We start from the raw sequence: 55,362 nt of genomic DNA, 5'->3' as shown, positions 1-55,362 counted from the left end.
GTCGACACCATCGGCACGAGCACGTTGACGGCGCCGAGGTCGAGCACCTGCTTGATCACCACGGGGTCGTTCCACGGCACGCGCACGATCGTCGTCACCGGGTAGGCGGCGGCGGCCTGCAGGATGGGCAGCATCTCGGAGATCGAGATGGGCCCGTGCTCGCCGTCGACGAGCAGCAGGTCGGCGCCCGAGCCGGCCATGATCTCGGCGGCCACGGCGCTGCCGGATGCGTTCCACAGGCCGACGAGTGGAACCTCGGCCGCGGCGAGCGCGTCGCGGAAGGTCGTCATCGGAACGTCACCTCGACCGAGCCCATGTCCTGGAAGTGCGCCGTGACCACGTCGCCGGGCTGCACCCACACGGGCCGCGTGAACGAGCCGGCGAGGATCAGCTCGCCCGCCTCGAGGCGGTCGCCGTGCTGCGCGAGCTTGCCCGCGAGCCAGGCGACACCGTTCGCGGGATGGCCGAGCACGCCGCCGGAGACGCCGGTCTCGATGATCTCGCCGTTGACGAGGCAGTGCGCCCCGATCCAGGCGAGGTTGCGGTCGTGCGGGCCGACCTCGACGTCGCCGACGACGATCGCTCCGAGCGCGGCGTTGTCGCTGATCGTGTCGACGATCGTGCGCCCCTCGAGCTCGATGTGCGAGTCGAGGATCTCGAGCGCCGGCACGACCACCTCGGTGGCGTCGAGCACCTGCTCGACGGTGAGCCCCTCACCCTCGAGCGGCGCCCGCAGCACGAAGGCCAGCTCGACCTCGACGCGCACGTTCGACCACTGCGCGTGCTCGACCGTGTCGCCCGAGCGGAAGGCCTGATCGGCGAAGATCACGCCGTAGTCGGGCTCGGTGATGCCGGTCGCGAACTGCATGGCCTTGCTCGTCAGCCCGATCTTGCGGCCGACGAGGCGCGCCCCGGCCTCCTCGCGGCGCGCGCGCCAGATGCGCTGCACCGCGTAGGAGTCCTCGATCGTGGCCTGCGGGAACCGCGTCGAGATCTTCTCGATCGTGCCCCGTGAGCGCGTGGCCTCGGCGAGCTCGTCGGCGATCCGCGTCACCGCCGCGTCGTCGAGCCCGCGTCCGGGTCCGGTGGACCCGGACGGTGCAGGCTCGGTCGTCGCGGCAGGGCCCGCCGTCACAGCTGGTTGCCGATCTTGAAGCCCTTCGATGCCTCGCCCCGGTAGGTGCCGTCGTCATCGCCCGGACGGGTGTACGAGAATCCGTCGGCGCCGATCGTCACCTCCATCTCGCTGGAGTCGGTGCGCTCGACGACCTCGACGAGGTTGCCGTCGAGGTCGAGCACCGGCGACGCCTCGGTGTACCAGGAGGGCACGACGGGGTTGCCCCACCAGTCGCGGCGCTGGTTGTCGTGCACGTCCCAGGTGATCACGGGGTTGTCGGGGTCACCGGTCCAGTAATCCTGCGTGTAGATCTCGATGCGGTGACCATCCGGGTCGGTGATGTAGAGGTAGAACGCGTTCGAGACACCGTGGCGGCCGGGGCCGCGCTCGATGTGGTCGGACATCCGGAGCGCGCCGAGCTTGTCGCAGATCTGGATGATGTTGTGCTTCTCGTGCGTCGAGAACGCGATGTGGTGCATGCGCGGGCCATTGCCGCCCGTGAGGGCGGTGTCGTGCACCGTGCCCTTGCGCTGCATCCACGCGGCGTAGGTGACGCCCTGGTCGTCCTGGATGTCCTCGGTGACGCGGAAGCCGAGGTCCTCGAGGTACTTGCGGCCGCGCGGCACGTCGGGCGTGACCTGGTTGAAGTGGTCGAGGCGCACGAGCTCGCCCGCCGAGATCAGGTCGTAGCGCTGGTGCAGGCGCTCGGCGTGCTCGGTCGCGTAGAAGAACTCGTACGGGAAGCCCAGCGGGTCCTCGACGCGCACGCTGTCCCCGAAGCCCTTCTGGAAGCCGTTGGCGCGACGCTCCGTGCGGCAGCCGAGCTCCTGGTAGTAGGCCTCGGCGCGGTCGACGTCCTCGGGGGTGCGCACGCGGTAGGCGAACGCGGCGACGGCGGCGACCGGGCCCTTGCGCAGCACGAGGTTGTGGTGGATGAACTCCTCGAACGATCGCAGGTAGATCGCCTCGTCGTCCTCCTCGGTGACGTGCAGGCCGAGCACGTCGACGTAGAAGGCGCGGCTCGCCGCCAGGTCGGTGACGACGAGGTCCATCGCCGCGCAGCGGATGATGTCCGGCGCGGGGACACTCGGCTTGAGGATCTCAGGCTTGGGGATCTCGTTCATGATGATGTGCTCCTTCGAGGTGCGAGGGCTGTGCGTGATACTCAGTGGGCGGATGCGCCGAAGCGGGTGGTGTGGACGTCGCCGAGCGTGATGTGCACGGCCTGCTGGTCGCTGTAGAAGTCGAGCGAGCGGTAGCCGCCCTCGTGGCCGAGGCCGGACGCCTTCACGCCGCCGAACGGGCTGCGCAGGTCGCGGACGTTGTGGCTGTTGAGCCACACCATGCCGGCCTCGACGTTCTGCGAGAACAGGTGCGCGCGCTTGAGGTTGTTCGTCCAGATGTACGCGGCGAGCCCGTACTTGGTGTTGTTCGCGAGCTCGAGCGCCTCCTCGTCGGAGTCGAACGGCGTGATCGCGACGACCGGGCCGAAGATCTCCTCCTGGAAGATCCGGGCGTCCGGGGCGACGTCGGCGAACACCGTGGGGGCGACGTAGTTGCCCTCGGGGAATCCCTCCGGGCGGCCGCCGCCGGCGAGCAGCCGGCCCTCGCCCTTGCCGATCTCGACGTACGACATCACCTTGTCGAAGTGCTCGGGGTGCACGAGCGCGCCCACCTCGGTCTTGGGGTCGGCGGGGTCGCCGACCACGATGTTCTTCGCGCGCTCGGCGTAGCGCTCGAGGAACTCCTCGTAGATCGAGCGCTCGACGAGGATGCGGCTGCCGGCGGTGCAGCGCTCGCCGTTGAGCGAGAAGACCCCGAAGAGCGTCGAGTCGATCGCGGCGTCGAGGTCGGCGTCGGCGAAGACGACGGCGGGGCTCTTGCCGCCGAGCTCCATCGACAGCGCCTTCAGGTGCGGCGCCGAGTTGCCGAAGATGAGCTTGCCGGTGCTGCTCTCGCCCGTGAACGAGATGAGCGGCACGTCGGGGTGCTTGACGAGCGCGTCGCCCGCGGTCTCGCCGAAGCCGTTGACGAGGTTGAAGACGCCGCGCGGCAGCTCGGCCTCCTCGAAGATGCCCGCCCACAGCGAGGCCGACAGCGGCGTGAACTCGGCGGGCTTGAGCACGACGGTGCAGCCGGAGGCCAGCGCGGGACCGAGCTTCCACGACTCGAGCATGAACGGGGTGTTCCACGGCGTGATGAGGCCGGCGACGCCCTTCGGCTTGCGGTTCACGTAGTTGACCTGCGTGCCGGGCACCTTGTAGGTGTCGTCGCGGCCGGCGACGATGAGGTCGGCGAAGAAGCGGAAGTTCTCGGCGGCGCGCTGCGCCTGGCCGCGCGCCTGCGTGATCGGCAGTCCGGAGTCCCACGACTCGAACTGCGCGAGCTCCTGGTCGCGCGACTCGACGATGTCGGCGATGCGGCTGAGGATGCGCGCGCGCTCGCGGTTCTTCATGCGCGGCCACGGGCCCTCGTGGAAGGCGCGGGTCGCCGCGGCGACGGCGAGGTCGATGTCGGCCTGCTTGCCGGACGCGGCGACGGTGTAGTCCTCGTTCGTGACCGGGTTGAGCACGCCGAAGGTGTCGCCGTCGACGGAGGCGACGCGCTCGCCGTCGATGAAGTGGGGGATCAGGTCGGGGATGCCTGCGGGCTGGGTTGCCATGATGGCTCCGTTTCTGTCGGGTCGTCCGCGCGCCGGTGGGCGGCGGGTCGTGCGTGGTGGTTCGGAGGCGCTGGGTTCAGGAGGCGCCGGGTTCAGGAGGCGCTGGGGCGGATGCGCTGCAGGTACGCGTCGGGCGTCGCGAGCCGGTGGGCGCGCACCGCGAGCTCGATCCTGCGGGGGTCGGCGCCCTCCTCGATGAGGCCGAGGATCGCCTCGTGCTCGTCGACCGAGGAGACGGCGCGGCTGGGCACGAACGAGAAGGTGGACTGTCGCAGTCGCGCGAGCCGCTTCCAGTTGTTGTCGATGACGTCGCCGAGCACCTGGTTGTGGCACACATCCGTCAGTCGGCGGTGGAACGCCTCGTTGAGGGCGGTGAAGCGCACCGGGTCGAAGGCGGTGAGCGTCTCGCGCATCTGCTCGTTGATCGCGCGAGCCTCGTCGACGTCCGACTTCGAGTAGAGCCCGGCGGCGAGCATGACGGCTGCGCCCTCGACGATCGAGAGCGTCTCCATGGTGTCGTGGTACTCGAGCTCGTCGATCTCGGCGACGCGGGCGCCGATGTTGCGCTCGAACGTCACCATGCCCTCCGCCTCCAGCCGACGGATCGCCTCGCGCACCGGCACGACGCTCATGTCGAGCTCGCGGCCGATCGCGTCGAGCACGAGCCGGTAGCCGGGGGAGTAAGTGCCGTCGACGATGCGGTCGTGCAGCAGCTCGTACGCCCGCTGCGACTTCGAGGGCGCGACCTTGCCGCCGGCCTCGGCGACCGTCGCGGCCCGACCGCGTCGCCCGGTCACTCGGCACCCGCATCCGCGATGGACGCCTCGTACTTCGCGCGCCACTCGGCGTTCATGGGGAAGAGCCCGTCGACCGGGTGGCCGGCGTCGACCTGCGCGGCGATGAACTCCTCCTCGCGCTCCTGCACGATCGCCTCGTCGACGAGCTCGCGCGCGAGCGCCGGCGGGATCACGAGCACGCCGTCGCCGTCGCCGACGATGATGTCGCCGGGCTGCACGGTCGCACCGCCGCACGCGATCGTCTCGTCGAACGACCACGGCACGTGCAGCCTGCCGAGCACGGCCGGGTGGGCGCCGCCGTGGTAGGTCGGCACGCCGATCTCGGTGACGACGTCGAGGTCGCGCACGCCGCCGTCGGTCACGAGGCCCGCGGCGCCGAGGTGTCGCGCTCGCAGCGCGAGGATGTCACCGAGCGTGCCCGAGCGGTTGTCGCCGCGGGCCTCGATGACGACGACGTCGCCCGGCTGCAGCGAGTCGAACAGCTGCTTCTGCGCGTTGTAGCCGCCGCCGTGGCTCTTGAAGAGGTCCTCGCGGTTGGGCACATAGCGCAGGGTGCGGGCGGTGCCGACGATGCGCTTGCCGGGGTGGGTCGGGCGGAGCCCGTCGATCGACACGTTGTTGAGGCCGCGCTTGCGGAGCCCCGACGAGAGGGTCGCGAGCGCGACGCTCGAGAGCTTCTCGCGCAGCTCGTCGTCGAGCGCGGGTGCCGCCGCCTGCTGGAAGTCGGCGAGCGGGCGGCCGGATGCGTCGGCCCACTGCTCGGCCGTCGGCTTCGGCTGCGCGGAGTACGACGGCAGCGCGTGCTCGCCGACTCGCAGGGTGGTCGCGAGCCGGCCGGTCGAGAGCTGCTCGCCGTCGATGGCGGTCGCCGTCACCTCGACCTCGACGGTCTGGCCGGGGGAGAAGGTGGAGGCGTTCGCGGGCGTGCCGGTGAGGATGACGTCACCGGGCTCGAGCGTGATGAGCTGCGACAGGTCGCTGACGATCTGCGGCAGCGAGAAGATGAGCGTCGAGGTCGAGTCGGCCTGCACGAGCTCGCCGTCGAGCCACGTGCGCACCTCGATCGCCGCGGGGTCGAGGCGCTCCGCGGGCAGCAGGGCGGGTCCGATCGGCGTCATGCCGTCGCCGCCCTTCGAGCGCACGTTCGCGCCCTTGTCGACCCATCGGAGGTCGAAGACGCCGAGGTCGTTCGATGCGGTGACGGCGGCGACGTGCGCCCACGCATCCGTCGCGTCGACCCGCCGGGCGTGCCGGCCGATGATGATCGCGATCTCGCCCTCGAAGCCGAAGATCTGGGTGCCGGCCGGCACCTCGACCTCGCCGCCCGTGGAGAGCGAGGTCGCGGGCTTCAGGAAGAAGCCGGGCGCCTCGGGCGTGCGGCCCTTCTGGGCGGCGCGGGCGGCGTAGCCGATGTGCATCGCGAAGACCTTCGCGGGCTGGGTGCCGATGAGCCGCCAGGCGGCGTCGGCGGCTGAGGGGATGCCCGCGGTGCGGAGCGACGATGCTTCCATGCGGGCATCGTATACGATTCCAGATCTGTTCTGCAAGGGCGCCTGAGGCGGCCTGCGACGGCCCGTCAAGCCCCGTGATCCGCTCCCTCTTGCCGTCGTGCATGAAATCGTATATGTTCCACCTAGTCCCCGCCGGGTCCCTCCTGGCCACCCCACTGACAAAGGAGTCAGCGTGTCTCAGAGCACGACGCCTCACACCTCCGTCAAGGAGCGCAACAAGGTCCTCGCGGCAGTCGTCGTCGGCACCACCATCGAGTGGTACGACTTCTTCATCTACGCCTTCATGGCGAACCTGGTCTTCGCGCAGCTGTTCTTCCAGCCCGCCGGCGAAGGCATGATGCAGATCCTCTCGCTCATCACGATCGGCATCTCGTTCCTGTTCCGCCCGCTCGGCGCCTTCCTGGCCGGGCACTTCGGCGACAAGATCGGCCGCCGCCCGATGCTCGTGCTCACGCTGCTCCTCATGGGCGCCGCCACCACGCTCGTCGGCGCGCTGCCGACGTTCGAGCAGGCCGGCTGGATCGCTCCGATCCTGCTGATCACGCTCCGCATCCTCCAGGGCATCTCGGCCGGCGGCGAGTGGGGCGGTGCCGTGCTGATGGCCATCGAGCACGCTCCGCGTGGCCGCCGCGGCCTCTACGGCTCCTTCGTGCAGGCGGGCGTGCCGCTCGGCATGCTGCTCGCGACGGGCGTGCTCGCGGGGATCCGCGCGGCCTTCCCGGGTGAGTCGTTCCTCGAGGTCGGCTGGCGCATCCCGTTCTTCATCTCGATCCTGCTCGTCGTGGTCGGCTACGTCGTCCGCCGCTCGGTCGACGAGTCGCCGGTCTTCCAGGAGATAAAGCAGACCGCGCAGCAGGAGTCGGCGCCGATCGTCCAGGTCTTCCGCAAGTACGGCATGGTCGTGGTCTTCGCCGCGATGGTCTTCATGGCGAACAACGCGACCGGCTACATGACGACCGGTGGCTACGTGCAGGGCCTCGCGTCCCGTCCCGTGGACGGCACGCCTCCCGGCCTCGGCTTCGACCCCGTCGGCGTGCAGCTCGCGACGTTCGCAGGCTCGCTCTCGTGGCTGGTCTTCACGTTCGTCGCCGGCGCGCTCTCCGACCGCATCGGCCGCAAGCCGCTGTACATCGCCGGCTGGATCGTGCTGGCCATCACCATCGTGCCGCTCTTCCTGCTCGTCGAGCAGGGCGTGTGGGGCGTGGCGCTCGGCACCATCTTCCTGGGCGCGGGCCTCGGCCTCACCTACGGCGCGCAGGCAGCCTGGTACGCCGAGTCCTTCCCGGCCTCGGTGCGGTACTCGGGCGTCTCGATCGCCTACGCGATCGGCGCGATCATCGGTGGCGCGTTCGCCCCGACGATCGCCCAGGCGCTGCTGCAGGCGACCGGTTCGACGTGGTCGATCGTCGGCTACCTGCTCGCGACCGTCGTGATCTCGCTCGTCGGCACGCTGCTGCTCAAGGACCGCACGGGCATCCCGATGTCGATCGAGTTCGAGCACTCCGGCCGGTTCGACTCCTGGAAGAAGGGCGACGACTACGTCGAGCTCTCCGAGGTCGACCGCGCAGCCGCCACCAAGTGAGCTGATCGGACGGGGGTCCCGCTGCGGCGGGGCCCCCGTTCGCATGCCCGCGACTCGACGACGATCGCTAGTCGATGATGCTGGGATCGTCGATGGCGGTGCCGCGCTGGTACGGGCCGAAGAACAGGTCGGCGCCGTCGTGCGTGAGCGCGGTGCCCGTCGCGCGCCGGCCGTCGAAGCCGGCGATCGTCGCGAACGCCATCCGGCGCGACGCGTCGTGCGGGTCGACGATCTCGAGCGCCCAGCCCGTCGATGTCTCGACGATCGCGGGATCGGCGATCGTGACGTGCAGCATGCCGCCGTGCGCCGTGAGCGTGACGGCGCCGCGGAACGCGAGGGAGCCGGGCTCGGGGGAGTCGGAGCCGGAGGGGAAGCGGATGCCCACGTCGGTGACGCTCGCGCCGCCGCTCGCCTCGACGGTGCCGTCGCCCATGCCGCGGACGTAGTCGAGCAGCGAGGCCTTGATGCCCCAAAGGAGGGAGCCGCCGTGGAGGGCGCGGTCGTGGGCGGTCATCGCGGCTGCGGCCAGGAGAGGGACCGCGCGAAGCCGATGAGCGCCTGCGCGCGCTCCGTGGGCTCGGGCGACGCCGGCCAGATGACATCGATCCCGACGGTCGGCACCTCGGGCACGATCTCGAGCATGGCCACAGGGTAGCCATCGTAGCTCGCCTGGTTCGCGGGCCGCTGCACGAGGATGCCGTAGCCGAGCCCGCGTCCCACGAGCGCGCGCACCGCCTCATAGCTCTGCACGCGGTGCCGCACGCGCGGCACGAGCCCCTGCGCCGCGAAGAGCGACATCGTGTGCTCGCTCGAGGGCGGCGCGTCGAGCAGGATCAGGTCGCGCTCGACGAGCTGCTCGAGATGCACGGTCGGCTCGGCGGCGAGCGGGTCGTCGGCGGCCAGCACGGCGTGGGCGGGCAGCTCGAACAGCCGGGCGCGGCGGGGCTCGCCGGGCACGAGCGTGTCGTAGACGAACGCCACGTCGATCTGCCCCGACTCGAGCCGGCCCTTCAGCCGGTCGTGCGTGGCCTCGACGATCTCGAGCTCGACCCGCGGATGCGCGCGGCCGAATCCCTGCAGGATCGGCGGCAGCACCGTGGGCGCGAGCGTCGGGTAGCAGCCGATCGTGATGGGGCCGACGAGCTCGCCGGGAGCCGCGCGCAGCGACGACTCGAGCTCGCGCGACGCGGCGAGCAGCGCGCGGGCGCGAGCCACGACATCCACCCCGGTGCTCGTCAGCGTCAGCCCCCTCGCGCGCCGGCGCACCATGAGCGTCGCCCCGAGAGAGCGCTCGAGCTCGGTGAGCGCCTCGGACACCGCCGAGGGTGACGCGTGCAGGCGCGCGGCTGCGCCGGCGACGGTGCCCTCCTCCGCTGCGCAGACGAGGAACGAGAGCTGGCGGAGCGTGAAGGAGGGCGCATCGAAGGTCGTCAGAATTCGGTCCATCCGACGTTGAACGTGCGATCAATCCGCTTTCCAAGAGTATGGCCGGGCGGGACACTCGAGAGGAAGCGCCGACCACGAGGAAGTGCCATGCCGAGCAACGAAGCTCCTGTCGCCGACTGGGTGACGATCCCCGACCTGCACCGCGACCCGTTCCCCATCTACGAGCGCCTCCGCGCCGAGGGCGGCGTGCACTGGGTGCCGCAGGTCGGCCGCTACCTCATCACCTCCTACGAGGCGGTCCACGAGACCGAGCTCGACCAGGAGACCTTCTCGGCGAACGAGGAGGGCTCGCTGCAGATCCGGGCGATGGGGCACTCGATGCTGCGACGCGACGACCCCGAGCACTACCTCGAGCGCAAGGCGTGGCAGCCGGCCCTCCGCCCCGGCGTCGTCAAGCGCGAGTGGATGTCGATGTTCGAGCGCAACGCCGCGCGCTTCCTCGACGAGATGATCGAGAAGGGTCCCGGCGCCGACCTCATCTGGGACTTCGCCGCGCCCTACGCCGCCGAGAGCCTGCGCGAGATCATCGGCCTGCACAACGTGACCCAGCAGGAGATGCAGCGCTGGTCGCAGACGCTCATCGACGCGACCGGCAACTACGCCGACGACCCCGAGGTGTGGGCGCGCGGCAAGCGCTCGTTCGACGAGGTCGACGTGGCGCTCGACGAGATGCTGCGCTGGCACGCGGAGCACCCGAACCCCTCGCTGCTGTCGCAGCTGCTGCGCATCCCCGACTACCAGATGCCGATCGAGCGCATCCGCGCGAACGTGAAGATGACGATCGGCGGGGGCCTCAACGAGCCGCGCGACGCGCTCGGCGTCGCCGCGTGGGGGCTGCTGACGCACCCCGAGCAGCGCCGCGCCGTCGAGGCGGACCCGAGCCTGTGGCACGCGGCCTTCGACGAGACGATCCGCTGGATCGCGCCCATCGGTCTGTACTCCCGGCAGGTCACCCGCGACACCGAGCTCGCGGGCGTCCGGCTGCCGGCGCGCGCGAAGCTCGGCATCTGCATCATCTCGGCCAACCGCGACGAGCACGTGTGGGACGACGCCGCGACGTTCGACATCCGCCGCGAGGTGAAGCCGCACCTCGCCTTCGGCAAGGGCGTGCACGTGTGCCTCGGCGCCTGGGTCGCGCGGGCGGAGGTGGCCGACGTCGCGCTGCCCATGCTGTTCGAGCGGCTGCGTGGCCTCGAGCTCGTTCCCGACGACCCGGCCGAGATCGCCGGATGGGTCTTCCGCGGCATGACGAAGCTGCCGGTGCGATGGACGTCGGTCGCGGGGCGCGCCGCGACGGCGTCAGCTGTCGGCGCCGATGCAGACCGTGCCGGCGCCCCGACCGCCGACGCCACCGCCCCGAGGATCGCCGTGGTCGGGTCGGGACCGGCGGGGTGCTTCACCACGCAGGCGCTGCGCCGGCGCTTCCCGGCCGCCGAGCTCGAGGTGATCGACGCGCTCCCCGTGCCGTTCGGACTCGTGCGCTCCGGTGTCGCGCCGGACCACCGCGGCACGAAGTCGGTCACAGCGCAGTTCGACCGGCTGTTCCTGCGCGAGGGGGTGCGGTTCCGCGGCAACCTGCGGCTCGGCACCGACGTCTCGCTCGACGACCTGCGCGGCGCCTTCGACGCCGTCGTGCTGGCGACGGGGATGCACCGGGACCGTCCGCTCGACATCCCCGGCTCCCAGCTCGACGGCGTCCACGGGGCTGGCCGCATCACGCGCCTGCTGAACGCCCATGCGGATGAGGGCGAGGCGCCCTCGCTCGGCGAGGACGTCGTGGTCGTGGGCCAGGGCAACGTCGCGATGGACCTCGTGCGGCTCCTGGCTCGCGACGCGGAGGGCCTGGAGGGCACCGACGTCGACGACGAGGCCCACGCGCGACTCGCCGGACGCGTGCGCACGATTCACGTGGTCGGCCGGAGCGGGCCGACGGCGGCGAAGTTCGATCCGGTCATGGTGCGCGAGCTCGCCGGGGTCGCCGGCGTCGAGCACCACGTGCACGGTGCCGCGCTCGAGGCCGTCGAGCAGGGCAAGGATGCTCGCGCCGACGCCGTGCGTTCGCTCGCGTCCCGCGCGGTCGGCTCGCCGCGGGTCGACGTGCACTGGTGGTTCGGGCTCACGCCCGACCGCATCGAGGGCGAGGGGCGCGTCGAGCGGGCGGTCTTCCGCGGCGCGGACCGCGAGGTGGTCCTGCCCGCCGACGCCGTCGTCACCGCCGTCGGCTTCGACGCCGACGAGGATGCACCGACGGCGCCCGGCGCGCACGCCGATGGACGCGTGCAGCCAGGGCTCTACGTCGCGGGCTGGCTGCGTCGGGGGCCGCGAGGCACGATCCCGGATCAGCGCACCGACGCTCGGGAGCTGGCCAGGACGATCGCCGAGGACATCGAGACCGGCGCCGTCCCGCTCGGCAGCACCGGGCTCGAGCCGCGCCCAGGAGAGGTCGGCTTCGACGGGTGGCGCCGCATCGACGTGCTCGAGCGGCTCGGCGCGGCACCCGGCAGGGAGCGGGCGAAGCTGCGGTCGGTCGCGCGCATGCTCGACGTCGCCGCCGACGAGGGGATCCCGCTGCCAGAGCTGGCGGCTGAGGAGCGCGCCTCCGGCGGCGGTCTGCCGGTGACGGTGCTGTTCGGCACCGAGTCCGGCGGCGCCGAACTCGTCGCCGACGAGCTGCGCCGGTCGCTCGCCGATCGCGCCGACGTCGAGGTGCGCGATCTCGCCGAGGTCACGCCGGCCGACCTCGACGCATCCCGGCTGCACCTCGTGGTCTGCTCCACGTACGGCGACGGCGAGGTGCCGAAGCCGGCGCGTGGGTTCCATCGCGCGCTCGCCGAGCAGCGGCCGGATCTGCAGGGCATCCGCTACGCCGTCTTCGGCATGGGCGACCGCAGCTACACGAAGACGTACTCGCGCGGCAGCGAGCTCATCGACGAGGCGCTCGCGGCGTGCGGCGCGGAGCGCGTCGGCGAGTACGGCCGGCACGACGCGGGCGGGCCCGTGCCCGCCGCCGAGGCTGCGCGCGACTGGGCCGACGGGGTGCTGTCGGCCGCCCCGGCCGCCGCGTCGGTCGGGAGCTGACGGGTCGCGGGCACGCGCGGTCGCTCAGCCGAGCAGGCCCATCGTGCCCGTCACGATGAGCGCGACGCCGCCCAGCACCGAGAGCCCGATGATCGCCCAGCGCACGACGGTGCGGCTCACGAGGTGCGCGAGCCGGTTGCCCAGCAGCACGCCGGCCACCACCGGAACCGCGAGCACGAGCCACGCCCACAGCGGCCAATCCGGGGAGCCTTCGGGCGCCACGAACGGCCGCACGACGACGATCGCGCCGCTGATGAGCACCCAGAACGGCTGCATCGTCGCGACGAACGTGCGGTCCTGCCACCCGGAGACGAGCGAGTAGACGCCGACGGCGGGCGCGCCCATGCCGACGCTCGAGTTGAGCAGGCCGATCGCCGTGCCCGTGGCGACGCGCAGCACGGGCCCGTCGTGGGCGCGCGCGGCGCTCGTGAACGCGACGGTGATCAGGACGCCGACCACGGCGACGACGCCGACGAGCACGCGGAGCAGGTCGGTGTCGAGTCCCTTCGCCAGCAGCAGTCCCGGCACCATGAGCGCGAGCGCCGGCACCGCGATCCACAGCAGGCGTCGCCAGTCCACCTCGCGCCACACCTTCGGCAGGATGACGATGCACGCGATCGCGCCGTACAGGTTCACCACCAGCACAGCCGCGAGCGGCCCCGCGACCAGCGCGATGGCCGGCGTCACGACGAGCCCCCACCCCATGCCGATCATGCGCTGGCCCGCGGCGCCGATGAAGACGGCCACGAGCGCGACGACGAACGAGACGAGATCCACTAGCGCAGGTCTGCTTCGATGGCGCGGGCGGTGGCCAGCACGGCCGGCCCGACCGCGTCGGTGTCGGGCTGGCCGACGGTCACCACTGCCACCGACGCATCCGTCGACCGCTGGCCGCGGATGGGCGCGCCGACCGACGTGATGCCCTGGATGACCTCGTTGGCGCTCGCCGCCCAGCCGCGCGAGCGCACCGACGCGACCTCCGGGTGCATCGGCTCGTCGTGGCCGAGCTGTCGCCAGGTGGCGTCGTCGAGCATCGCCTGCAGTGCGATGCCCGGTGCGCCGAGCGCGATCGGGTGCCGGTGGCCGGGGTGCTGCGCGACGGATGCGTTGACGCCGCGGGGCACGGCCGTCACGAGCGTGACGGCGTCGTCGCCGTCACGCACGGCGAGGAACGCCGTCATGCCGAGCTCGTCGGCGAGCTGCTGCAGGTGGGGGAGCGAGGCCGACTGCAGGTCGTGCTCCACGTCGCGCGCGAGCACCGCCAGCTGCGGGCCGAGCGAGAGGGTGCCGCCGGCACGCACGACGAGCCGGTGCTCCTCGAGGGTGCGCACGAGCCGGTAGGCGACCGAGCGGTGCACGCCCAGCAGGTCGGCGAGCGACTGGATGGTCTGGCTGCCGTGGTCGGCGAGCAGCGAGAGCGCGGTCAGGCCGCGGGAGAGCGTCTGCGAGCCGCTCGTCTCGCCCGCGGTCGACGCCTTCGTGGCGCGGGGCTCGGGCATCGTCGCTCGCTCTCGTCGTCGCATCCACCCGGATGCGGTGTTGCAAGCATAGAACAGCGCGTTCAGATAGTGGCACGCCGGTGGAGACGCGGCGAGTGCGCGATCGGCTGCGGCTCGGCCGTGATCAGCTCGCGGAAGCCGGGGCACTGCGCGAAGTCGCTGTGCTCGCACGACTGCAGATGGCGGATGACCGCGAGTGCCGCCTCGAGCTCGGCCTGCCGCCGTTCGAGCGCGGCAACCTGCTCGGCGAGCATCGCGTGCCGCTCGGCCGCGTTCGAGGTGCCGAGCACCGCGCGGATCGCGGCGAGGGACATGCCCGCGTCCTGACCGCGCAGGATCGTGCCGATGCGCATCCGCGCCGACTCGTCGTAGCGGCGCTTGCCGCCGACGCGGGCCGCGGGCTCGAGGACGCCCTCCGCCTCCCAGTGCCGCAGCACGTGCGGCGCGAGCCCGAACTCGGCCGCGAGCTCTCCGATCGACAGCATGCTTGACCTCATGCCGACATGAAGTCACATGATGATGCACATGGCAACTCCGCACACCGATCCCATCGACTGCATCGTCCTCGGCGGCGGCCCCGCCGGGCTCCAGGCCGCCCTCACCCTCGCGCGCGTGCACCGCTCCGTCGTGCTCGTCGATGAGGGTCCGGGGCGCAACGCCGCGGCCGCGCACATGCAGAACGTCGTCACCCGTGACGGCACGCCGCCCGCCGAGTTCCGAGCCATTGCCCGCGAGCAGCTGGCCGCCTACCGCACGGTGCGGCAGCTCGACGGCACGGCGGTCGCTGCTGAGACCCGCGACGACGGCGTGGTCGTCGACCTCGCCGACGGCGAGCGGCTGGAGGCGCGCTATCTCGTGCTCGCGACCGGTGTCGCCGACCTGCCGCTGCCGCTGCCGGGCCTCGCACGGCACTGGGGCGGACAGGTCGCGCACTGCCCGTTCTGCCACGGGCACGAGCTCGGCCGCCGTGTGGTCGTGCTCGGTGGCGAGCCGCAGCGCGAGCACCCCCTGCGCATGATGGTGGGTGTCGCCGAGCACCTGACGTGGTTGACGGATGGGGTGCGGCTCGAACCCGACGTCGTGGCGGGCCTCGAGCGGCTCGGCGTGGTCGTGGACGAGCGGCGCGCCACCGGCGTGGTCGAGCGCGATGGCCAGCTGATCGGCCTCGCCCTGAAGGACGGGACGGAGCTCGCGTGCAACGGAGTGCTCACGGGCGGCGCGTGGGTGCAGCGCTCCGAGCTGCCCGCGGCGCTCGGCTGCGCGATGCTGCCGGACGGGGCCATCGAGGTCGACGAGGCGGGAGCGACGAGCGTGCCGCGCGTGTTCGCCGCCGGCGACGCAGCGCACCGCGCGGCAGCGGGGCCCGGGCACTCCGTGATCGCGAGCGCCGCCGCCGGGCAGATGGCTGCCCTCGGCGTCGTCCGCGCGCTCATCGCGTGATCAGCGCGGGCGTCAGCCGGCGATGAGCCCCGCGACGCCGCTCACGATGACGGCGGCGCCGCCGGCGAGCGACAGCACGACGATCGCGGTGCGGGCGGCGCTCGCCGGCACGCGGTGCGCGATCCGGTGGGCGAGCAGGGTGCCGAGCGCCGCGGCCGCCGCGGCGCCGACCCACGCCCACCACGGCCAGTCCGGGAAGCCCTCGGGCACGAGCAGCTGGCGGCTCGCGAGGGTCGCGAGGTTGAGGACCACCCAGAACGGCTGCATCGTCGCCGCGAGCACGCGCGGGTCCCAGCGGCTGACGAGCGCGTAGACGCCGACCGGCGGTGCGCCGACGCCGACCGCGGCGTTGAGGCCGCCGATCGCGAGCCCCGAGGCGATCCGGGTCGCGGGGCCGTCGAGCGTGTGCTGCGTGCGCGTGAAGGCGACCGAGACGAGCAGGCCCGCGATCGCGACGGTCCCGACCGCGATGCGCAGCGCATCCGTCGGCACGATGCGCGCAACGAGCAGACCCGCGACGGTCGCCGGCAGTGCGGGGAGCAGCAGCCACACCAACCGGCGCCAGTCGACGTCGCGCCACACCCCCGGCAGCATGAGCGCGCAGCCGATCGCCGAGAAGATGCAGTTGAGCGGCACGGCGGCGATCGGACCTGCGACCATCACCGACACGGGGCCCATGACGAGCCCGAACCCTAGGCCGATGACGCGCTGCGCGACCGTCGCGACGAAGAGCGCCGCCGCGTAGAGCAGCAGCGTGACGGGGTCGATCAACGCATTGCTGCGTCGCGGTGCGCCGCGGTCACCGGCTAGACCTCGACCGAGTCGCCGACCTCGAGGCGGTGGTGCTCGCCGCCGCCCTGCTGCGCCGCGGCCTCGATGCGGCCGTGCGCCATCGCGAGGCCCATGGGCGACAGCGGTGCGTCGTGCACGGCGAAGGTGGCGCGCGGCGCCACCTCGGTGACGAAGTCGATCACCTCGCCGATCTTCAGCCACGGGGCGCCGGCGGGCGTCGCGAGCAGCGCGACCGGGACGTCGGGTGCGGTGTAGGAGTCGCCGGGGTAGTAGAAGCGCTCGTTGACGAGCACGCCGAGGTTGTCGACGAGCGGGATCGAGCGGTGGATCTCGGCGTGCTTGCCGCCGAAGAAGCGCAGCCGGAAGGGGCCCGCGGTCACGCGCTCGCCGGCCTCCACCACCGTGATGTTGAAACCCTCGGCCGCCGCCGCAACGCCTGCGGGAGCGAAGATCGGCACGGTCGGGTGCGCCGCGCGCAGCGCCTCGAGGTGCGGCGCGTCCCAGTGGTCGGCGTGCTCGTGGGTGATCACGACCGCCTTCAGCCCGCGGACCGTGATCGGACCGGTCTGGTTGCCCGGGTCGATGACGAGCTGCTGGCCTTCCTCGTCGAGGATCATGCAGGCGTGCTCTCGCTTGGTCACTCGCATGCCGTCCACGATAGGCGCTGGCGGCGGTCGGCGCGCGAGTCGCCGTGGTGGCGGGCCTCCGCATGCCTAGGCTCGGGCGCGTGCGCATCGTCGTCGCCTCGAATCCCACCGCCCGCTTCGGCCGCAACGGCGCGCTCGGTGCGATCGTGGCTGCGCGCATCGCCGACCTCGGCAATGACGTCGAGCACATCGCCGCGGCCGACTACGCGGGCCAGCTGGAGCAGACGCGCTTCGCGATGACCCAGGCGGATGCGCTCGTCGTCGTGGGCGGGGACGGCATGGTGCACCTCGGGGTCAACATCGTCGGCGGCACGTCGAAGCGGCTGCTGGTGATCCCCGCGGGGAGCGGCAACGACTTCGCGACCGGCATCGGCATCCGGTCCACGCAGGCGGCGCTCGATGAGCTCGAGGCCATGCTCGCCTCCGAGCCCGACCGGGTCGACCTCATCCGCATCGAGCATCCTGACGGGGTCGCGATCGCCGCGGGCATCGTGTCCGTCGGCTTCGACGCCGACGTCAACGTGCGATCCTTCCGCCTCACCCGCGTGCCGAGCCGCATCCGCTATCAGGCGTCGATCCTCGCGACCGTGCTGCGGCCGCGGCACCGCACCTTCAGGGTGCGGCTCGACGGGGGAGCGGAGCGCTCGTGGCGCACGCTCGTCGCCGCGATCGCGAACAACCGCACCTTCGGCGGCGGCATCCCGGTCGCGCCGGACGCGTCGATGCGCGACGGGAGGCTGACGGCGGTGTTCGCCGACGAGCTCAGCTACCCGGCGTTCCTGGGGCTGCTCGCGCGGGTCTTCCGCGGCACGCACACGAGCGACCGGCGGGTGACGGTCGCCGAGTGCGAGAGTGCCGAGATCGCGAGCGATGAGACCGTCATCGTGTGTGCCGACGGCGAGATCGTCGGCCGGTTGCCCGTCCGGTGCAGCGTCATGCCGGGCGCCCTGCAGGTGCTGCGGCTGCCGTGACCTGCCACCCGTGCTGCGGGGTTCCGGTACGGATTTGCGGGTCGCGTGGGGCTGCACCCGCAGCCGGGTACGGCAGATTCGCGCGGCGCGGAACGTGCTCGATTCCCGTACGGATTTGCGGGTCGCGTGGGGCTGCATCCGCAGCTCCGTACCGCAGATGCGCGCGGCAGGGCACGGGTTCGAGGCTCCGGTACGGATCTGCGGGTCGTGCGGCGCCTCACCCACGATTCCGTACCAGGATGGCGAGGGCGCGCTCGATTTTGCGCGGCGCCGGATCGTGTGGCACACTATCCAGGTTGCTTCGCGAGCGAGAGCAGCACGGCCCCATCGTATAGCGGCCTAGTACGCCGCCCTCTCACGGCGGTAACGCGGGTTCGAATCCCGCTGGGGTCACAGTGAGAAGAGCGCCCCCGGTCATCGACCGGGGACGCTTCGCTGTCTGCGCCCGGCGTCCCGCGCGGACTCGGCCCGCTCGGGGCGAGTGGCGGGTTGTTGCAGTTGTCGCGCGCCATTCGTGCAGCAGCTCGCCTTCTGAGCGCCGCCGGCGGAGCCGCAGCGCCCCCGGTCGAAGACCGGGGGCGCTGCGGTGATGCGGTATCAGGCGGCTGCGGTGAGGGCGCCTCGGAAGAACGCCGCGAGCTCCTCGCGGGCGCTGAGCGGCAGCACCTGCGACACGTAGTGGTCGGGTCGCACGACCACGATCGCGCCGTCGCGCGAGATGCCGCGCTCGTCGAAGATGTCCACGTCCGGGTGCTTCGCGAAGACGTTCTCGAGGTTCACGAGCTGGAACGGTCCGACGACCGGCTTGAACGCATCCGGCACGTCGTTCAGGTTCACGTCGTGGTGGCCCTGCTGGTAGATGACCCGCACGTCGAACAGCGCGCTCGAGTCGCGGCCGGCGGGCGTGTGCACCGTGACAGGGGAGTCGGGCCCGTCCAGCCACTCGGCCAGGTCGCGGACGGCCGAGGCCTCGGCGGGAGCCGCGCTGTCGGCGAAGACGTAGATGCGGTAGCGGCCGTCGGCCGTGTGGAAGTGGCCGAGCTGGCATGGGTTCGTGTCGGCGACCTTGGTGACGCGCGCCGACTTGAAGCGCTTGCCCACGGGGAAGCCGGCGGCGAGCTCTTGGTGCTCAGCCCCGCCGACGATCATCGACGGCTCGTACTGGGTCATGAACCCGGCGGGGAACTCGGCGGTGCGGGTGTAGAAGTCGGCGACCTCCTGCGGGCTGCCGAGCTCATGCGCCGGCTTCGCCATGAGCGTCGACCACTCCTTGTCGAAGTCGATGAGGTTCTGCGCGACGACCTGGCGCTCGAGGGAGTAGGTGTCGAGCAGGCGCTCGGGGGCGCGCCCGTCGAGCACGTGACCGAGCTTCCAGCCGATGTTCCAGCCGTCCTGCATCGAGACGTTCATGCCCTGGCCGGCCTTGGCGCTGTGCGTGTGGCACGCGTCGCCCGCGATGAAGACGCGGGGAGTGCGGGTGCCGCGCTCTTCGGCGACCACGTCGTCGAAGCGGTCGGTGAGACGGTGGCCGACCTCGTAGACGCTGCTCCAGGCGACGTTCTTCACGTCGAGCGTGTAGGGCGCGATGATGGCGTTCGCCTTCGCGATGATCTGGTCGATCGTGGTCTTGCGCACGTTGCCCTTGTCGTCCTCCGGCACCTCGCCGAGGTCGACGTACATGCGGAAGAGGTAGCCGCCCTCGCGGGGGATGAGCAGGATGCTGCCGACGCTCGACTGGATCGCCGACTTCGTGCGGATGTCGGGGAAGTCGGTGTTGGCGAGCACGTCCATGACGCCCCAGGCGTGGTTCGCGGACTGGCCGGCGAGGGTGCAGCCGATCGCGCTGCGCACGCCGCTGCGGGCGCCGTCGGCGCCGACGACGAACTTCGCGCGGATGACGCGCTCGACGTCCTTCTGGTCGCCGGAGGTGTGCGCGACCGTGACGCGCACCGGGTAGTCGCCCTCCTGGGTCACCTCGAGCGACTTGAACTCGTACCCGTAGTCGGGCTTCAGGCGACCGGGTGCGTTGTAGGCGGCCTCGGCGAAGTAGTCGAGCACGCGCGCCTGGTTGACGATCAGGTGCGGGAACTCGCTAACGCCGGTCGGGTCGTCGGGCGGGCTCGCGGTCTTGATGATGCGCGCCGGGTCCTCGGGGTCAGGGGTCCAGAACGCCATCTCGGTCAGGTGGTAGGCCTCGGCGGTGATGCGCTCCGCGAAGCCGAACGCCTGGAACGTCTCGACGCTGCGAGCCTGGATGCCGTCGGCCTGGCCGATCCCGAGGCGCTCCGGCCGCCGCTCGATGATGCGCACGTTGACGTCGGGGAACTGCGCGAGCTGCGCGGCCGTGATCATGCCCGCGGGGCCGGTGCCGACGATCAGCACGTCCACCTCGTCCGGCAGGTCTGCGGGTCGGTCCAGGCCGACGCCTGCGGCGGGCTGCACCCGCGGGTCGGTGGACACGTATCCGTGGTGGTGGAACTGCACGGCTGCTTCCTCACTGCTCTGTGGGGACGATCGACGTCATCGTCTGCTGGTCTGAAGGTCAGCGTGTTCTATAGATGAACACCTGCTTCAATTACTGATTACGAGCATACGGGCGCCGCCCGGCCGCGACAAGCAGGCGTCGTCGGCGGCGGTGCTCTGGGCCGCCCCCCTCGTCTCGGCGAGAGGTGATCCCGGCGCACGAGCACGAGCGGAGGCGGATGTCGCCTCGATCCGGGAGCGCACCGCTCGCCGTTCGTTCGGCACGGCGGCCTGCGATGCGCGCGCGTCGCGGGTCAGCCGGCCAGCCGCGTCGCCGGCTGCCCCTGCGACAGCACGAGCGCGATGAGCGCGAGCGTCCGCGCCCGCTCATGCACGACGTCCGCGTAGCCGAACCGCAACCAGCGGCCGCCCGCCGCGATGATCGCGCTGTTCCGACGCCGATCCTTCGCCGCCTGCTTCGGGTCGTCATGCCACTCCGAGCCGTCGGCCTCGACGTACAGCCAGCCGTCGATGAGCAGGTCGCTGTGCCCGCCGCCGGGCGCGGGCACCTGCGTCTCGACGCGCCAGCCGCGGTCTCGGCACGGCACGCGCAGCAGCGACTCCAGCCCCGAGTCCGCGCTCGCGTCGAGCTGCCGCCGCCACGAGCGGCAGCGCGCTGGCAGCAGATCGAACAGGCGGTCGAGGTCGGGCTCGCCGAGCAGCCCCTGGTGCAGCGCGCTGTCGATCGACGCGATCGCGTCCTCCCGCGGCACGCGCGCGCAGTGCTGCGCGAGGGCATCCACCACCGACACCCGCCACGGCTTCGCATCGACGGTGAAATCGCCCCAGATGCGCTGCCCGTCCTCGACGCCGGCCACGCCCGCGTGCGGGCGAGTGGCGATCTGCAGCGGGGTCGGATGCGTGACCCAGACGCCGAAGGAGCGCAGCGCCGACGCCCCACCGAGCACGCCGCGGAGCGCGAGGGCCAGCACGATGGAGGGATTCGCGTCGGGCGCCACCACCCAGCTGCGGCCGATCGGCCGCAGGTCGCCGCGATCCACGGCCAGACGGATCGCGGCGTAGGAGTGGCCGAGATCATGGAGTGCGGCGCGCGTCGTGGCGCCGCCCGCGGCGAGCATGTCGATGGTGAGGTCGCGCATCCGGCTCATGATGCGGATGCGCGGCGCGCCGTGTGCGCTTCGACGCCCGACCTGTGGACGGGGCGGCCGACCCGCGGCCCGGGCGCCGTCACGAGCGGAGGTGCCGCGCCCGCGACCGCGCTCGGATCGCCTCCGCCGGTGGCGCGAGCCCGGCAATCGCCTCGGCTCATGCCGCGGTAGCGCGCACCGGACTCACCCCGCGCAGGGGTGCCCCACAGGCGGAGCCGCAAGGGTGGCCCGGTCTGAGAGGAGACGCATCCATGCAATGCCCCAATGACGCAGCGACGCTCGTGATGAGCGAGCGCAGCGGCATCGAGATCGACTACTGCCCCGAGTGCCGCGGCATCTGGCTCGACCGCGGCGAGCTCGACAAACTCATCGAGCGCTCGGAGCAGCCGCAGCAGGGCTACGGCCGGCAGCGGCCCTACGACCAGCAGCAGCAGAACGACCAGCAGGCCTACGGCCAGCAGGCCTACGGCCAGCAGCCGTACGGCCAGCAGCCGTACGACCAGCGCTCGGGCTCGAGCGACACGGTCGGCAAGATCGCCGACAAGGTCATGCGCACGGTGCAGGAGCGCTCGAGCGGTCAGCGCGGCGCGCGCGACCAGCAGCGCCGCGGCAGCCGCGGCTGGCTCGGCGACATCCTCGGCTGAGCGTCGCCGACGTTCCGCGGGCGTGGTGGCTCAGCGCACGCGGCGCCTCAACGGGACCCCTTCCACCGTTCGGGACCTGGTGCACCAGGTCCCGATTGGTGGGAGGGGTCCCCTTCAGGCGCAGCAGTCGCAGCAGGCGCGCAATCCCACAGGCGCAGCCGAGCACGCGCTCGGCCGAGCGGGCGCTCAGTCCAGCAGGCCCAGCGTCCGCACCTGCGCGCGCTCGTCGTCGAGCTCGGCGACCGATGCGCGCACCTGCGCCTCGATGTCTGGGTCCATGGCGAGGCCCTCGACGATCGACCACTCGCCGCCAGCGGTCGTGACCGGGAACGACGACACGAGCCCCTCGGGCACGCCGTACTCACCGCGTGAGATGACCGACATCGACGTCCAGTCATCCGCCGCAGTGCCGAGCGCCCAGTCGCGCACATGGTCGATCGTGGCCGACGCCGCCGAGGCGGCCGACGAGGCGCCGCGCGCCTCGATGATCGCCGCGCCGCGGTTCGCGACGGTCGGCACGAACTCGCCCTTCACCCACTCGCGCTCGACGAGGTCGACGGCGGGCTCGCCGCCGACGGTCGCGTGCGTGATGTCGGGCACCTGCGTCGCCGAGTGGTTGCCCCACACGATCATGCGCCGCACGTCGGCGACGGCAGCGCCCGTCTTCGCCGCGAGCTGCGCGATCGCACGGTTGTGATCGAGCCGCGTGAGCGCCGAGAAGCGCTCGCGCGGGATGTCTGGCGCGGCCGCCGCGGCGATGAGCGCGTTGGTGTTCGCGGGATTGCCGGTGACGGTGATGCGGATGCCATCGGCCGCCCGCTCCTGGATCGCGCGTCCCTGCGCGGCGAAGATCGCGCCGTTCGCGGCGAGCAGGTCGCCCCGCTCCATGCCCTTCGCGCGCGGCCTCGCGCCCACGAGCAGCGCGTGGTCGGCGCCCTCGAACGCGACCGGCGCATCCGCGGTGGTGTCCACCGAGGCGAGCAGCGGGAAGGCGGCGTCCTGCAGCTCCATCACGACGCCCTCGAGCGCCGTCATGGCCTGCGGCACCTCGAGGATGCGCAGTCGCACGGGCTGATCGGGGCCGAGCATGTCGCCGGCGGCGATGCGGAACAGCAGCTGGTAGCCGATCTGGCCGGCCCCGCCGGTCACGGCGACGGTGATGGGTGCGCTCATGCCCCCATGGTGGTGCCTCAGACGTGGCCGTCGCTAGACGGTGGCATCAGAGCCGGGTCAGAGCCAGTGCCTGCGCTTGAAGACGAGGTAGAGGATGCCCGCGAAGGCCAGCATGAGCACGACCGCGAAGGGGTAGCCGAGCAGCCAGTGCAGCTCGGGCATGTGCGTGAAGTTCATGCCGTAGATGCCGGCGATGAGGGTCGGTGCGAAGAGGATCGCCGCCCACGACGTGACCTTCTTCGTCTGGTCGTTCTGCTCGATCTGCTGCTCGGTCATGGCGCGCAGCTCGTCGTTCTGCCGCTCCGCGACGCGCGCCGACGCCAGCTGCAGCATGCTCGCGAGCAGGTCGCGGTCGCCGCCCAGGCGGGTGGCGGTGCGCCGGGCGTGGTCGTCGACGTCGCGCAGGTGGCGGCGCAGCTCGAGCTCGTCGTCGCCGATGCGGGCCGCGACCCGCTCGACGACGTCGCTCATGGGGTCGGCGGCGCGCTGCAGCCCCAGCACGCGGCGCATCGTCCGGTAGATGTCGACGGTGGGCGGGTGCTCCTCGCCGAAGAAGACGTCCTCGATGCCCTCGATCTGCTCGTGCACGGCCATCGCGAGCCGCTCGTGGGCGTCGGCGGTGTCGTCGAGGATCGCGTACAGCACCGCGAGCGGCGTGAGCCGCAGGGGTGCGATGCCTCGACCCAGCCGCTCCCGCACGCGCCGGGGAGCGTCATCGCCGTGCCACGAGACCGTCACGACGCAGCGGTCGCTGACGATGACGTGCACCTCGCGGCCGACGAGCGCATCGCCGTGCCCGCCGTCCTCCACGCGGTGCACGACGCAGTACGCGGTCGTGCCGTAGGCCTCGAGCTTCGGGCGCTGCCCGCGCGAGACGACGTCCTCGACGAGCAGGTGGTGCAGGTCGAGCTCGTCCGCGACCTCGCGCAGCTCGACCTCGGTGGGGTCGACGAGGTCCACCCACGCGAACCCGTCGCGCTCGGCAGCCGTCTCGAAGACCCGGTCGAACGGCACGGCGCCGGCGACGCGCGTGCCGCCCGCCCAGACGGAGGCGTCGGCGATGGGCATGAGAGCAATGTACGTCGCCAGCGCCGCAGGGAATGCGATGCAGTGCCGCCGGGAATGCGACGCCGTACCGCCGGCGTTCGCCGTCAGGGGAGCGGACCGTGGCCCCGCGTAGACTTGGGAGATGGCCGGTCGCGGCCGACAAGCGCTGGGAGAAGGAAATGGGCAGGACGCTCGCAGAGAAGGTGTGGGACGACCACGTCGTGGTGAAGGGTGAGGACGGCGCACCCGACCTCATCTACATCGACCTCCACCTCGTGCACGAGGTGACGAGCCCGCAGGCCTTCGACGGCCTCCGCCAGGCCGGCCGTGGCCTCCGCCGCACCGACCTCACCGTCGCGACCGAGGACCACAACACGCCGACGCTCGCGATCGACAAGCCCATCCAGGACCCCACGAGCCGCAAGCAGATCGAGACGCTGCGCCAGAACGCGGCCGAGTTCGGCGTGCGGATCCACTCGCTCGGCGACAAGGAGCAGGGCATCGTGCACCTCGTCGGCCCGCAGCTCGGCCTCACGCTGCCCGGCGTCACCGTGGTCTGCGGCGACTCGCACACCTCCACGCACGGCGCGTTCGGCGCGATGGCGTTCGGCATCGGCACGAGCGAGGTCGAGCACGTCATGGCCACGCAGACGCTGCCGCTCAAGCCCTTCAAGACGATGGCCATCAACGTCGAGGGCGAGCTGCGCCCCGGCGTGACGGCGAAGGACATCATCCTCGCGGTGATCGCGAAGATCGGCACCGGCGGCGGTGCCGGCTACGTCTTCGAGTACCGCGGCAGCGCCATCCGCGCGCTCTCGATCGAGGGCCGCATGACGATCTGCAACATGTCGATCGAGGCCGGCGCGCGCGCCGGCATGGTCGCGCCCGACGAGACCACGTTCGCGTACGTCAAGGACAAGCCGCACGCGCCGAAGGGCGCCGACTGGGATGCCGCGCTCGAGTACTGGCGCACGCTCCCGACCGATGACGACGCCGTCTTCGACGCCGAGGTCACGATCGACGCGAACCTGCTCGAGCCGTTCGTCACCTGGGGCACCAACCCCGGCCAGGGCGCGTCGCTCTCGGGCGAGGTGCCCGACCCCGCATCGTTCGCGGACCCCAACGACCGCGCCGCCGCCGAGCGCGCGCTCGAGTACATGGACCTCGCTCCGGGCACGAAGCTCAAGGAGATCCCGGTCGACACCGTGTTCATCGGCTCCTGCACGAACTCCCGCATGGAGGACCTGTCGGCCGCGGCCGACATCATCCGCGGCCAGAAGAAGGCGGATGGCGTGCGCGTGCTGGTCGTGCCGGGCTCGGCCCGGGTGCGCCTCGAGGCGGAGGCCGCCGGCCTCGACAAGGTGTTCACCGACTTCGGCGCCGAGTGGCGCTTCGCCGGCTGCTCGATGTGCCTCGGCATGAACCCCGACCAGCTCGCGCCGGGCGAGCGCTGCGCGTCGACCTCGAACCGCAACTTCGAGGGCCGCCAGGGCAAGGGCGGTCGCACGCATCTCGTGTCGCCGCTCGTCGCAGCGGCGACCGCGATCCGCGGCACCCTGTCCAGCCCCTGGGACTTGCAGGCGCAGAGCTCGGACGCGCAGGACACCCAGCACGGCCAGCAGACCGAGGAGGCCTGACATGGAGCAGATCCGCACGCTGACCGGGCCGATCATCCCGCTCGAGCGCTCGAACGTCGACACCGACCAGATCATCCCCGCAGTGTTCCTCAAGCGCGTCACGAAGACGGGCTACGACGACGCCCTCTTCCACTCGTGGCGGCAGGACCCGGACTTCGTCCTCAACCAGGAGCCGTACCGGCACGGCGGCGTCCTCGTCGTCGGCCACGACTTCGGCACCGGCTCGAGCCGGGAGCACGCCGTCTGGGCGCTCCGCGACTTCGGCATCACCGCCGTGCTCGGCCCGCGCTTCGGCGAGATCTTCCGCGGCAACGCCGGCAAGCAGGGCCTGCTCGTCGGCCAGATCTCGGAGCAGGCCATGGAGGCGCTCTGGGCGGTCGCGAAGGCGAACCCGGGCGAGCCCGTCACCGTCGACCTCGAGGCGCGCACCGCGACCGCGGGCGGCGCCACGCACGACTTCCAGATCGATGACTACACTCGCTGGCGCCTGCTCGAAGGCCTCGACGACATCGCCCTGACCCTCCGAGACGAGCACGCGATCACCGCGTTCGAGTCGAACCGACCGGCGTGGATGCCCACGACGCAGCCCGTCAGGGAAGGAAACTGAGTGAACCTGACCGAGTTCTCCAAGAGCGCCGGCGCCGCCGTCGGCATGAACGTCGACCGCCTCACGGTGCGCGGCGGCAAGCCGCTGAACGGCCGCATCCAGATGAAGGGCGCGAAGAACCTGGTCACGAAGGCCATGGTCGCGGCGCTGCTGGGCGAGACGCCCAGCGAGCTGCGGAGCGTGCCCCAGATCAGCGACGTGCGCGTCGTGGAGGGCCTGCTCGAGCTGCACGGCGTCACTGTCCGCCGGGACGGCGACACGCTGCGCCTCGATCCGTCGAACGTCCGCACCGCGCACGAGACGTCGATCAACGCGCACGCCGGCTCCAGCCGCATCCCGATCCTCTTCTGCGGCCCGCTGCTGCACCAGCTGGGCGAGGCGTTCATCCCCGACCTCGGCGGCTGCCACATCGGTGACCGGCCCATCGACTTCCACCTCGAGGTGCTGCGCAACTTCGGCGCCGTCGTCGAGAAGCTGCCGAGCGGCATCCGCATGTCGGCCCCCAACGGCCTGCACGGCGCGAAGATCCAGCTGCCCTACCCCTCGGTCGGCGCGACCGAGCAGGTGCTCCTGGGTGCGGTGCGCGCGAAGGGCCGCACCGAGCTCAAGAACGCCGCCGTCGAGCCCGAGATCCTCGACCTCATCGCGATCCTGCAGAAGATGGGCGCCGAGATCCAGGTCGACACCGACCGCACCATCCGCATCGAGGGCGTCGACCGCCTCTTCGGGTACAGCCACACCGCGCTGTTCGACCGCAACGAGACCGCCTCCTGGGCGTGCGCCGCGCTCGCGACGGGCGGCGACGTCTTCCTCGAGGGCGCTCGCCAGCCCGAGATGACCACGTTCCTCAACGTCTTCCGCAAGGCCGGCGGCGCGTTCGAGATCGAGGACGACGGCATCCGCTTCTGGCACCCGGGCGGTGACCTCAAGCCGGTCGTGGTCGAGACGGATGTGCACCCCGGCTTCATGACGGACTGGCAGCAGCCGCTCGTCGTGGCGCTCGCGAAGGCCAACGGCATCTCGATCGTGCACGAGACGGTCTACGAGCAGCGCTTCGGCTTCACCGAGGCGCTCGTCGAGATGGGTGCGCGCATCCAGATCCACACCGACTGCCTCGGCAGCCACGCGTGCCGCTTCGGTGCCCGCAACTACCAGCACTCCGCGGTCATCGCCGGACCCGTGCAGCTGCACGGCGCCGACGTCGTCGTGCCCGACCTGCGCGGCGGCTTCAGCCACCTCGTGGCCGCGCTCACGGCCGAGGGCACGAGCCGCATCTCGAACGTCGGGATCATCGCCCGCGGCTACGAGCGCTTCATCGAGAAGCTCGAGACGTTGGGTGCCGACTTCGACGTGGAGGGCTGATGACGCTGCCCGGCAGGCCGCCGATCGAGGAGCGCGTGCCCGTCTACCGCGGGCTCGCGGCCGTCGTCCTCCCGGCGGTCGCCGCGATGGCGAAGCTCTCGATCCGCGGCAACGAGCACGTGCCGGCCAAGGGTGCCTTCGTGCTGTCGCCGAACCACTACAGCGAGATCGACCCGGTCATCATGGCCGTCGCGATCTACAAGTCCGGCCGCATCCCCCGCTTCATGGCCAAGGCGAGCCTGTTCAAGGTCCCGGTCGTCGGGCGCATCCTCGCGGCTGCCGGCCAGATCCCCGTGGAGCGCGCCGGTCGCTCGTCCCACGGCGCGCCGATGCAGGCAGCGCGTCAGGTCGTGCGCGATGAGCTGGGCGTGATCATCTACCCGGAGGGCTCGCTCACGCGCGATCCCGACCTGTGGCCGATGCGCGGGAAGACCGGCGCGGTGCGCATGGCGCTCGAGGCCGGTGTGCCGCTCATCCCGGCCGCGCACTGGGGCACGCAGCACCTCATGCCGCGCTACGGCAAGACGATCCACCCGTTCCCGCGGAAGCGGATCGACATCCTCTTCGGCCCGCCCCTCGACCTCAGCGACTTCGCCGGCCGCACCGACCAGGCCGCGATGAACGAGGCGACCGACCGGCTGATGGCCGCGATCGCCGGGCTGCTCGGCGAGCTGCGCGGCCAGACGCCGCCGACGGAGCGCTGGGACCCCTCGGCCGCGGGCCAGTCCGAGATCGGGCGATTCGAGGACGACGGGCAGCCGGGTGGCTGACGTCGCGGTGCTCGGTGCCGGCAGCTGGGGCACGACATTCGCGAAGGCACTCGCCGACGGCGGCGCGGACACCATCCTCTGGGCACGCCGCCCCGAGGCGGCGCGCGAGATCGACGAGTCCCGCCGCAACACGCGCTACCTCCCCGGCATCACGCTCCCTGCGTCGCTGCACGCGACGAGCGACATCCGCGCGGCCCTCGAGGGCGCATCCCAGGTGTACCTCGCCGTGCCGAGCCAACAGCTGCGGCAGCTGCTGCGCGAGCACGGCGGCGCGATCGAGGCAGACGCGCCCGTCGTGAGCCTCATGAAGGGCGTCGAGGCCGGGACGCGGCTGCGCATGAGCGAGGTGATCGCGCAGGAGCTGCACATCGACGCGGGTCGCATCGCCGTCGTCTCGGGGCCCAACCTCGCGCTCGAGATCGCGCAGGAGCAGCCGACCGCCGCGGTGGTCTCGTCGACGAGCCCGATGACGGCGCGCGACGTCGCGAAGCGCGCGCGCAACGACTACTTCCACTCGTTCATCAACACCGACGTCATCGGCACCGAGTTCGGCGGCGTGCTGAAGAACCTCGTCGCGCTCGCGATCGGCATCGTCGACGGTGTCGGCCACGGCGAGAACACGAAGGCGTCGATCATCACGCGCGGCCTCGCCGAGGTCACCGACTTCGCCGTCGCGCACGGCGCCGAGCGCGAGACGCTGCGCGGGCTCGCCGGCCTCGGCGACCTCATCGCGACGTGCGGCTCGCCGCTGTCGCGCAACTTCACCGCGGGCCGGCTGCTCGGCATGGGCTACTCGCGCACCGACGTCATCGCCCGCATGGAGCAGGTGGCCGAGGGACTCGCATCCGTCGACCCGGTGGCGCAGCTCGCGGAGGCCGCAGGGGTGCGGATGCCCATCCTCGAGCAGGTGCGGCTGGTGCTCGACGGAGCGATGGACCCGCGCGACATCGCGCCCCACCTGACGACCGACGACGAGCCGATCGAGGAGTAGGACCGTGCCCGACCCCCAGCCAGGAGCCGCGCAGCGGATCCGCGTCGCCGTGCTCTTCGGCGGCCGCTCGAGCGAGCACTCCATCTCGTGCGCGACCGCCGGGAGCGTGCTGCGGCACCTCGACCGGGAGCGCTTCGAGCCCGTCGTGATCGGCATCACGCCCGAGGGCGCGTGGACGCTGTGGGACGGCGACCCCGCCGACCTGACGCTCGAGGCGATGCCGGTCGTCGCCGACAACGGCACCCGCGTGCGGCTGCCGCAGGTCGCGGGGGAGCGGGAGCTGAGCGTGCAGGACGAGGGCGGCGAGCGTGCCGTGCCCGTCGACATCGTGTTCCCGATCCTGCACGGCCCGTTCGGCGAGGACGGCACGATCCAGGGCGCGCTCGAGCTCGCAGCCCTGCCCTATGTCGGCAACGGCGTGCTCGCGAGCGCGGTCGGCATGGACAAGCACTACACGAAGACGGTGCTCGAGCACGCCGGCATCCGCGTGGCGCCGTGGATGACCGTCTCGCGCGGCGAGTGGCTGCGCGACCCGGACGCCGTGCGCTCGCGGCTGGGCGACTTCCCGCTGCCGGTGTTCGTGAAGCCCGCGCGCGCCGGCTCGTCCGTCGGCGTGAGCCGCGTCGGGTCGGTGCTCGAGTTCGACCGGGCGATGGCGGTCGCGCTCGCCGAGGACTCCCGCGCGCTCGTCGAGGTGGGCGTCGTCGGCCGCGAGGTCGAGCTCGGCGTGCTCTCGGGTCGCGCCGGCGAGCTGCCGCGCGCGTCGCTCCCCGGCGAGATCGAGCTCGACGAAGGCCGCTTCTACGACTTCGACCTCAAGTACCTCGGCGGCGAGGGCGCGCGCGTCGTGTGCCCGGCGCCGTTCGACGACGAGACGCTCGCGGCGCTGCAGCACACCGCGATCCGCGCGTTCGACGCCATCGAGGGCACGGGCCTCGCCCGCGTCGACTTCTTCGTCTCGCCCGAGCACGGCATCGTCGTGAACGAGATCAACACCATGCCCGGCTTCACGTCGATCTCGATGTTCCCCGTGCTGTGGGAGGCGACCGGCATCGGCTACGCCGACCTCATCACCGAGCTCATCGAGCTGGGCATGCAGGAGGAGCGGTAGCCGGCGTGCTGCTGACCGTCGGCCACGGCCGGCTCGACGGGGATGCGCTCCGGTCGCTGCTGACGGACGCGGGGGTCGAGCTCGTGGTCGACATCCGCCGCTTCCCGGGCAGCCGAGCCAACCCGGCGGCCGCGCGCGACGCGATCGCGGCGGAGCTCGCCGCCGGCGGCATCGACTGGCGCTGGGAGGAGCGGCTGGGCGGCAGGCGGCGCTTGAGCCGCGCAGACGACGACGCCTCGCCCGACGGCTGGTGGCGCGTCGACGCGTTCCGCGCCTACGCCGCGTGGACGCGCACCGACGAGTTCGCGGAGGGGCTCGCGTCGGTGCTCGCGGACGCGTCGGCTCGGCGCACCGCGGTGATGTGCTCGGAGTCCGTCTGGTGGCGCTGCCACCGACGGGTCGTCGCCGACGTCGCGGCCGTCGCGCACGGCGTCGAGGTGCAGCACCTCATGCACGACGGCTCGCTGCGGCCGCATGCGCCGAGCGAGACGGCGACCGTCGTCGACGGCGCCGTGGTCTGGCCTCCAACCGCTAGCGAGCCCGCTCCGCCGGAGTGACGGTGGGCGCGGCGCCCGTCCTCGAGCCTCGGGGCGGTCGGCCGCCGCCCACCCGCGTGAGCGCGACGCCGGTCAGGCAGATGAGCCCGCCGAGCAGCGCGAGCGGCGGCGGGACCTCCGCGAGGAGCGCCCATGCCATGCCGGTCGCGAGCACCGGCACGAGGTACGACGTGATCGCGAGCCGGCCGGCCGGCATCCGTTGCAGCGCGTAGGCCCACGCGAGGAACGCCACGGCCGTCGGCACGACGCCGAGGTAGACGAGGCCGGTCGTGGCGGCAGGGGGAGCGGCCGCGAGCTGGTCGACGAGCGATCCGGCCCACGGCAGGCTGCCCACGACACCGACGACCACGCCGATGAGCGTGATCTGCAGCCCCGGCAGGCTGCGCAGCAGCGGCTTCTGCAGCAGCACCGCCAGCGCGTAGGTCACGGCCGCGACGAGCGCGAGCACGACGCCGATGAGGCTCAGCGAGCCGGTCGCCGTCGCGAGGCCGATGAGCGCGATGCCGCCGAAGGCGATGATCGCGCCGATGATGAGCCAGCGCGGGAAGCCCTCGCCGAGCGCGACGCCCGCCACCAGGGCGACGATGAGCGGCGCGACGTTGACGAGCAGCGCGGCGGTGCCCGGGTCGAGCAGGTGCTCGGATGCGTTGAGCGCGAGATTGTAGACGAGGAACCACGAGACGCCGAAGGCGAGGAGCAGCAGCCACTGCTTGCGCGTCGGCCGCACCCAGGCGCCGCGCACGGCTTGCGCGGCACCGAGCACGAGTGCGGCGACCACCAGCCGGCCGAGCGTGAGCGATCCTGGATCGAAGTCGTCGGCGATCGCGCGGATCACCACGAACGCGGACGCCCACGCGACGAGCGCGATCGCGATGGCGGCGACGACGGTCGCGCGGGCGCGGAGCGGGGCCGGGGCCGGGAGCGGGGCCGGGAGCGGGGCAGGTGTCACCTCGCGAGCCTACGGTCGCCCGCGGACGGCCACGAGCGGCGCAGCCGCCGCGCATCGGCAAGATCCCGCCAGCGCGCCCCGTTCGCCCGGCGCGCTCGGCCCTGCACGCTCAGCGCTGCGCGAGCGCAGGATCGAGCAGCCAGCTGTCGACGCCGCCGCGCAGCCACTCCTGCAGCATCGCGTTGAAGCGATCGACGTCCTCGACGTTCCACACGTGATGCATGCCCGGCGCGACGCGCGTCTCCGCCTGCGGCACGGTGCGCCGGAGCGCGGCGAGCGAGCGGCGCATGACGGCCGGCTCCTTTGCGCCCGCGACCAGCAGCATCCGCCCCGGGTAGGCGTCGAGGCTGTCGGGCATGCCGCCGGCGTAGACCTCGGTCAGCATCGCCTCGGCGGTGTCGCGCCGGATCGAGACGCCGTGGTCGACGTAGGGCGCGTGCGAGTCGGCGGGGAGGCCGAACGCGACCGCCTGCGCCTTCCAGAACCAGCGGCGATGCCAGAGGGCGAGCTGCAGCGCGGAGGTGGCCCGGGCCGCGCCGCCGACCCGCTCGACCGCAGCGCCGCTCGCGAGCACCGCGGCGACGAGGTCGGGGTGGCGGGCGGCGAGGTGCAGCGCGACGACGCCGCCGAGCGACAGGCCCACGACGTCGACCGTCGCGGCGTCACCGGTGAGGCCGCGGATGCGCGCGGCGACGTCGTCGGCCGCTCCCGCGAGGCCCGGCCAGCGCTCGTCGACCCGGGCGCCGAAGCCGGGCAGGTGCGGCGTGAGCGCGAGCCGGTCGAGGACGGCGGGCAGCTGCGGCTCCCACATCCAGTTGGCGACGTTGCCGCCGTGGAGGAATACGACGGGTCGGTGGTCGCCCGCCACGGCCGGCGGGTGCGTCTCGGGGAAGTGGATCATCGCAGCTGCGCCTCGAGGTCGTCGAGCCACTCGAGCTCGGTGCGCACGTGACGGATGCCGTGGTCGAGCGTGGCGAGCCGCATGCGCTGGCCCCGTGTCTCGGCGGGAGGCGTCGTGGCGCGGATGCCGTCGTAGATGGCGAGCTGCTCGCGCGCCGCCGTCCGGCGCCGCTCGACGAGCGTCACGACCTCGGCGTAATCGAGCGCGTCGGCGAGGAAGATGCGGGCGAGGAACGGCTCGCGCTCGGGCTGGCGGTCGAGGTCGGAGCGCAGCCATGCGACGAGCGCATCGCGCCCCGCGTCGGTGAGGTGGTGCTCCTGGCGGTCGGGGGCGTTCGTGCCGGGAACGACCGTGACGCTCGCGAGGCCCTGCTCGACGAGCGCAGCCAGCGTGCGGTAGATCTGCGCCTTGTCGGCCGACCAGAGGTGCGCGACGGTCGAGTCGAAGTGGCGCTTGAGGTCGGAGCCCGTCATGGGCGCGATCGCCAGCATGCCGAGGATGATGCGGGAGAGGATCACGGCGCTAGTCGACCATGCGACTAGTAGACTTGTCAACTACTGCGCATCTGGACGGCGAGCCTGCCAGGATGCCGAGATGAGCGAAGAGGCCAAGGAGACGCTGGTCCGGTACCTCCACGCGCAGCAGGATGCGCTGCGCTGGAAGCTCGAGGGGGTCTCCGAGCGCGACGCACGGATGCCGATGACGCCGACCGGCACGAACCTGCTGGGGCTCGTGAAGCACGTCGCGTCGGTGGCGTCGGAGTACTTCGGCCACTGCATCGGCCGGCCGTTCCCAGAGCACCTCGCGTGGACCGACGAGGACGCCGAGGACAACGCCGACATGTGGGCCGGGCCCGACGAGTCCCTCGAGTCGGTGCTGGGGCTCTGGGACCGGGTCTGGGCGCATGCCGATGCCGGGTTCGCGGAGCTCCCGCTCAACGCGCCCGCGCACGTGCCGTGGTGGCAGCAGGGCGACACGACGCTGCACCGCCTGATCGTGCACATGATCGCCGAGGTCGGTCGGCACGCCGGGCACGCCGACATCGTGCGCGAGGCGATCGACGGGGCGGCCGGCCTGCGGGACGGCGTCTCGAACCTGCCCGAGCAGGACGCCGAGTGGTGGGCCGCCTACGTGGAGCGGCTGCGCGCGACCGCCGAGGCGGCGAGCGACTGAGGTCGCCCGCCGCTCGGGCCGTCAGAGTCCGTGCGGGTTCTCCGGGTCGGTGCCCTCGGCGGGGTCAGCCTTGGGGTCCTCCACCGGGTCCGTGTCGCCCTGGCCTGCGGTGTCGCCCATCAGCGCCTCGGCCTCGCCCTGATCGCCGTAGCCGCCGACCACCGCGTCGTCCTGGCTCGCGTGGTCGTGCCCGGCCTGCGGGTTCGCTGCCTGCTCGTGCTCCTGCTCGTTCCCATGGTGCATGGCGTTGCCTCCGTCTCAGCGGCGCCGTCGCCGCACACGCTCGACCGTACGCCGCGCGGTCATGGCTCGCCACCGCATCCGCCGGATGCGTCGACGCGCTCACGCCCTCATGCGCTGACGGCCATGCGCCCCTTCGCCGCGTCGATGCGCTCCGCCGCGAGCGCCTCGGCAGCCGCGAGCGGCGTGACGCCGCGCTCCCGGGCGCTCGCGAGCACCCCGCGCAGCGTGTCGCCGATGCCCGTGAGGCGCTCGGCGATCGCCGGCCACTGGAGGCCGTCGGCGATGCCCTGCAGGTGGATGACGCCGCCGGCGTTCACGACGAAGTCGGGCGCGTAGACGATGCCGCGGGCCGCGAGGCGCTCGGCGCCGGAGTGCTCGGCGAGCGGATTGTTGGCGGGGCCGACGACCGCCCTCACGGGCAGCCGGTCGATCACCGCATCGGTGAGGATGCCGCCGAGCCCCGCGGGCACGAGCACGTCAGCCGGGGTGGTGAGCGCCGCGTCGGGGGCGATCCAGCGCGCGCCGAGCTCGTCGGCGAGCTGGCGCTTGCGCTCGTCGATGTCGGTGACGAAGAGCGTGGCGCCGTGGCCGGCGAGCATGCGGGCGAGCCGTCCGCCCACCTGGCCGAGCCCCGAGATCACGAACGAGCGGTCCTCGATGCGGTCGGAGCCGAACGCCTCCTCGAGCGTCGGTGCGATCGCCGAGTAGACGCCGAGCGCGGTCGCGCCCGCGGGCTCGCCGGCGCCGCCGCTCTCGGCGGGGAGACCGACGACGTGCTCGGTGCGCTCGCGGACGACGAGCATGTCGTGCTCGGTCGTGCCGACGTCCTCGGCGGTGCGGTACAGGCCACCGAGCGACTCGACCATGTCGCCGAGGTCGAGCAGCGCGGCGTGGCGGAGGTCGGAGTCGATGGGGATGCCGAGGGGCAGCGCGATCACCGACTTGCCACCGCCCGCGTCGAGTCCGGCGGCTGCGTTCTTGAGGGTCATCGCGGCCGAGAGGCGGAGCGCATCCGCCTGCGCGTCGGCCCACGTCGGGTACGTCCACATGCGGCAACCGCCGAGCGCCGGCCCGAGCACGCTCGAATGAAGTGCGACGGTGATGACGAGACCGCTCCTCGCGCCCATCGACGTCAGGACGCGTTCGTGCGAGAACTCGGGGATGGCGCTCATGGCAGCTCTCCTCAATGCAAGCGCGCCGCGGATCTCACGGCGCTGTGAGTTGGTGCCGCGGGTCGCGCGGCTTGCCGCCGATCTTGCTCCGAATGCGCGATGCGCGCAAGCGGCTCGCGTGGGATTGCGCGCCGTGCGCAACGGCACGCTCGTGCAGGGCTGGTGGATGCGCATCCCGACCGACGCGCGCGGTCGCCCCTCGACGTCACCGTGCTCGCGAGCGCGCCCGCAGGTCATCGATCAGCGGGACGATCGCGAACGCGAGCAGGAGGAACGCGGTCGGCACCACCGTGAGGAAGCCGATCGCGCCATATGCCAATGCGCCGACGAGGCCGCCGACGAAGAAGGCGCAGACGAGCAGCGAGTGGAGCGCCAGTCGATGGAGGTCGGGTCGCACGGGGTCGGGGTCGTCGCGCCGCTTGAGATAGACGAGCTTGCCGAGCTCGATGCCGATGTCGGTGATCATGCCGGTCACATGCGTCGTGCGGATCTGCGCGTTCGAGATCTTCGTGATGATCGCGTTCTGTAGGCCCATCGTGAGACCGAGCAGCCCGATGAGCGCCCAGCCGCGATCGGCGGTCGAGAGCTGCTCGGCGACGAGGCCGATGAGCAGCACGAGCACCGCCTCGACGAGCAGCACGTTCGCGTACCGGCTGCGCAGCCCGCGCCGGCGGCCCCAGTTGAACAGCAGCGCGCACGCGGCGGCGCCCACGACGAAGGAGGCGATGCCGACGATGCAGAGCAGCGCCACGTCGAGGGCGCCCGCAGCCAGGGTGTCGGCGAGCATCGCTGTCAGGCCCGTCATGTGCGAGGTGTAGAGGGCGATCGCCATGAAGCCGACGGAGTTGACGATGCCGGCCGTCAAGGCGAGCAGGACCGCGAGGTCGCGGTTCGAGTGCACGGTGCGGTCGGGGCCTGCGAGCCCTCGCAGGTGCGCACCGATGCGAGCGCCGAGGCCCACGGGCGCCTCGAGGCCGTCAGTGGATGCCATGGCCCCGAGGCTAGTGCGGCGCCTCGGCTGCGCCGGGCCCGCTCAGCGGAGGGTGCGCCCGTGCCCGTCCTCATCGCCGCTGTCGCGGTCGAGCCCCTCGCCCTCGACGACGATCTCCTCGCGCTGCACCGGCACCTGGATGGTCTGCATCTCGGTGACGACGCGGCGGCGGATGCGCGGCGCCCCTGTCGCGCCACCCACGGTGCCGCTCGACCCGCGCGTGTCATCGGCATCGCGGCGGTCGTCGTGCGCGTCCGCGTCGCGGCGGTCGTCGTGCGCGTCCGGGTCGCGGCGGTCGTCGATGCCGTCGCCGTCGCGGTCCTGGCCCCGGTCCGCGTCCGGATGCCCATCCGCCTCCGTCTGCCTGCCGGCATCCGCCATCGCGCCCGCCTGCTGCGCCGGCGGCTGCACGCCGTAGTAGCGGTAGAGCTCCGCCTCCTGCGCGACGGTCAGGTCAGACGCATCGTCGATGCGCGGAGCGTCGTGCACGAACGCCTTCTCGTACGGCACGGTCAGCTCGTCGCCGCGCTCGGTCGCGCCCTCGATCGGCACGAACGACTCGTGCGCGCCGAACAGCCCGGTGTGCACCGTCAGCCACGTGGGCTGATCGGTGCCCTCGAGCACGAAGACCTGCCCGACCTTGCCGATCTTGCGACCATCGCTGCCGTAGACGTCGCGGCCGGCGAGCGCGTCGATGTTGCCCTGGAACGTCACGATGTACCTCCATCGGTGCGGTTCCCTCGCTGCGCGGCGCTGCGGGCGCGCGGCCCACGCGCCCAGCGAGGGCGGCTGATGCCTGTCGCGAACGTATGCCCGCTTCCTGAGCGCGCCATCACAGCGGCGCGACCGCGTCAGGCGATGCGGAACCCGCGGTCGCCGCGCGGCTCGAGATCATCGGCGTCGACCCGCTCGACGCGAGCCGAGGGCGGGCCGTGCTCGAGCCAGGCGCCCATCGCGGCCACCGCATCCGCCGTGCCCTCGATCTCCGCCTCGACGGTGCCGTCGAAGCGGTTGCGCACGCTGCCCGCGACGCCGAGGCGCTCGGCCTCGGCGCTCGCGGCCCAGCGGAAGCCGACGCCCTGCACGCTGCCTTGCACGACGAACCGGCGACGGATGCGGTCGGTCGTCAGCGCTGCTCCCGCGGCTGCTCGGCGTTGGGCTCGTCGCCCGCATCCTGCACCTGCTGCGGCTGCTCTGCGTCGAAGCCCTCGCGGCGCGGCTCCTCGGCGCGCTCGTGCAGCAGGCCGTCGCCGTGCACGGCCTCGCCGGTGCGCGTGTCGACGCCGGCGCCGGCCTGGCCCTCCGACGCGTCGAACTCGTTGTGACGGGAGTCGAACGAGTCGGCGCTCCCTGTGCCGGCCGGGGGTGCCTGCTGGTACGTCTGGTCGTCCTCACGGTTGTCGTGCTCGGGCGTGGTGTCCTGGCCGAGCCTGTCGTCGCCGCGCTCGGGCTGGTTCGCCTGGTCGGGCTGGTCTGCGCCTCGGTAGACGGGGTCGCCTTCGCGGCTGTCGTGCTGCGGGTTGTCGTCGTTCCTGGCCATGATCGCTCCTCAACCTGCGCCCGGGCGGCGCTGTGGCACCACGCTACGGCTGCTGCCTGGAGGTGAACAGAGCATCGCGCAAGCGGCTGCACCCCGCCGGCAACTCGCGTCTGGTGCTCGGCGCGAATGCGGCGGAGGATGCGCCCAGGAGGTGCCGAGATGGTGCAGTACACGGATGCGTTCAGCGGGTTCGCCGTGCCCGACTTGGATGTCGCGCGGTCGTTCTACGGCGATGTGCTCGGGCTCGAGGTGGGGGAGGAGATGGGGCAGCTCGCGCTCACGCTGCCGGGCGGCTCGCGGGTGTTCGTCTACCAGAAGGACGACCATCAGCCCGCCGTCTTCACGATCCTCAACTTCGTCGTCGGCGACATCGAGGCGGCGGTCGACGAGATGGCTGGCAAGGGCGTGCGCTTCGAGTTCTACGACGGCTTCGATCAGGATGCGCGCGGCATCTCGCGCGGCATGGGCGTGGAGATCGCCTGGTTCACCGACCCGGCGGGCAACATCGTCGGACTGATCGGCAATGAGATCACCTGAGCGCTCCCACCCGCCGGTTGAGCCCGCACCCGCCGGTTGAGTCCCCACCCGCCGGTCGAGCCCCGACCCGCCGGTTGAGCCGCTCCGCGCGCGAAGCGCGCTGAGCGTGTCGAAACCACCCTTCCCCGCCGGTTGAGCCGCTCCGCGCGCGAAGCGCGCTGAGCGTGTCGAAACCGGATCGTTCGCTCATGGCAGCCTGCGCGCGGTCGAGCCCGCGGCCGGCCGTCGCGCTGTCGCCGCCCGAGACCGCCGCGAGAGGGTCGGCGCGCCGCCGGTAGGCTGATCTGTTGTGGCACTCACGATCGGCATCGTCGGACTCCCCAACGTGGGCAAGTCGACCCTCTTCAACGCTCTCACCAAGAACACCGTGCTCGCGGCGAACTACCCGTTCGCCACGATCGAGCCGAACATCGGGGTGGTCGAGCTGCCGGACGCGCGCCTGGCGCGCCTCGCCGAGATCCACGGCTCGCAGCGCATCCTGCCCGCCGCGGTGTCGTTCGTCGACATCGCCGGCATCGTCAAGGGCGCGAGCGAGGGCGAGGGCCTCGGCAACAAGTTCCTCGCGAACATCCGTGAGGCGGATGCGATCGCTCAGGTCGTGCGCGGATTCGGCGACAGCGATGTCGTGCACGTCGAGGGCACGGTCGACCCCTCCTCCGACATGGAGACGATCAACACCGAGCTGATGCTCGCCGACATGCAGACGCTCGAGAAGGCGATCCCGCGGCTCGAGAAGGAGCTGAAGGGCAAGAAGGTCGACGCGTCCGTGCTCGCCGCGGCCGTCGAGGCGAACGAGATCCTAAACTCCGGGCGCACGTTGACGCAGGCGGGCTTCGACACGACGCCCATCAAGGAGCTCGGGCTGCTCACCGCGAAGCCGGTGCTGTTCGTCTTCAACGTCGACGAGGACGTGTTGTCGGATGCCGACAGGAAGGCCGAGCTCGCGGCGCTCGTCGCGCCTGCGAAGGCCGTCTTCCTCGACGCGAAGGTCGAGTCGGAGCTCGTCGACCTCGAGCCGGCGGAGGCGCTCGAGCTGCTGCAGTCGCTGGGCCAGGAGGAGTCGGGCCTCGACCAGCTCGCGCGCATCGGCTTCGAGACGCTCGGCCTGCAGACCTACCTGACGGCGGGCCCGAAGGAATCGCGCGCCTGGACGATCCGCAAGGGCTGGACCGCTCCGCAGGCGGCCGGCGTCATCCACACCGACTTCGAGCGCGGCTTCATCAAGGCGGAGGTCGTGTCGTTCGCCGACCTCGACGCCGCCGGCTCGATGGCCGAGGCGAAGGCCGCCGGCCGCGTGCGCATCGAGGGCAAGGACTACGTGATGGCTGACGGGGACGTCGTGGAGTTCCGCTTCAACGTGTGACGGGGGCGCGTCCTACGGGAAATCACGCGGTAGACGTAGCGCTTTGCCGCGACGAGTCCGCCGTGAGTCCGCGAGCGGTCGTCATCAGGTCCGCGGCGGCCGCGCGCGTGCGGTCCTCAGCCGTCGGCCAAAGGTGCCCGTAGGTGTTCAGTGTCGTCGTCGCCTTCGCGTGCCCCAAGGCCCGCTGCACAGTCACGACGTCGCAACCGGCCGCGATGAGTCCGGAGGCGTAATAGTGCCGCAGGTCGTGAAGGCGGAAGGGCTCGAGGTTCGCATCCTTCAACGCCTTTCTCCACCAGTAGCCCACGGTGTTCTGGTGCGGCGGCTCGCCAGTAGGTCCGACGAACAGCCACTGCTCCTCGCCGCGCACGCCGATCTCTTCCGAGTGTCGAGCGATCATGGTCACCAGCTCGTCGGCGATGAAAACGTGGCGCTCGCTCCCATGCTTTGGCGGGGTGATCTTGATCGTGCCAGAACCGGCGCGCTGGATCTGTCGAGCGACGTGCATCTGCCGCTTGAGGAAATGGATGTCACCGAGCTGCAGGCCGGACGCCTCTCCAAGTCGAAGGCCGGCGAACGCGCACAGGGAGATGAAAAGCCGGAACCAATCAGGCGCCGCATTCAGCGCAGCGCCGACGGCTTCGGGCGACGGGACCTGCATCGCGTGCTCGGCGCGGCGGATGCGGGGAAGCTTCACCCCCTCGGAAGGGTCACTCGCGATGAGGCGGTCTCGTGCAGCAGCGCGCAGCACAGACCGCACGTTGCTCACACGCGTGCGGATCGTCGATGCGGCGAGTCCGTCCGACTGCATCTGCTTCACCCACGTCTCGACGTGCGATCGACGTACCTGCCCGAGCGGTGTCCTCGCGAACGTGCAGCCGCGGACCGCGAGAGACATCGCTGTCACGGTGTTGTCCGCCCAGACCTGCCGCTGTGACCAGTCCTCGAAGAACGCTTCGAGTGTCACACGCGAGCGCTTGGGATCGACGTAACTCCCTGTGACCACGGCGGCCGTGACGTCGTTGATCCACGCCTGCGCATCGATCTTCCTGGCGAAGTGGCGGGCGTGCTCCTTGCCCAGGTCGTCTCGGTAGCGTGCTCGCCAAGCACCGTTCGGGCGCTTCTGAATGCTCGCCATCGCCGATCACCTCGACCTTTCGAACTCGGTGACGAACTCCAGTCCTTCACGAGACCGCTCCTGTTCGGCACGGAGCTCCTCTTGAGTCATCCCCATCCGTACCTGCTCAACCGCTTCGCTCTCTCGGGCGAGCATCCGTGCCTCCTCGTCAAACGTCGCTCCATTGCGGCGTAGCCAATCGCGGACGATGTCCTTCCAGCGATCCGACATCTCCTCGGAGTGCGCGTCGGCGGCGATAGCGAGCTCCATCTGCGCATGGGCGAGCCGGTCCATCGCCTCGGTGACTTCGTCCGAAGCGCGCTTCACTGCCTGTTGACGCGCCATGATCTCCGACGCGCCGTCGGTCCAGAGCAACAAGTCCAGCGGTTTCAGGACGATGTCCGCCACCGCCCTAGCCTCCGCGAGGCGTAGCGGCCGCTCGCCCTTCTCGATGCTCCAGACCGTTGCTTGAGACCACTTCCAGCCGCGCTCGCGCATCCGGCCCGCTAGGTCCTGCTGCGAGAGCTCTCCGCGAAGGCGGGCGAGGTTGCGTCCTATCTGTGCGTCCATCTCCATGCCGCCAGGCTACTAGAAACTCTAGTTGCACTCAACTGGCTCCTGTGGTGTACTGTCTTTCGTAGTGATCAACGACTAGAAACGGAGATGTGATGGCGACGGAGATCCTCTACTTGAACGAGGTGGCGGCGAGGCTGAAGCGCTCCCGCAAGGCGGTGGAGTGGTTGTGCTACTCCGGCCAGCTTCAGTCCGGCAAGCTGGCGGGTCGGCGGGTCGTGCGGAGCGATGCCCTCGACAGGTTCATCAACGCCGCGTTCGAGTCGCCTGCGGCGGCTCCTGCGTCGGCTTGAGGGCCGCTGTCTGATGGCGATGCAGATCGGTCCCGCGAGCGAGCGCTCGCTCGCCGAAATGTGGGAAGCGCTCGTCGCCGAGCAGATCGGCCTGCACGAGCTTCACGAGACGTCCCCCGCCGCCATGGCATTCTGGACGCACGGCTATGACACGGGCGTGATGATCATGCGGGAGCCGCTGCTCCAGGCGCGCCGCGACAGCGACAGGGCCTGGCTCTTCGCGCTCAACGGTCGCGACCGCGCCCTGGAGATGGAACGGCGCATGAACCGCGCGATCGCTTCGTGCCCTCCTGGTCTCGAGCCGCACGGCGTCGGGTACATGACCCATATCCTCGGCGTCGCGACGGGGTTGGCTCCTTGATCGCCGAGGTCAGCGCTGGCACAGCGAGCGACCTCTACATCGACGCGGCGCTCGTCATGTCGAGCGGGTACGAGCGCCCTTCCCCTAGCCGTGGCGCTGAGCGGGCGGACGGCCTTCGGCTGCTCTACGCGGGCGCGGTGAACGGCCTGGTGGGCGATCCTGAGACTGGGAAGACGCTCATCGCTACGGCCATCGCCGCCGAGGGCATCGCGCGGGGCGAAAGTGTCCTGTGGATCGATGTGGACCACAACGGGCCGGCGGCGACGCTGGCACGACTCGGTCGGTTCGGCGTCCAGGAGTCGGTGCTGCTCGACACGAACCGCTTCCGACTCGCGATCCCCGACGAGCAGAGCGCCGTTCTAGGGCTGGTCGCAGATGCCGAGCGTTGGCACCCGGACCTTGTGATCGTCGACAGCATGGGGGAGATCCTCCCGATGTTCGGGGCGTCGACGAACAGCGCCGACGAGTTCACCAACGTCAACATGCGGACTCTCGCGCGGCTGGCCAAGTCGGGGGCGGCAGTGCTTGCCCTCGATCACATGGCGAAGGGCGCCGAGTCGCGCCAGATGGGTGCGGCTGGCACCTTCGCCAAGAAGCGCGCGGTCGACGGCGCGTACCTGCGCGTGTCCTCGAAGGGGTTCAAGCCGGGAGAAGGAGGACTGGCGAGTCTGTCGATCCTCAAGGACCGTCACGGGTCCCTTCGTGCGCAGTCGCCGAGCGGTCAGGAGCCCGAGTTCACCACCTTCATCCTGGAGGAGGCGGAGGGCGAGGTGTCCTGGCGTTTCATCGTGCCCGACGCGGCCAACGGGGCGCCCGACATGGGAGCGCTACTCGGCGACCTCCGGTCGATGGACCCGCAGCCTAGGAACTACCGTGAAGTGGAGGCGAAGCTCCGCATCGCGGACAAGCTGGCCCGCGACCTCTGGCGGACGCACCGGGCGATGCTCGAGGAGGCGGAGCACCTGCCTGCCGCGGCTCCTGCACCGGCTGCACCTGCCGCACCTGAGCGCACCTGACAGCCCAGGGGCACTAGCTCGCGCACTGCACCCGCGCACCCCACCCCTGGAGGGGGGTGCGGGTGCGGTGCAGGTGCGCGCGCCGGTCATGCGACTTTGCTCGCGGCCAAGAGCAGTGGATCATCAGTTGAGATGAAGATCACTCCTGATGTCGAGCTGCCCGCTCAGTTGCTCTCCGCCTCGCGCCAGGGGCGTTTGGTGCTCTTCATCGGCGCGGGCGTTTCGCGGAACGCTCCCTCCGGGCTGCCGCTGTTCAGCTCGCTCGCTGAGGAAATCGCGCACAGCTATGGCCTAGATTTCGACCACGAGATTCCCCCGGATCGCTTCCTCGGCAACCTCGAGAGGACGCACGACGACGTCAAGGATCGCGTCGCAGCTCGGATCAGTCGTCCTGGCGCGGTCCCCAACCTCAATCACCGCGCCATAGCGCGGCTTGCCCGAGCGGCAAACGCCCGGCTGGTCTCCACGAACTACGACGAGCTGGTCGAGGCTGCAGCGACACAAGCGGGGGGCCCCTCCTTCGAACGTTACGTAGCGCCTGCTCTGCCGCTAGGACGGGAGTTCGAGGGGATCGTGTACTTGCACGGCGGGGTCTCACGTCCGAGCCGCGAATTGGTCGTCACCGATAGCGACTTCGGTCGCGCCTATCTGACCGATGGCTGGGCGCGCCGCTTCGTGCAGCAGCTGTTCACGCATTGGACGGTGCTCTTCATTGGCTACAGCCATAGCGACACCGTGATGCGTTACTTGGCCCGCGGACTCCCTCCGAGCGATCGACGACGCTACGTGCTGACCGACAAACCTGACAATGACATCTGGGTTGAACTCGACATCGAGCCCATCTACTATCCGCCCGCGGACGAGCATGCAGCTCTTGCGACGAGCCTGGACGCGTGGGCTGGTCTGCTCGAAGTACAAGAACTGGACCGTCATCGGAGGGCGCGCGACCTCTCCCTTGGCCCGGTCCCGAAGAACCCGTTCGAGCTCGACTTCCTCGCGGACGCCGTCACCCACCCATCCGGAGCCCTCGGGTTCTCAGAAGGGGCTAAGGGCGCGAACTGGCTCCGGTGGGCAGAGCAGCAACCGACCTTCAAGATGTTGTTCGCCCGCGACGCTTCCGACGATCCCGCCGTAGCGCCGTTGTGCCGTTGGTTTGTCGACCGGTTCGTCGCAGACCCGAGCGCGTTTTCGGCCGCTGCCGGAACCTTCGCGCGCCTCGGCACCGAACTGTCCCCGCAGTTGAAGCAGATGATCTCCTATGAGATCCGAGCGGTTGCCGCTCAGTCGCCGCATCACGCAGTGACGTTGCGCGCTTTACTGACAGCGGCCATAGACCAGGGCGATCCGCACCAGCTTGCGTGGTTCAACCCCTACATTCACGGGGTACAAGGGCGGGCTGGCATGCCGCTGCTGCGCCGTGCTTCGCTGCCCCGAGTGCGGTTCGATGAGTACCAGCGATGGTGGTCGGAGACCGAGGATGGTTTGCGCTCCATCGATGGCGTCGCTGAGGTGACATGGGCTGGCGATACTCGGGCGCTCCGAGAGATCATCGACCACGTGGTCGATGCGGGTAGCGACGACGATGCAACCGAAGTCTTGCAGATCTGCGAACAAGCGCTTTTGGATGCGCACGAACTGCGCGCCGCGTTTCGAGACCATGGCTCGTTCGACTCATGGTCCTTCGGGAGGAGCGCCATCGAGGAGCATGAGCAGAACCACGACCGGGGTCCTGAAAGTGCGCTGATCGACACTCTCCGGGACCTCGGTACGCGTCAAGGCGCGCTTCGCTCTCAACTGCAGCGCAGATGGCTCACTAGTGAGTTCGCGCTGTTCCGACGCCTAGGCCTGCACCTGCTGATCGAAGACGACGGCGTTGGAGCGGACGACCGCGTGCGACATCTCCTCGACCGGTCGCTCCTCTTCGATCACCAGACCAAGCATGAGACCTTCCGCCTGCTTGCCGCGTCGGCTGAGGGACTCAGCTCTACGATGCGAACAGAACTACTGGCCGCAATCCAGAGCGGCCCTGCGGATGACGATCCGGTGGAGGGCACGGATACGAAGCTGCGAAACAGAGCGATCTTCGACCGGCTGGAGTGGTTGAGCCGATTTGCTCCTGAGTGGAGCGAGTTGACGCCGGCGATCGAAGATCGATCGCGTGGCGGCAGGGTGGGTGTCCGAGAGAACCCCGACTTCGATACTTACATGCAGTCCGGCACGTGGGGAGGACAGCCACCTATCGAGCCGACGGAGTTCATCCGTCTGATCGACGAAGCTGGCGGATCTACGGCCATTGAGACTTTGTTGGCGGTCGACTACAGCGAACGGGATTTCCAGTCGGCGACATGGGACGATGCGATCCGGCAAGTGCAGGACACCGCACAAGAGAGTTGGGGCCGCGGGCTGTTGCTGTGGGAGGGCGCTTCGGCTTCACCTTCCTCCAGGAAGGACGAGATCCTCGCGGCCGTGCTGTGGGGATGGATTGCCAAGCCACTAGACCCTGGTGCCCAGGTCAGGTGCCTTGAGAAGATCGAGGGGGTTCACGAATTGACCGCGCTTGCGTACCCCATCGCTGCATTCTGCCGCACGCTTGTCGGGTATGACGGTGATCTGGAGCCCGAAGTGATCGAGCGGCTCGAAGAGCTGGCGGATGCGGTCTGGGCGAAGAACGAGTCGGTTTTCGACGCATCCGGCTGGAACGATCCAGTCATGATGGCCTTCAACACCTGGCCCGGTCGGATCGCCGATTTCTGGCTCCGCAATGTATCTCGTCGCTGGCACGAGAATGCGGACGCGTGGAACGGGCTCACCGAGCGACAGCGTCACGCGATTGCTCGGCTCGCTGGGCCTTCGCCAGCTCAACAGTCCGCGGTCGCCGTCCTCGCCGCGGACGTAACCTTCCTGGTTGCCGCCGACTCAGCATTCACGCAAGAACACATCCTTCCCATCTTCGATGTGCGTTCGTCGCCGATTGCATCGACGGCTTGGGCGGGCTTCTTGCACCACCCTCGAGCGTCCGATGCGCTGCTCAATGCGGGCTTTTGGGAGATGCTCCGTACAGCCCCACTCGCTCTCGAGGAGTCCGCTGATCGCGAGGTGCTCGAGCGCCAGTACTGGAGTTTGATCGCGAGGATCGTTGCGTCGGCAGCGCCCGAAGCAGTCGACCGGACCACGCTGATGCAATCCTTCTCGAGCGGCGAGAGCCCTCACCGGCTCACGCGCTTCTTGAAAGCGCTGACCTCAGTGCTGCGCCAGGAGCAACTCGAGGATCGTCAACGTCAGTGGGACCTATGGTTGGGAACCGCGATGTCGGAGCGGCTAACGATTCTGCTTCCGCTGGACGAACGTGCCGCGTGGGGAGATCTGGCTCTCGCGCTGGAGATTCGGAGCGCTGTAGAACTTGCGCTGCCGAGCCCCGGCCCATTCACCCATAGGACACTGTTCGAGGAGGTCGCTGATACGTTCTTCGAATCGAATTGCCAGGTGCTGCTGGACATGGCCACTGCGCGAGTCCGGTGTACGAGAGGCGAGCTCTGGCACGCTTCGGCTCAGATTCAGGCCCTAGTTCGGCGCGCCATGCCCGTCGTGGGCGCCACGCGCATCCAGCCTCTCGTAGAGGCGGCCTTTGCTAGCGGCATCCTCGAGGCACGGCACTGGCTTGACTAGTGCCAAAGGAGTCTCAGACTCAGCCCTGTCAACGCAGGTTCGTCCCGGCCGGGAGGTATGTGCGAGTCAGCATGGGTGCGCATTGGGTAGCAGTGTGCTCAGTCTCCCGGCAGGCGCTGACAGACACCGCTTGGTGAGTACCGCGCTGCGTCCCATCAGAAGGCACTTGGCCGATGCACTGCCTGCGCGGTCCTCGCTCGCGCTTGCCGGCACTCCGGGGTCCGATAGACAGCGCGCCGTCGCCTAGGCAGACACCGGCTTGAGCTGCGACTCGCCGTGACCGTTGGCGCTACTAGGCGCGAGCGGAACTTGCAGGGGCCTCTTGCTGCTCTCCAGGGGGGAGGGAGGTCGAGGTCAGGCCATCAGTCGACCGCTTCGCGTTCTGGTGCTCGCGGCCTGTACGGGTCTGGGGGGAAATTTTCTCAGCCGGCCTGACGATCCTGCGCCGTGCTAGCTCGAGCCTGGGTCCGCGTCCACGCCGCAACGGGTAGCTCTCGGAGCACGTAGCGGGTTCCAACGGCCCCCGGACCGCATGCCGAAAGCAAGGCCTTGCGGTGTGCCGCTCATTCGCGGAGAGAACCGGCTCGGTTCCAGGTGGCACTCCGCGTCGATCGCGGACCAGGTTCAGAGGAACGGTCTCTGCGTCGCGCGGTGCGGTAGAACGGCCGAGTGAACTTCCCCAAACCCAATCAGCATTCGGGACCGTTGGCTGGCCATGTTCGTGCGGGCAGGGTCTTCAAATCACCCCTTGCCGCAACAGGGATGCTACGCGTCGAGAACTGGCGCAAAGATGACTTGCCGGACCTTCTGTGGCCCGTTTTGGTCACGGCCGAGCAAGGCGATGAGAGCATGCGTCGCTTCGTCCGCTGGCAGGCGGCAGTTCAGGAGGGTCTGGCGCACCACGATGAGCCTGCCTTCGTTGCCGAGGCGCTCGACGGGCGCCTTACGAGCCTAGCGAGCCTGGCACGACGCTTCGCGGACGCCGGGGACGTCATCCTCACAGCAGCGGCAGAGCGCGGTCTCTTGTCGCCGAAGGTCACCACCGCCCTCGCTTCGTACCCTGAGCTTCCCGCACCCTGGCTGGTCGGGAACGTCACCGTCACCCAGCCCGACGGGACGACGCTTGAGTTCCTGCACTCGGCAGTTGCAGAGATTTGGGTCGACGAGCATCGCGAATCGTTGGTCAAGTGCCTCCGCACTTGGAGCACCGTCCAAGCGGGCACCTTCCGATCCAGCCCAGAAACGATCGAACTCCTCAAGTTGTTTCCCACGGATCCCGGCACCGTCGACAGCGCCGGCGCAGCAGTGAGAGCCATGTGGAACGCGCACAAAGCCCTGCTGCTGAGTGAGAATGGCAATCGATTTGCTGACGCTCTGGCCTGGGCCCGCGTCTTCTGGGGCGTGAACTCGATGACAACACGATGCGTCCGAAAGCGAGACACGCGAGCGGCATCGGAACAGGACCACCCGTCGGGGGCGAACCCGGCACCGGCTAGCGGTGGGGCGACGTCACCGAACCCCTCTGAAGTTCCAGAGGGCGGTGCGCACCTCCGTCGTCTGGCGATGGACCTGATCAGTAGCTTCGTCGAGGCGCTGGAGACGGCGCCTGCACGCCTGCATGACCCTGAGCGCCAGGAGGTGGTGTCTGGATTGGTTGTGCGTGCGGGCCGAGACGTCGTCGCTGTGCTCGGCGCGCCGGATCTCTGGTGCATCGAACACGGCGCCCACATCGGTCGGATGCTGGTCGAATGCAAGATCTATCTGCATTGGATGGCGACACAGGATCCTGCGATCTACCGGCAGTTCCAGGAGTACGGGGCCGGCAAAGCGAAGCTGTACGCCCGCATCGCCGACGAGCTGCCCGAAGACGCTCGAACTGACGGATTCCGCGAGAGCGTAGCCGAACTAGAGCGGCTAAGTCACAACGACCTCCCCTTCGATAGCCGCTCTGTGGACACTCGAGACTCGTTCGCTGAAGGAAAGTCAATCCGCGCGATGGCGGAGGAGGCAGGACTCCTGGACTTCTACCGCCAGGCGTACTCGCTAGCAAGCGGCGTCTCCCATTCCGAGTGGTGGTCGCTCGAGGCGCACTCCATGGAGCCTTGCCTGAACGTCCTCCATGGAGGGCACCGCGTCCCGAATCTGTCCTTGAGCAAGGGCGGAAATGTCGAGTTGGCAGGTTCGTGGGTGGATCAGTTGCACTCGATCATGCGTGCGGGACTGAGCATCCTCGACACCGATACCGGCTGTGTGTCGCGCGCCTTCGCGTGGCTCGACTATGGCGACGAGCATCCAGCCAGCGCGTCCGATCACCCGTCCGACGAAGATTGAACCGCATGCAAGCGCCAGGGGGAGCGCGCAGGGGAGCAGACGATGCGCCGGTGCATACGCCACGCTTCTGCAGCATGGTGTTGCGGCGAGCGTCGACGCGTTTGTCCTGGGTCCGATCAGAAAGGGCTCGAGACGTCTGAGAGTCGTCTGGACTCGGCCGCGTCGCTATGTCAATGCGCCCGATCCACAATCAGTCGCTCGAGGGCGAAGTCACTGGAGTGTGACGCGCCGACGCGCGTCACAGAACGCGGTCGGCAGGCTCGCGGCTGCTCGGCACCGCGTTTTTGGATTTCGCTCTACCAGCGCCCCGCCGCGGCGCGGCGAGATACAAGCGTCGTGGGGTCGGCATCTGCGGAAGCGGCGGCCTCCTGCTCACGGCCAAGTCGGGCGCGACGGCGGCTATGCAGGACATCAGCGGTATGGCGCGAAACGGACGGATGGGGTCGCAGACGGAGGAGCAGCGGCGCGCACCCATCGAGGGTTCGATGGTCTCGGCAGAGGCGATGCTTTGGTAGGCCGCGCTCAACTCGTCGGGAGGGCGTGCAGGAATCGCTCGGGATAGTCGATCCCGGGCAGGCCGCGCACGTCGAGTTCGGCGATCGTCAGCTCGCAGTGGGGACGATCTCGGCGAGCAGGCGCTCGACGCGGCCGCGGATGTCGTCGCGGACGCGGCGGACGGTCTCGATGTCCTTGCCGGCGGGGTCCTCGAGCTCCCAGTCCTCGTAGCGCTTGCCGGGGAAGATGGGGCAGGCGTCGCCGCAGCCCATGGTGATGACTGCGTCGGATTCGCGGACGGCGTCGACGGTGAGCACCTTGGGAGTGTTGCCGGCGATGTCGATGCCGACCTCGGCCATCGCCTCGATGGCGACGGGGTTGATCTGGTCCTTCGGGGCGCTGCCGGCGGAGAGCACCTCGACGGCGCCCTTGGAGAGCGCAGACGCGAAGCCGGCGGCCATCTGGGATCGGCCAGCGTTGTGCACGCAAACGAACAGGACGGTGGGGTTCTCGCTCATGGTGATTCTCTCTCGGTCGGGTGTCGGTCTGGACCGGCACCGCTGCATTTCTAGGGCTTAGGGGTGTCGTGCGAGTGAACGCTCGTGGTGCGGGGGATGGACAGCTGCTCAGACGAGCTCGGCGACGAGGCGCTCGACGCGTTGTGCGATGTCGTCGCGGATCGCGGCAACGCCCTCGTGTGACGCGAGCGCCGGGTCGCCGACCGCCCAATCCTCATACCGGACTCCGGGGATGATGGGGCAGACGTCGCCGCAACCCATGGTGACGACAACATCGGCGGCCCGGACGGCGTCATCGGTGACCGGCTTGGGAAAGGCCCCGTCGCAGTCGTCGATGGCCTCGAGCAGCGGCCGCACGTTCGGGTGGATGGCAGAGGCGGGCGACGCACCTGCGGAGCGTGCGACGACACGGCCGCGTGCTGCCTGGTTGACGAGGGCGGCTGCGAGCTGCGACCGGCCCGCGTTGGCGACGCAGACGAACAGCACCTGCGGCACACCCGTCGAGCGGTCCCGCGTCAGGTCGGAGAGGCGCTGCCGGGCGAACCGGTCTGTTAGCGGCACGAGGTGTGCTGTGATCCGTGCTGTTCGGGCGAGTCCGGCGTAGGACTCGCGCACGACGCCCGTGACGGCGTCGGGGCTCAGCTGGGGGAACCGCGACATCAGCGAGGACGCGAGGTGCGTGAGTGCCTCGTCGACGTCGTCGAGGCCGTGGTAGGCGTCAGTGTCGCGGAGCGGCGCGAGTGCTGCGGGCGCGAAGCTCTCGAGCAGGGTGGTGACCGCGGGACGCGCGGCCGAATCGATCGAGTACCAGACCCACGTGCCTCGGCGCTCGGAGACGAGCACGCCGGCGTCCTTGAGCACCTTGAGGTGGTGGGACACGGTGGGTTGCGAGACGTCCGCGAGCTCCGCGAGATCACACACGCATGACTCGCCTCGCGGGTCGGAGGCGATGGCCGAGAGCATGCGCAGCCGCAGCGGGTCGGCGAGCGACTTCAGCGTTGCCGCGACGGTCGAGGCGGCATGCTCGCTGATGGCGTGCGACGCGACGGGCGAGCACAGTGCGGCTTCCGACGTGGTGGTCATGATCCCTCCCGTTCGTGGCTGGGCTGCGAAGAGACGTGGAGGTCTTGCGGCAACGGGTCGGTGCGGAACCAGACGCGGCCGGCCCACAGCGACACGTAGACGAGGCCGACGAGCACGGGCACCTCGATCAGGGGTCCGACGACGCCGGCGAGCGCCTGGCCCGAGGCAGCGCCGAAGGCGCCGATCGCGACCGCGATCGCCAGCTCGAAGTTGTTGCCCGCGGCGGTGAACGCGAGGGTGGTGGAACGGGCGTAGCCCAGCCCCAATGCCTTGCCTGTGACGAGGCCGATCGACCACATCAGCGCGAAGTAGACGAGCAACGGCAGCGCGATCCGGGCGACGTCGAGGGGCCGCTGCACGACGTTCTCGCCCTGGAGCGCGAAGAGCAGCACGATCGTGAAGAGCAGGCCGTAGAGCGCCCACGGGCCGACGGCCGGGAGGTAGGTGCGCTCGTACCAGTCGCGGCCTCGGGTGCGCTCGCCGATCCAGCGCGATGCGAATCCGGCCGCCAGGGGGATGCCGAGGAAGATGAGCACGTTGATCGCGATCTCGCCCATTGAGATGTCGAGACCCTGCGTCTCGAGGCCGAGCCATGTCGGCAGCACAGTGAGGTAGAACCAGCCCAGCAGTGCGAAGGCGACGACCTGGAAGACGGAGTTGACGGCGACGAGCACCGCGGCCGCTTCCCGGTCCCCGCAGGCGAGGTCGTTCCAGATGACGACCATGGCGATGCAGCGCGCGAGCACCACGATGATGAGCCCGGTGCGGTACTCGGGCAGGTCCGGCAGGAGCAGCCAGGCGAGCGCGAACATGAGCGCCGGTCCGACGAGCCAGTTGAGCACGAGCGACGAGATCAAGAGGCGGCGGTCGCCGGTGATGGCGGCGACGCGGTCGTAGCGGACCTTGGCCAGCACCGGATACATCATCACGAGCAGCCCGAGCGCGATCGGCAAGGAGATGCCGCCGATCTCGAGCTGGGCGAGGAGCGTCCCGACGGCAGGCACGGTGCTGCCGAGCACCAGTCCGGCGCCCATGGCAAGCGCGATCCACAGCGGGAGCCAGCGGTCCAGCGCAGACAGGCGGCGCGGCGCGGCCGCCGCGATCGGCGCCCGCTCGGGGCTGGTCGCGACGCTCACGCGACGACGCTCTCGAGACGGTGAGCGGGCGCTGCAGGCTCAAGTGCCGCAAGGTAGTGCTGGGCGTCCTGCGCGGCTGCGCAGCCGGTGCCCGCTGCCGTGATCGCCTGCCGGTAGGTGCGGTCGACGAGGTCGCCCGCGGCGAAGACGCCCGCCACGCTCGTTCGCGTCGAGGGGTGGTCGACGACCACGTACTCGTCGCCGTCGGTCGTGACCTGTCCGGCGACCAGCTCCGAGCGGGGGTCGTGGCCGATCGCGATGAACGCGCCGCTCACAGGCAGGGAGCGCTCGGCACCGGTCTCGGTGTCACGGAGGGAGATGGAATCGAGCTGCTGCTCGCCGACGAGATCGACGACCTCGCTGTTCCATGCCACCTCGACCTTGGGGTGGGTGAGGGCGCGCTCGGCCATGATGCGCGAGGCCCGGAAGGCGTCGCGGCGGTGCACGATCGTGACCTTGGATGCGAACTGGGTGAGGAACAGCGCCTCCTCCATCGCCGAGTCGCCGCCGCCGATGACGGCGACCTCCCGCTCGCGGAAGAAGAAGCCGTCGCACGTCGCGCACCACGAGACGCCGTGGCCGCTCAGGCGATCCTCGGCCGGCAGCCCGAGCCTCCGGTAGGCCGAACCCATCGTCAGGATCACGGCGCTCGCGGCGTACTCGTCGCCGGAGCCGGTGCGGATGCGCTTCACCGGTCCCTCGAGGTCCAGCTCGGTGGCGTCGTCGAGAAGGCTGCGGGCGCCGAAGCGCTCTGCCTGCGCCCGTAGCGACTCCATCAGCTCAGGGCCCTGGACGCCATCCACGAAGCCTGGAAAGTTCTCCACTTCGGTGGTGGCCATCAGGGCGCCGCCCGCGGTGACCGACCCCGCGATGACCACGGGCGCCAGGCCCGCTCGACCCGCATAGATGGCCGCGGTGTAGCCCGCGGGACCGGACCCAATGATCTCACTCGCAACTTCCTGCGCGGCACGAAGTAGCCGCCGGGAGCGAGATTCGCGCCAACCTCGCTTGGGCATGTTCGAGCTTTCACCGTCCGACGCGCCGTCATCGCGTCGTTGGCTTCTTCACTGCGTGACCAGCACGCGAGTCCCGGCCCCGTTTGGCAGCGCATGCGGCCGCACCAGGCGGACCTCACGGTGACGTTTACGGGCGGCGCCACGGAGTTCCCTGGTCGGAGCCCCGCTGGGAGCGTTGTGGAGGAATCGCTCAGCGGTGCGAGGGGAATCGCTCCCGGCCGCTCCGTCGTGCACGTGGCTCAACTCGGCGTCGCTGGTTGGCCCGAGCCGGCCATGCCTTCACCGATGATCAGGAGGTCGAAGTAGTCGCTCATCGACGCATGCTTTCGGCGGTCGCGATCGCGTCGCGTAGCTGCTCCAGCGTTGGCGAGCCGACGAATCCGTCGGGAGTGAGGTAGATCCGGCAGGACAGCCCGGGCGGCGAGTCAGGCGTTGGGAAGAGAGGAACCCCGTCGATGAGCAGTGAGGGAGAGCCGTGAAAGCCCAACTCTTCCGCGTCTATCTGTGTTGCCACGAGCTGCCTGTGGACGGTCAGGTCGGGCCGTTCGGTTGCGATGGCTGCGAGGCGTTCGGCGACGGTCTCCCAACTTGGGCATCCATCGAAGTACTGCAAGGTGATCTCCATGTGCTGACCGTAAACGTTGCAGCACGGTGCAAGGTCAAGTGGTGTGATGGGAGCATGCGCATAGGACACCTCGCCGCCCTCACCGGCGTCAGCACGCAAGCCCTACGGTTCTACGAGCGGAAGGGCCTCTTGCCGACCGCAGCACGAGAGAGCAACGGGTACCGGGTCTACGAGGACGACGCTGCCGTAGCGCAAGTCGGCTTCATCCGTGCGGCTCAGGGCGCCGGGCTGAAGTTGACCGAGATCGCCGGCGTCCTTGAGCTTCGCGAGGCTGGTCAGGCCCCGTGTTCTCACGTCCGTTCCCTCCTAAATCGAGAGCGCGAGGAGATTCGCGCCCGGCAGACAGAACTCGCTCGCCTCGAAGCAGAATTAAGTCGCATGATCGAGGCAAGCCTGGCACTCGACCCGTCAGCATGCTCCCCGAGCAGCGTCTGCAATGTCATCCCGCACTAGGACGTCTTTGACGTCTGCCTTGAAGCACGAGCAGAGCGAACGAGAGCCCGCAACGACGGTTCGAGGAGCGGCGATCGCGTATGGGTCTACCAAGCAACCTGCCTCCCGGGCTCCTAATCGGGCGCTGCTCGACGGGCTGGGTCTCCGTACAAGCGAAGCGGGCTTGTGCATGGTGGCGGAAGCGCTGACGGGTGGCTGGCTCCGCGCGACGACTGGACAATGTCATGGCTGACGCGCGCGTGCGATGCTCGTGTTGCGGTAAGGAGTACCCGCGACGAAAGGTCCACGCGATCGGCAGGGACGGAACGTTCATCTGCCGACGATGCGGTCTCTGGGTGGCACTGCGGCTTCGGGGTGATCGAGAGGACGAGAAGCGCTGACCCTTGGATGGCTGACTCTGGATGCAGGAGCGTCGAATCGCCTCGTCAGCACTCGGTCAACCGCAGACTCCCCCCGGCCGCGCGTGTCGCGAAGTCGTCGAGGTCGCGCGCGGGGCGCAGGCGCGAAAGATGCCCCCTCGTTCGGCCATTTCCCTAGATACCCCGACGTCTCTCTGCCCCGGCCCGAGATCAGAGGTGGCCGCAGTCCTGTGGGAATCAGCTGCACTACTTGCAACCCTCGCTCGGGGTGAGCCGGGTCGGGGGGGGGGGGGGGGGGGCCGCGCCCCGCCCCCCCCCCCCCCCCCCCGCCCCCCCCCCCCCCCCCCCCCCCCCGCCCACAAAAAAAAACCCCCCACC

General features: G+C 70.5%; 54 protein-coding genes and 1 tRNA gene (1 of these 55 only partly in view). 22 read left to right on the top strand and 33 right to left on the bottom strand.

What is annotated here, in order from left to right; all coding sequences use genetic code 11:
* The 6 genes from ACLQ21_RS14060 to ACLQ21_RS14035 all read right to left on the bottom strand — a co-directional run.
* Positions 1-290, bottom strand: partial view of an aldolase/citrate lyase family protein gene (locus ACLQ21_RS14060; RefSeq protein ID WP_425664587.1) — the 5' end (the start) only. It extends 508 nt beyond the left edge of the window; the window shows 290 of its 798 coding nt (coding positions 1-290); the start codon lies at positions 288-290; its stop codon lies off the left edge, out of view.
* Positions 287-1,054, bottom strand: coding sequence for a 2-keto-4-pentenoate hydratase (locus tag ACLQ21_RS14055; RefSeq protein ID WP_425664586.1), 768 nt, complete (start codon positions 1,052-1,054; stop codon positions 287-289). Before ACLQ21_RS14055 ends, ACLQ21_RS14060 begins: the two co-directional genes overlap by 4 nt.
* 77 nt (positions 1,055-1,131) lie before the next feature.
* Positions 1,132-2,241 carry a 3,4-dihydroxyphenylacetate 2,3-dioxygenase gene (hpaD, locus tag ACLQ21_RS14050; RefSeq protein WP_425664585.1) on the bottom strand — a complete coding sequence of 370 codons (1,110 nt, stop codon included), beginning with the start codon at positions 2,239-2,241 and terminating at the stop codon, positions 1,132-1,134.
* Between the two features lie 41 nt (positions 2,242-2,282).
* A complete protein-coding gene (gene hpaE / locus ACLQ21_RS14045; protein ID WP_425664584.1) occupies positions 2,283-3,779 on the bottom strand; it encodes a 5-carboxymethyl-2-hydroxymuconate semialdehyde dehydrogenase in 1,497 nt (498 codons plus the stop codon).
* A gap of 92 nt (positions 3,780-3,871) precedes the next feature.
* Complete coding sequence (locus ACLQ21_RS14040) at positions 3,872-4,576, bottom strand: GntR family transcriptional regulator (protein WP_425664583.1); 705 nt, start codon at positions 4,574-4,576, stop codon at positions 3,872-3,874.
* Positions 4,573-6,087, bottom strand: a complete 1,515-nt coding sequence (locus ACLQ21_RS14035) for a fumarylacetoacetate hydrolase family protein (RefSeq protein ID WP_425664582.1) — start codon at positions 6,085-6,087, stop codon at positions 4,573-4,575. Before ACLQ21_RS14035 ends, ACLQ21_RS14040 begins: the two co-directional genes overlap by 4 nt.
* 172 nt (positions 6,088-6,259) lie before the next feature.
* Here ACLQ21_RS14035 and ACLQ21_RS14030 point away from each other — a divergent pair, with 172 nt between their 5' ends.
* Complete coding sequence (locus tag ACLQ21_RS14030; protein WP_425664581.1) at positions 6,260-7,669, top strand: MFS transporter; 1,410 nt, start codon at positions 6,260-6,262, stop codon at positions 7,667-7,669.
* Between the two features lie 67 nt (positions 7,670-7,736).
* Here ACLQ21_RS14030 and ACLQ21_RS14025 read toward each other — a convergent pair whose 3' ends face one another.
* Both ACLQ21_RS14025 and ACLQ21_RS14020 read right to left on the bottom strand, forming a co-directional pair.
* Positions 7,737-8,183: an HtaA domain-containing protein gene (locus ACLQ21_RS14025; protein ID WP_425664580.1), complete on the bottom strand. Its 447-nt coding sequence runs from the start codon at positions 8,181-8,183 to the stop codon at positions 7,737-7,739.
* On the bottom strand, positions 8,180-9,115 hold the full coding sequence (locus ACLQ21_RS14020) for a LysR family transcriptional regulator (RefSeq protein WP_425664579.1): 936 nt from the start codon (positions 9,113-9,115) through the stop codon (positions 8,180-8,182). The genes ACLQ21_RS14025 and ACLQ21_RS14020 overlap by 4 nt, the downstream gene beginning before the upstream one ends.
* 87 nt (positions 9,116-9,202) lie before the next feature.
* Here ACLQ21_RS14020 and ACLQ21_RS14015 point away from each other — a divergent pair, with 87 nt between their 5' ends.
* Entirely contained in the window at positions 9,203-12,193 is a 2,991-nt protein-coding gene (locus ACLQ21_RS14015; RefSeq protein ID WP_425664578.1) for a cytochrome P450, read from the top strand.
* Between the two features lie 24 nt (positions 12,194-12,217).
* Here the strand turns inward: ACLQ21_RS14015 and ACLQ21_RS14010 are convergent, their stop codons facing one another.
* From ACLQ21_RS14010 to ACLQ21_RS14000, 3 genes are all read right to left on the bottom strand, one after another.
* Positions 12,218-12,970, bottom strand: coding sequence for a TSUP family transporter (locus ACLQ21_RS14010; RefSeq protein WP_425664577.1), 753 nt, complete (start codon positions 12,968-12,970; stop codon positions 12,218-12,220).
* A complete protein-coding gene (locus ACLQ21_RS14005) occupies positions 12,970-13,692 on the bottom strand; it encodes an IclR family transcriptional regulator (RefSeq protein WP_425664576.1) in 723 nt (240 codons plus the stop codon). The genes ACLQ21_RS14010 and ACLQ21_RS14005 overlap by 1 nt, the downstream gene beginning before the upstream one ends.
* A 62-nt stretch (positions 13,693-13,754) precedes the next feature.
* Complete coding sequence (locus tag ACLQ21_RS14000) at positions 13,755-14,177, bottom strand: MerR family transcriptional regulator (RefSeq protein ID WP_425664575.1); 423 nt, start codon at positions 14,175-14,177, stop codon at positions 13,755-13,757.
* Positions 14,178-14,217: 40 nt separating this feature from the next.
* Between ACLQ21_RS14000 and ACLQ21_RS13995 the strand changes: the two genes are divergently transcribed.
* Positions 14,218-15,132 carry an NAD(P)/FAD-dependent oxidoreductase gene (locus tag ACLQ21_RS13995; protein WP_425664574.1) on the top strand — a complete coding sequence of 305 codons (915 nt, stop codon included), beginning with the start codon at positions 14,218-14,220 and terminating at the stop codon, positions 15,130-15,132.
* 12 nt (positions 15,133-15,144) lie between these two features.
* On the opposite strand, the gene ACLQ21_RS13990 is transcribed toward ACLQ21_RS13995, so the two are convergent.
* A complete protein-coding gene (locus ACLQ21_RS13990) occupies positions 15,145-15,903 on the bottom strand; it encodes a sulfite exporter TauE/SafE family protein (protein WP_425664573.1) in 759 nt (252 codons plus the stop codon).
* Positions 15,904-15,938: 35 nt separating this feature from the next.
* Positions 15,939-16,571, bottom strand: coding sequence for an MBL fold metallo-hydrolase (locus ACLQ21_RS13985; protein ID WP_425664572.1), 633 nt, complete (start codon positions 16,569-16,571; stop codon positions 15,939-15,941).
* An 80-nt stretch (positions 16,572-16,651) separates the two neighbouring features.
* Here ACLQ21_RS13985 and ACLQ21_RS13980 point away from each other — a divergent pair, with 80 nt between their 5' ends.
* Positions 16,652-17,542, top strand: coding sequence for a diacylglycerol/lipid kinase family protein (locus tag ACLQ21_RS13980; protein WP_425664571.1), 891 nt, complete (start codon positions 16,652-16,654; stop codon positions 17,540-17,542).
* Between the two features lie 320 nt (positions 17,543-17,862).
* A tRNA-Glu gene (locus tag ACLQ21_RS13975) sits at positions 17,863-17,935 on the top strand.
* Positions 17,936-18,139: 204 nt separating this feature from the next.
* Here ACLQ21_RS13975 and ACLQ21_RS13970 read toward each other — a convergent pair.
* A complete protein-coding gene (locus ACLQ21_RS13970; RefSeq protein WP_425664570.1) occupies positions 18,140-20,026 on the bottom strand; it encodes an FAD-binding monooxygenase in 1,887 nt (628 codons plus the stop codon).
* A 293-nt stretch (positions 20,027-20,319) separates the two neighbouring features.
* Positions 20,320-21,165 carry an endonuclease domain-containing protein gene (locus ACLQ21_RS13965; RefSeq protein ID WP_425664569.1) on the bottom strand — a complete coding sequence of 282 codons (846 nt, stop codon included), beginning with the start codon at positions 21,163-21,165 and terminating at the stop codon, positions 20,320-20,322.
* Between the two features lie 293 nt (positions 21,166-21,458).
* On the opposite strand from ACLQ21_RS13965, the gene ACLQ21_RS13960 reads away from it, so the two are divergent.
* Entirely contained in the window at positions 21,459-21,818 is a 360-nt protein-coding gene (locus ACLQ21_RS13960; RefSeq protein ID WP_425664568.1) for a zf-TFIIB domain-containing protein, read from the top strand.
* A gap of 186 nt (positions 21,819-22,004) precedes the next feature.
* Here ACLQ21_RS13960 and ACLQ21_RS13955 read toward each other — a convergent pair whose 3' ends face one another.
* On the bottom strand, positions 22,005-22,991 hold the full coding sequence (locus tag ACLQ21_RS13955; protein ID WP_425664567.1) for a malate dehydrogenase: 987 nt from the start codon (positions 22,989-22,991) through the stop codon (positions 22,005-22,007).
* A gap of 57 nt (positions 22,992-23,048) precedes the next feature.
* The gene (locus tag ACLQ21_RS13950; protein ID WP_425664566.1) at positions 23,049-24,059 is read right to left on the bottom strand and encodes a magnesium and cobalt transport protein CorA; all 1,011 of its coding nucleotides are present in this window, start codon (positions 24,057-24,059) and stop codon (positions 23,049-23,051) included.
* A 158-nt stretch (positions 24,060-24,217) separates the two neighbouring features.
* Here ACLQ21_RS13950 and leuC point away from each other — a divergent pair, with 158 nt between their 5' ends.
* The 7 genes from leuC to ACLQ21_RS13915 are packed head-to-tail and all read left to right on the top strand — an operon-like array spanning position 24,218 to position 31,073.
* Positions 24,218-25,675, top strand: coding sequence for a 3-isopropylmalate dehydratase large subunit (leuC, locus tag ACLQ21_RS13945; protein ID WP_425664565.1), 1,458 nt, complete (start codon positions 24,218-24,220; stop codon positions 25,673-25,675).
* A gap of 1 nt (position 25,676) precedes the next feature.
* The gene (gene leuD, locus ACLQ21_RS13940; RefSeq protein WP_425664564.1) at positions 25,677-26,282 is read left to right on the top strand and encodes a 3-isopropylmalate dehydratase small subunit; all 606 of its coding nucleotides are present in this window, start codon (positions 25,677-25,679) and stop codon (positions 26,280-26,282) included.
* A gap of 45 nt (positions 26,283-26,327) precedes the next feature.
* Positions 26,328-27,644: a UDP-N-acetylglucosamine 1-carboxyvinyltransferase gene (gene murA / locus ACLQ21_RS13935; RefSeq protein WP_425664633.1), complete on the top strand. Its 1,317-nt coding sequence runs from the start codon at positions 26,328-26,330 to the stop codon at positions 27,642-27,644.
* Complete coding sequence (locus tag ACLQ21_RS13930) at positions 27,644-28,414, top strand: lysophospholipid acyltransferase family protein (RefSeq protein WP_425664563.1); 771 nt, start codon at positions 27,644-27,646, stop codon at positions 28,412-28,414. Before murA ends, ACLQ21_RS13930 begins: the two co-directional genes overlap by 1 nt.
* Positions 28,407-29,405, top strand: coding sequence for an NAD(P)H-dependent glycerol-3-phosphate dehydrogenase (locus ACLQ21_RS13925; protein ID WP_425664562.1), 999 nt, complete (start codon positions 28,407-28,409; stop codon positions 29,403-29,405). The genes ACLQ21_RS13930 and ACLQ21_RS13925 overlap by 8 nt, the downstream gene beginning before the upstream one ends.
* 4 nt (positions 29,406-29,409) lie before the next feature.
* Positions 29,410-30,516 (top strand): D-alanine--D-alanine ligase family protein, encoded by a 1,107-nt coding sequence (locus ACLQ21_RS13920; protein ID WP_425664561.1) that lies wholly within the window; start codon positions 29,410-29,412, stop codon positions 30,514-30,516.
* Between the two features lie 5 nt (positions 30,517-30,521).
* Complete coding sequence (locus ACLQ21_RS13915) at positions 30,522-31,073, top strand: DUF488 family protein (RefSeq protein WP_425664560.1); 552 nt, start codon at positions 30,522-30,524, stop codon at positions 31,071-31,073.
* Here ACLQ21_RS13915 and ACLQ21_RS13910 read toward each other — a convergent pair.
* The 3 genes from ACLQ21_RS13910 to ACLQ21_RS13900 all read right to left on the bottom strand — a co-directional run bounded on the left by ACLQ21_RS13910 (position 31,048) and on the right by ACLQ21_RS13900 (position 33,441).
* Positions 31,048-32,022: a DMT family transporter gene (locus ACLQ21_RS13910; protein WP_425664559.1), complete on the bottom strand. Its 975-nt coding sequence runs from the start codon at positions 32,020-32,022 to the stop codon at positions 31,048-31,050. The genes ACLQ21_RS13915 and ACLQ21_RS13910 overlap by 26 nt on opposite strands.
* Before the next feature lie 109 nt (positions 32,023-32,131).
* A complete protein-coding gene (locus ACLQ21_RS13905) occupies positions 32,132-32,923 on the bottom strand; it encodes an alpha/beta fold hydrolase (RefSeq protein WP_425664558.1) in 792 nt (263 codons plus the stop codon).
* On the bottom strand, positions 32,920-33,441 hold the full coding sequence (locus tag ACLQ21_RS13900) for a PadR family transcriptional regulator (RefSeq protein ID WP_425664557.1): 522 nt from the start codon (positions 33,439-33,441) through the stop codon (positions 32,920-32,922). The genes ACLQ21_RS13905 and ACLQ21_RS13900 overlap by 4 nt, the downstream gene beginning before the upstream one ends.
* A 76-nt stretch (positions 33,442-33,517) precedes the next feature.
* On the opposite strand from ACLQ21_RS13900, the gene ACLQ21_RS13895 reads away from it, so the two are divergent.
* A complete protein-coding gene (locus ACLQ21_RS13895; RefSeq protein ID WP_425664556.1) occupies positions 33,518-34,096 on the top strand; it encodes a DinB family protein in 579 nt (192 codons plus the stop codon).
* Positions 34,097-34,117: 21 nt separating this feature from the next.
* On the opposite strand, the gene ACLQ21_RS13890 is transcribed toward ACLQ21_RS13895, so the two are convergent.
* The 6 genes from ACLQ21_RS13890 to ACLQ21_RS13865 form a co-directional block, all read right to left on the bottom strand.
* Complete coding sequence (locus ACLQ21_RS13890) at positions 34,118-34,339, bottom strand: hypothetical protein (RefSeq protein ID WP_425664555.1); 222 nt, start codon at positions 34,337-34,339, stop codon at positions 34,118-34,120.
* A 107-nt stretch (positions 34,340-34,446) separates the two neighbouring features.
* A complete protein-coding gene (locus ACLQ21_RS13885) occupies positions 34,447-35,511 on the bottom strand; it encodes a Glu/Leu/Phe/Val dehydrogenase dimerization domain-containing protein (RefSeq protein WP_425664554.1) in 1,065 nt (354 codons plus the stop codon).
* A gap of 205 nt (positions 35,512-35,716) precedes the next feature.
* Positions 35,717-36,502, bottom strand: coding sequence for a YoaK family protein (locus ACLQ21_RS13880; protein WP_425664553.1), 786 nt, complete (start codon positions 36,500-36,502; stop codon positions 35,717-35,719).
* 42 nt (positions 36,503-36,544) lie between these two features.
* Positions 36,545-37,216: a PRC-barrel domain-containing protein gene (locus ACLQ21_RS13875; RefSeq protein WP_425664552.1), complete on the bottom strand. Its 672-nt coding sequence runs from the start codon at positions 37,214-37,216 to the stop codon at positions 36,545-36,547.
* Positions 37,217-37,353: 137 nt separating this feature from the next.
* Positions 37,354-37,599 (bottom strand): acylphosphatase, encoded by a 246-nt coding sequence (locus ACLQ21_RS13870; protein ID WP_425664551.1) that lies wholly within the window; start codon positions 37,597-37,599, stop codon positions 37,354-37,356.
* Between the two features lie 29 nt (positions 37,600-37,628).
* Positions 37,629-38,042 (bottom strand): hypothetical protein, encoded by a 414-nt coding sequence (locus ACLQ21_RS13865; protein ID WP_425664550.1) that lies wholly within the window; start codon positions 38,040-38,042, stop codon positions 37,629-37,631.
* Positions 38,043-38,201: 159 nt separating this feature from the next.
* Between ACLQ21_RS13865 and ACLQ21_RS13860 the strand changes: the two genes are divergently transcribed.
* Together ACLQ21_RS13860 and ychF are read left to right on the top strand one after the other, a co-directional pair.
* Positions 38,202-38,579, top strand: a complete 378-nt coding sequence (locus ACLQ21_RS13860; protein ID WP_425664549.1) for a VOC family protein — start codon at positions 38,202-38,204, stop codon at positions 38,577-38,579.
* 289 nt (positions 38,580-38,868) lie between these two features.
* On the top strand, positions 38,869-39,942 hold the full coding sequence (ychF, locus tag ACLQ21_RS13855) for a redox-regulated ATPase YchF (RefSeq protein ID WP_425664548.1): 1,074 nt from the start codon (positions 38,869-38,871) through the stop codon (positions 39,940-39,942).
* A 22-nt stretch (positions 39,943-39,964) separates the two neighbouring features.
* Here the strand turns inward: ychF and ACLQ21_RS13850 are convergent, their stop codons facing one another.
* Both ACLQ21_RS13850 and ACLQ21_RS13845 read right to left on the bottom strand, forming a co-directional pair.
* Positions 39,965-41,080 (bottom strand): tyrosine-type recombinase/integrase, encoded by a 1,116-nt coding sequence (locus ACLQ21_RS13850; RefSeq protein ID WP_425664547.1) that lies wholly within the window; start codon positions 41,078-41,080, stop codon positions 39,965-39,967.
* Between the two features lie 6 nt (positions 41,081-41,086).
* Positions 41,087-41,635, bottom strand: a complete 549-nt coding sequence (locus ACLQ21_RS13845; RefSeq protein WP_425664546.1) for a helix-turn-helix transcriptional regulator — start codon at positions 41,633-41,635, stop codon at positions 41,087-41,089.
* A 92-nt stretch (positions 41,636-41,727) separates the two neighbouring features.
* On the opposite strand from ACLQ21_RS13845, the gene ACLQ21_RS13840 reads away from it, so the two are divergent.
* The 5 genes from ACLQ21_RS13840 to ACLQ21_RS13820 all read left to right on the top strand — a co-directional run bounded on the left by ACLQ21_RS13840 (position 41,728) and on the right by ACLQ21_RS13820 (position 49,299).
* Positions 41,728-41,925: a helix-turn-helix domain-containing protein gene (locus tag ACLQ21_RS13840; RefSeq protein ID WP_425664545.1), complete on the top strand. Its 198-nt coding sequence runs from the start codon at positions 41,728-41,730 to the stop codon at positions 41,923-41,925.
* A gap of 13 nt (positions 41,926-41,938) precedes the next feature.
* Complete coding sequence (locus ACLQ21_RS13835; RefSeq protein ID WP_425664544.1) at positions 41,939-42,286, top strand: hypothetical protein; 348 nt, start codon at positions 41,939-41,941, stop codon at positions 42,284-42,286.
* Positions 42,283-43,302, top strand: coding sequence for an AAA family ATPase (locus ACLQ21_RS13830; RefSeq protein WP_425664543.1), 1,020 nt, complete (start codon positions 42,283-42,285; stop codon positions 43,300-43,302). The genes ACLQ21_RS13835 and ACLQ21_RS13830 overlap by 4 nt, the downstream gene beginning before the upstream one ends.
* A gap of 132 nt (positions 43,303-43,434) precedes the next feature.
* Positions 43,435-46,968: an SIR2 family protein gene (locus tag ACLQ21_RS13825; protein WP_425664542.1), complete on the top strand. Its 3,534-nt coding sequence runs from the start codon at positions 43,435-43,437 to the stop codon at positions 46,966-46,968.
* Positions 46,969-47,637: 669 nt separating this feature from the next.
* The gene (locus ACLQ21_RS13820) at positions 47,638-49,299 is read left to right on the top strand and encodes a DUF5677 domain-containing protein (RefSeq protein WP_425664541.1); all 1,662 of its coding nucleotides are present in this window, start codon (positions 47,638-47,640) and stop codon (positions 49,297-49,299) included.
* 602 nt (positions 49,300-49,901) lie between these two features.
* Here ACLQ21_RS13820 and ACLQ21_RS13815 read toward each other — a convergent pair.
* The 5 genes from ACLQ21_RS13815 to ACLQ21_RS13795 form a co-directional block, all read right to left on the bottom strand.
* Positions 49,902-50,312, bottom strand: coding sequence for an arsenate reductase ArsC (locus ACLQ21_RS13815; RefSeq protein ID WP_425664540.1), 411 nt, complete (start codon positions 50,310-50,312; stop codon positions 49,902-49,904).
* A gap of 108 nt (positions 50,313-50,420) precedes the next feature.
* Positions 50,421-51,395 (bottom strand): metalloregulator ArsR/SmtB family transcription factor, encoded by a 975-nt coding sequence (locus tag ACLQ21_RS13810; RefSeq protein WP_425664539.1) that lies wholly within the window; start codon positions 51,393-51,395, stop codon positions 50,421-50,423.
* Positions 51,392-52,531, bottom strand: coding sequence for an ACR3 family arsenite efflux transporter (arsB, locus tag ACLQ21_RS13805; protein WP_425664538.1), 1,140 nt, complete (start codon positions 52,529-52,531; stop codon positions 51,392-51,394). The genes ACLQ21_RS13810 and arsB overlap by 4 nt, the downstream gene beginning before the upstream one ends.
* Entirely contained in the window at positions 52,528-53,547 is a 1,020-nt protein-coding gene (gene trxB / locus ACLQ21_RS13800; protein WP_425664537.1) for a thioredoxin-disulfide reductase, read from the bottom strand. Before trxB ends, arsB begins: the two co-directional genes overlap by 4 nt.
* A gap of 310 nt (positions 53,548-53,857) precedes the next feature.
* Positions 53,858-54,172 (bottom strand): thioredoxin family protein, encoded by a 315-nt coding sequence (locus ACLQ21_RS13795; RefSeq protein WP_425664536.1) that lies wholly within the window; start codon positions 54,170-54,172, stop codon positions 53,858-53,860.
* Between the two features lie 54 nt (positions 54,173-54,226).
* Here ACLQ21_RS13795 and ACLQ21_RS13790 point away from each other — a divergent pair, with 54 nt between their 5' ends.
* The gene (locus ACLQ21_RS13790; RefSeq protein ID WP_425664632.1) at positions 54,227-54,625 is read left to right on the top strand and encodes a heavy metal-responsive transcriptional regulator; all 399 of its coding nucleotides are present in this window, start codon (positions 54,227-54,229) and stop codon (positions 54,623-54,625) included.
* Positions 54,626-55,362 lie beyond the last annotated feature (737 nt).

The sequence above is a fragment of the Agrococcus sp. DT81.2 genome (assembly GCF_049844935.1).
Taxonomy (GTDB): domain Bacteria; phylum Actinomycetota; class Actinomycetes; order Actinomycetales; family Microbacteriaceae; genus Agrococcus.
Note: the sequence above shows the minus strand (reverse complement) of the source record. Positions and strands in the feature narration are given on the sequence as shown.

What these genes read in the sequence shown, in the direction of transcription:
- hpaD (WP_425664585.1), bottom strand. Translation starts at nt 2,241, where the DNA reads ATGAACGAGATCCCCAAGCCTGAGATCCTCAAGCCGAGTGTCCCCGCG.
- hpaE (WP_425664584.1), bottom strand. Translation starts at nt 3,779, where the DNA reads ATGGCAACCCAGCCCGCAGGCATCCCCGACCTGATCCCCCACTTCATC.
- ACLQ21_RS14035 (WP_425664582.1), bottom strand. Translation starts at nt 6,087, where the DNA reads ATGGAAGCATCGTCGCTCCGCACCGCGGGCATCCCCTCAGCCGCCGAC.
- ACLQ21_RS14025 (WP_425664580.1), bottom strand. Translation starts at nt 8,183, where the DNA reads ATGACCGCCCACGACCGCGCCCTCCACGGCGGCTCCCTCCTTTGGGGC.
- ACLQ21_RS14020 (WP_425664579.1), bottom strand. Translation starts at nt 9,115, where the DNA reads ATGGACCGAATTCTGACGACCTTCGATGCGCCCTCCTTCACGCTCCGC.
- ACLQ21_RS14015 (WP_425664578.1), top strand. Translation starts at nt 9,203, where the DNA reads ATGCCGAGCAACGAAGCTCCTGTCGCCGACTGGGTGACGATCCCCGAC.
- ACLQ21_RS14005 (WP_425664576.1), bottom strand. Translation starts at nt 13,692, where the DNA reads ATGCCCGAGCCCCGCGCCACGAAGGCGTCGACCGCGGGCGAGACGAGC.
- ACLQ21_RS14000 (WP_425664575.1), bottom strand. Translation starts at nt 14,177, where the DNA reads ATGCTGTCGATCGGAGAGCTCGCGGCCGAGTTCGGGCTCGCGCCGCAC.
- ACLQ21_RS13995 (WP_425664574.1), top strand. Translation starts at nt 14,218, where the DNA reads ATGGCAACTCCGCACACCGATCCCATCGACTGCATCGTCCTCGGCGGC.
- ACLQ21_RS13985 (WP_425664572.1), bottom strand. Translation starts at nt 16,571, where the DNA reads ATGCGAGTGACCAAGCGAGAGCACGCCTGCATGATCCTCGACGAGGAA.
- ACLQ21_RS13965 (WP_425664569.1), bottom strand. Translation starts at nt 21,165, where the DNA reads ATGCGCGACCTCACCATCGACATGCTCGCCGCGGGCGGCGCCACGACG.
- ACLQ21_RS13960 (WP_425664568.1), top strand. Translation starts at nt 21,459, where the DNA reads ATGAGCGAGCGCAGCGGCATCGAGATCGACTACTGCCCCGAGTGCCGC.
- ACLQ21_RS13955 (WP_425664567.1), bottom strand. Translation starts at nt 22,991, where the DNA reads ATGAGCGCACCCATCACCGTCGCCGTGACCGGCGGGGCCGGCCAGATC.
- ACLQ21_RS13950 (WP_425664566.1), bottom strand. Translation starts at nt 24,059, where the DNA reads ATGCCCATCGCCGACGCCTCCGTCTGGGCGGGCGGCACGCGCGTCGCC.
- leuC (WP_425664565.1), top strand. Translation starts at nt 24,218, where the DNA reads ATGGGCAGGACGCTCGCAGAGAAGGTGTGGGACGACCACGTCGTGGTG.
- leuD (WP_425664564.1), top strand. Translation starts at nt 25,677, where the DNA reads ATGGAGCAGATCCGCACGCTGACCGGGCCGATCATCCCGCTCGAGCGC.
- murA (WP_425664633.1), top strand. Translation starts at nt 26,328, where the DNA reads ATGAACGTCGACCGCCTCACGGTGCGCGGCGGCAAGCCGCTGAACGGC.
- ACLQ21_RS13930 (WP_425664563.1), top strand. Translation starts at nt 27,644, where the DNA reads ATGACGCTGCCCGGCAGGCCGCCGATCGAGGAGCGCGTGCCCGTCTAC.
- ACLQ21_RS13905 (WP_425664558.1), bottom strand. Translation starts at nt 32,923, where the DNA reads ATGATCCACTTCCCCGAGACGCACCCGCCGGCCGTGGCGGGCGACCAC.
- ACLQ21_RS13895 (WP_425664556.1), top strand. Translation starts at nt 33,518, where the DNA reads ATGAGCGAAGAGGCCAAGGAGACGCTGGTCCGGTACCTCCACGCGCAG.
- ACLQ21_RS13890 (WP_425664555.1), bottom strand. Translation starts at nt 34,339, where the DNA reads ATGCACCATGGGAACGAGCAGGAGCACGAGCAGGCAGCGAACCCGCAG.
- ACLQ21_RS13885 (WP_425664554.1), bottom strand. Translation starts at nt 35,511, where the DNA reads ATGAGCGCCATCCCCGAGTTCTCGCACGAACGCGTCCTGACGTCGATG.
- ACLQ21_RS13880 (WP_425664553.1), bottom strand. Translation starts at nt 36,502, where the DNA reads ATGGCATCCACTGACGGCCTCGAGGCGCCCGTGGGCCTCGGCGCTCGC.
- ACLQ21_RS13865 (WP_425664550.1), bottom strand. Translation starts at nt 38,042, where the DNA reads ATGGCCAGGAACGACGACAACCCGCAGCACGACAGCCGCGAAGGCGAC.
- ACLQ21_RS13860 (WP_425664549.1), top strand. Translation starts at nt 38,202, where the DNA reads ATGGTGCAGTACACGGATGCGTTCAGCGGGTTCGCCGTGCCCGACTTG.
- ACLQ21_RS13850 (WP_425664547.1), bottom strand. Translation starts at nt 41,080, where the DNA reads ATGGCGAGCATTCAGAAGCGCCCGAACGGTGCTTGGCGAGCACGCTAC.
- ACLQ21_RS13845 (WP_425664546.1), bottom strand. Translation starts at nt 41,635, where the DNA reads ATGGAGATGGACGCACAGATAGGACGCAACCTCGCCCGCCTTCGCGGA.
- ACLQ21_RS13840 (WP_425664545.1), top strand. Translation starts at nt 41,728, where the DNA reads ATGGCGACGGAGATCCTCTACTTGAACGAGGTGGCGGCGAGGCTGAAG.
- ACLQ21_RS13835 (WP_425664544.1), top strand. Translation starts at nt 41,939, where the DNA reads ATGGCGATGCAGATCGGTCCCGCGAGCGAGCGCTCGCTCGCCGAAATG.
- ACLQ21_RS13825 (WP_425664542.1), top strand. Translation starts at nt 43,435, where the DNA reads ATGAAGATCACTCCTGATGTCGAGCTGCCCGCTCAGTTGCTCTCCGCC.
- ACLQ21_RS13815 (WP_425664540.1), bottom strand. Translation starts at nt 50,312, where the DNA reads ATGAGCGAGAACCCCACCGTCCTGTTCGTTTGCGTGCACAACGCTGGC.
- ACLQ21_RS13810 (WP_425664539.1), bottom strand. Translation starts at nt 51,395, where the DNA reads ATGACCACCACGTCGGAAGCCGCACTGTGCTCGCCCGTCGCGTCGCAC.
- trxB (WP_425664537.1), bottom strand. Translation starts at nt 53,547, where the DNA reads ATGCCCAAGCGAGGTTGGCGCGAATCTCGCTCCCGGCGGCTACTTCGT.
- ACLQ21_RS13795 (WP_425664536.1), bottom strand. Translation starts at nt 54,172, where the DNA reads ATGGAGATCACCTTGCAGTACTTCGATGGATGCCCAAGTTGGGAGACC.
- ACLQ21_RS13790 (WP_425664632.1), top strand. Translation starts at nt 54,227, where the DNA reads ATGCGCATAGGACACCTCGCCGCCCTCACCGGCGTCAGCACGCAAGCC.